This is a genomic window from Rodentibacter mrazii (assembly GCF_001998825.1).
GTDB classification, from domain to species: domain Bacteria; phylum Pseudomonadota; class Gammaproteobacteria; order Enterobacterales; family Pasteurellaceae; genus Rodentibacter; species Rodentibacter mrazii.
This window is the reverse complement of the sequence record NZ_MLHG01000018.1, coordinates 1-57,671: the sequence shown is the minus strand read 5'-3', so window position 1 is coordinate 57,671 and position 57,671 is coordinate 1. Positions and strand designations below refer to the sequence as shown.

The following is a 57,671-nucleotide window of genomic DNA, read 5'->3' as shown; positions in this document are numbered from 1 at the left end:
ACGGTAGCCGCCATGTCTGTTGTGAAAGAGGAAGCACCGAAAGCTGTATCAAAAGTCTTTGTTGGCGTGTCGGCAGGGATGGTATTAGGCGTACCCATGACTAGCTTTATTGCTGATAGTTTAAGTTTTCAAGCGGCGATGATCTTTTTTGCCAGCGTGAATATTATCGTGTTATTCGCCACATTAAAATTTGTCCCCTCTTTGCCTGTCGCACAAAATCTTACCTACGGAGACCAGTTTAACGTGTTGAAAAAGCCAATTTTATGGATTTCTATCCTGTCAGCCATTTTAATGAATGCGGTTATGTTTGGATTTTACAGTTATCTTTCTGATTATTTACAATCCGTTACGCAAGTTTCTTTTAAAATTATCAGTATTTTGTTATTTGTTTATGGTATGACAAATATCCTTGGCAACATTTTAGCGGGAAAAATGCTCGCCAAAACACCACAAACCACATTAAAAATAATACCGCTAATTTTGACCGCACTTTATGTTGCATTATTTATCAGTGGCGAAAGCCTTATCGTCGTCGCCATCATCTTGTTCGCCTTAGGCATGATTGTCGGCATTGCCAATAACGGTAACCAATATTTAGTCAGCTCCGCCGCCCCTGAAGCACCAGAATTTGCCAACGGATTATTTCTCACTGCCGCCAACCTTGGCACGACTTTAGGCACATTTATCTGCGGATTATTTATCGCAGGCTGGGATAATCAAGCTTCAGTATTGGGGGCTATCATGTTTGCCCTACTTGGTTTTGTAGGGATTTGGATTCGCAATCGGGTTTATCAAGGGATGTTGGTAAAAGTTTAGTTATTATTCCATTTTTAGAAATTGTAAAATTCATTTTTACAAATTAACAGAAATAAAGTGAGCTTTTATAATAAGTGCCGTAAACAAAATTTGTGCAATTTCCGTGCGATTTTTTGCAAATTTATTCATTTAATTTTTTATAGGAAAACAAAATGGTAAAAAAAATCTTAAAAACGACCGCACTTGCGGCAGCACTTTCAGCGACTTTCGCAATCACAGCGATGGCGGATGTTAATGTTACACCAATGAAAGGGGTACAAACGATGCAATTAGAAAATAAATGGGACAAAACGTTCAAACAATCCGACAAAGTGGAATATCATAAAGTAACCTTTAAAAACCGTTATGGCTTTACCCTTGTCGGCGATTTGTATGTACCGAAAAATGCAAAAGGTAAACTGCCGGCTATTGCAGTGAGCGGGCCATTTGGTGCAGTGAAAGAGCAAACATCGGGCATTTATGCACAAACCTTGGCGGAGCGCGGTTTTGTTACGCTTGCTTTTGACGGTTCATATACCGGCGAAAGTTCGGGCGAGCCACGCAATATTGCCAGCCCTGAAATCGCCACGGAAGATTTTAGTGCGGCAGTGGATTTCTTAGGTTTGCAAGATTTTGTTAATCGTGATGAAATCGGGATTTTAGGTATCTGCGGTTGGGGTGGTTTTGCCTTGAATGCGGCATTATCCGATACCCGTGTCAAAGCGGTAGCGGTCAGCACAATGTATGATATGACCAAAGTAATGGGCAACGGATACGAAATCGACTTTACGCCAAATGCCAACGGTACTTACGATAGAAAACCGGCGATTGATGCAGATACTCGCTATAAAATGAAAGAAGCAATGAATATGCAGCGTTGGGCGGATGCAGAAAAAGGAGAACCTGAACATACAGCGGCAAACGAGCATTTACCGGCGCCGGAAACGCACACTGCTGATACGCCTAAATTTGTGAAAGAATATGCGGATTATTACAAAACGCCACGCGGCTATCACCCTCGCTCGGTCAATTCAAATACGGGTTGGTCTAAAACTACACCGCTTGCGTTTATCAATATGCCGATTTTACAACGTGCCGCAGAAATGCGTACGCCGGCGTTAGTGGTTCACGGTGAGAAAGCACACTCGCGTTATTTTGGCGAAGAAGCGTTTCAATCCCTTGGTTCAAAAAATAAAGAGTTGTACATTGTACCGGATGCGACTCACGTTGATTTATACGATAACCAAGCAAATAAAATTCCTTACGATAAATTTGAACAATTTTTCAGAGCAAATTTAAAATAATCTCTGAGATAAAATTAAAGGCCGTTCAAAAGAGCGGTCATTTTTTAGCGAGATTTTATCAATGAAAGCCTTAATCACTGTTTTACTTGGCTTAACCAGCCTATATGTCGGAGCACAAATGAAAGTAAAAGTCAGCCTTGATAGCGGTGTTTATTCCGCCACCCTAGCCGATAATCCAACCAGCCAAAGTTTTTGGCAAAAATTACCCATTGAATCTAAACTGGATAGCTATGGACATAATGAAAAAGTCGTTTATGTGAACGATAAACTCAGTACTGAAAATGCCCCTGCTGCCTATACAGGCAAAGCCGGGGATATTACCTATTATGCTCCTTGGGGAAACATTGCTATGTTTCTCGATAAAGGACCTCATGCACCGGGGTTAATTTACATGGGGAAATTTGATGGTGATTTGACCGCACTTTCCCGCTCAACGCGTATTAAATTTGAACAAGAAGAATGAATCAACAAGCTATTATTAATTGCTGTTGTGCCGGTTTTATCTGATTCGTTTAGATTTTCAATACACCATTGAGTGGGAGTTATAAAAAGTGCGGTCATTTTTAACCGCACTTTCAACCATTGATCGCCACAAATTACGCTTCAATACCTTCAAACAATGCTGTACTTAGGTAACGCTCAGAGGCAGAGGGGAGTACGGCGACAATGAGTTTATCTTTAAATTCAGGTAATTTTGCAATGCGATCAGCGGCGGCAACCGCTGCACCGGAGGAAATACCGGCTAAAATGCCTTCCTCAGCCATTAAGCGACGAGCTGTCGCAATGGCAGTCTCGCTGTCCACGGTTTCTACACGATCAACTAATGATAAGTCTAAGTTTTTCGGGATGAATCCTGCACCGATACCTTGGATTTTGTGAGGAGCAGGTTTCAATTCTTCCCCGGCTAAAGTTTGGCTAATCACCGGTGATTCGGCCGGTTCTACCACGACAGAAGTAATTGTCTTACCGAAATCTAATTTAATCGCACGTGAAACGCCGGTAATCGTACCGCCTGTACCGACCCCTGCAACAACGACATCCACTTTACCTTCCGTATCCTGCCAAATTTCCGTGCCGGTTGTTTCTCGGTGAATTTGTGGATTAGCCGGATTTTCAAATTGTTTTAGCATGACATAACGGTTTGGATCGGAAGCTACGATTTCTTCGGCTTTGGCAATCGCTCCTTTCATTCCTTTTGCCCCTTCGGTCAATACAAGATTTACACCTAATCCGCGTAATAAACGTTTACGTTCCAAACTCATGGTTTCCGGCATGGTGAGGGTGATTTTATAACCGCGTGCGGCTGCTACATAGGCGAGCGCAATTCCGGTATTACCGCTGGTGGCATCAACAATTTCTTTTCCTTTGGTGAGAATACCGTCTTTTTCTGCTTGCCACACCATGTTAGCGCCAATACGGCATTTCACACTGAAACTTGGGTTTCGACCTTCAATTTTTACTACGATATTACCTTGACCGAAGTGCTTTAATCGTACGAGCGGTGTGTTGCCGATAGTGTAAGAGTTGTCTGTATAAATTGTCATATTTACTCCCTATGAACCTGTTTTGAGATTATTAGTAGCGTAGTTATAGCATTGCTAGTTTTATTCAAAAAATAGTTATTTGATCTATTTTATAACCAAACGCTATTTTACAATCTGATTGTTATTTGTGCGAATATCGGTACTATTACTGCGAGTCACCATGTTTGTAGAAGGATTGCCACGGCGATAATTAAAATTCATATCAAAGCGTAACCGATCACGATAATTTTCTACCCACATTACCGTTGCACCACATACGGCAACGGGAATAATCACTAAATTCACCACAGGTAAAAAGGTGCAACAAGTCACCAAGCCACCGAACGTGAGGCTTTGTGGGCGTTGTTCGCCTAAAGCATTTTTCATTACATTAAAAGAGATTTTATGATTGTCGAAAGGATAGTCGCAATATTGAATTGCCATCATCCATGCGGTAAATAAAAAGGTTAAAACCGGCACGATGGTTTGCCCCACAAGAGGGATAAAACTGAGCAAGAATAAGCCGATAATTTTAGGCAGGCTATACCACAATTTCTGCCACTCTCGGCGTAGCATACGTGGTACATCTTTCATTACATCTAACCAGTTATCATCATTAATCGCTTCTCCCGTCAGCATTTTTTCCAATTTCTCTGCCAGTAACCCGTTAAAGGGGGCAGCAATAAAACCGGAAAGCGTGGTAAACATAAAATAAAATAATAACAAAATCATACCGATAGAAAGTACGAGTAAAATAACGCTTAGAAAATTAAGCCAATCCGGTACGAAAGTCATCATCCAATCGATCATCGAGCTAATTTGTGAAACCAGTAACCAAAGTAAACCGGTCAGTAAAACGATATTGAGTAAAATAGGCATTATGACGAAACGGCGTAGCCCTTTTTGTGTAATAAAATGCCATCCCATCACAAAATAATGGAATCCCGATTTGATTTCTTGTTGATTAATCATTGTTTTTCCTTTTGATGTATCAATAAGCTCAAGAAGAGCGGTTGATTTTGACCATATTTTTGGCGTTAAATTCCCGATGTGTTCTGTTTTTTCACCCCTTAAAATATGGTAGCATTAGTTCAGTTTTATTGCCTGTAAGGAGCAAAAATGGATCTGAATACAATTTTGATTATTTTAGGGGTGTTGGCACTCATTGCCCTTGTTGCACACGGATTATGGTCAAATCACCGTGAGAAATCAAAGTATTTTAAAAACTCGGCAACATTTAATCGCACTTTTACTCAAGAACAGCATGATCAAGAGCAACAAACATTATCAGAATCGGTGATTCAAGATACGCCTTCCGAGGTGGCTCAAAAGGTGCAGCAACAATCCTTTGAACAACCGCAATCAACATCATCGGTGGATTACCGTGAAACCGAGCGCACGGTCGATGATATTAAAATTTCCATTCCAAATATTGAACCGACACCTGAACCTGTTCGTGTGGAATATGAGATGAAGCCGGCTGCGTCTAAGCAAAATCCTGCAAATATGACGATTGAACAGTTGGAAACGCAAGCTCAAACCAATGGCTTTGAAGGGATTAATTCTTCTTCGCCTGAATTGCGAGAACAGCTTTCGCAAATGTCATTGGGGGAATTAGATGAGGTAGCATCCACCGTGCATTTTAATGAAGCACGAACACAAGAGGTAAACACGGAAAAACAAACCTCCGGTTATATTCAACTTTATATTGTTTCGCCACAGTATCGTGAATTTAACGGTTTAAGATTGATACAATTCCTTGAAAACTTGGGCTTTATTTTTGGTGATCACAATATGTATCACCGCCATTTTGATTTAAGTGTGGCAAGTCCAACGTTATTCAGCGTAGCAAATTTACAGGACGATGGTGGTTTTAACCCATACAACACGGAATTTAGCACCATTGGCATAGTACTATTTATGAAATTGCCTTCTCCGGGTAGCGATCTCGCCAATCTCAAATTAATGATCCGTGCGGCTAAAACTCTTGCAGAAGATTTAGGCGGAACGGTACTTACCGAAGATGAGCAAATTTTTGATGATTACCAAGAGCAACGTTACCTTGCGCGTGTATAAAACAGATTTATTTTCTACCGCACTTTTCATTCGGGCGAACATCGGGTTCGCCTTTATTGTGTAAAGTGTTAGAAAGTGCGGTTATTTTTCACCGAGATTTTTTATGACTGACATTCAAACCCAGATTAACAATTTACGAAAAAAACTGCGTCAATATGAATATGAATATCACGTTTTGGATAATCCAAGCGTGCCGGATAGTGAATATGATCGCCTTTTTCATCAGCTCAAAGCCTTAGAATTGGAACATCCCGAATGGGTTACCGCCGATTCTCCAACTCAGCGGGTTGGGGCAAAACCGCTTTCTGCTTTTCGCCAAATTCGCCATGAAATTCCAATGTTGTCTTTGGATAATGCTTTTTCCGATGAAGAATTTTACGCTTTTGTAAAGCGTATTGAAGAACGATTGGGAAAATCTTCTTCACCTTTGACATTCTGTGCAGAACCCAAACTCGATGGACTTGCTGTGAGCATTTTATATGTGAATGGCGTACTCACTCAAGCCGCAACCCGTGGCGATGGCACAACAGGTGAGGATATTACATTGAATATTCGCACCGTTCGTAATATCCCTTTACAATTACTCACAGAAAATCCGCCGGAGCGTTTAGAAGTACGGGGTGAGGTATTTATGCCCCATGAAGGCTTTGAACGTTTGAACGAATACACCCTCGAACACGGCGAGAAAACCTTTGCCAATCCACGTAATGCCGCAGCGGGATCGTTGCGCCAACTTGATCCGAAAATCACCAGTAAGCGTCCACTTGTATTGAATGCTTATAGTGTTGGCATTGCAGAAGGTGTGGATTTACCTTCTACCCATTATGAGCGTTTACAATGGCTAAAATCTATCGGTATTCCGGTAAATCCGGAAATCCGTCTTTGCCATGATGTTGAAGAGGTGTTGGCGTTTTATCACGCTATGCAAAATAAACGTAGCAAGCTTGGCTATGATATTGACGGCACCGTGTTAAAAATTAATGATATTGCCCTGCAAAATGAACTGGGTTTTATTTCCAAAGCCCCCCGTTGGGCGATCGCCTATAAATTCCCTGCACAAGAAGAATTAACGGTATTAAATGATGTGGAATTCCAAGTGGGACGCACAGGTGCCATTACACCGGTGGCAAAACTTGAACCGGTATTTGTCGCAGGGGTGACGGTAAGTAACGCCACCTTACACAATGGTGATGAAATTGCACGTTTGGATATTGCCATTGGTGATACAGTGATTGTTCGCCGTGCCGGCGATGTGATTCCACAAATTATTGGTGTTTTGCGTGAACGCCGTCCTGAAAATGCCAAACCGATTGTTTTCCCGACAAATTGCCCGGTGTGTGATTCGCAGATCATTCGTATTGAAGGTGAAGCCGTGGCGCGTTGTACCGGCGGATTATTTTGTGAAGCACAACGAAAGGAAGCCTTAAAACATTTTGTTTCACGTAAAGCCATGGATATTGACGGCGTAGGCGGAAAATTGATTGAGCAGCTTGTTGATCGTGAATTGATTCATACTCCGGCGGATTTATTCAAACTTGATCTTACGACGCTAACTCGTTTGGAGCGTATGGGAAAAAAATCAGCGGAAAATGCCTTAAACAGCCTCGAAAAAGCCAAACATACCACTCTTGCCCGCTTTATTTTTGCTTTGGGGATTCGTGAAGTGGGCGAAGCCACAGCATTAAATTTAGCCAATCATTTTAAAACCCTTGAAGCTTTGCAAAACGCCGATTTTGAACAGCTCCAACAAGTGCCGGATGTGGGGGAAGTGGTGGCTAACCGCATTTTAGCATTCTGGCGTGAACCCCATAATGTCGAAGTAGTGAAAGATCTGCTTGTACAAGGGGTACATTGGGAAACGGTGGAAATCAAAGAAGTGAAAGATAATCCATTCAAAGGTAAAACCATCGTCCTCACCGGCACACTCACCCAAATGGGACGTAACGAAGCGAAAGCCTTATTACAAGAAATGGGCGCAAAAGTCAGCGGATCGGTTTCTGCTAAAACGGACTTCGTTATCGCCGGCGACGCGGCAGGATCAAAACTGACAAAAGCGCAGGAATTAGGCGTATCGATACTGACGGAAGGGGAATTTCTGGCACAGATTTAGTGCTTAATCGAGAAAATTTAGCTTTAAATTTTTACTTAAAAAAAACGCCTCAAAAAATCACCGCACTTTGTACTGACTGATAGTGAAGTGCGGTTGGTTTTGTCGTTATTTTTTAATAACTTGTTTTACGTCAATTTCCGTGTTGTTCCATTCTTTATCCACTTTACCAATGATTTGGATCCGATCTTGAGGATTCACGGTGACGCCATTCCACGCTTTTTTATCGATTTCAATTTGAATTTCTTGACCGCTGCTGTCTTTAAAAATGAAGTCTTTTTTACCCAATTGTTTTACAATTTTCCCTTCTAAACGAGCGGGCGTGTCATCGTTGGCTTTTAGTGCATCGGAAACGGTTTTAACAATCGTATTTTCATCAACGAAACCTTGCATCTGTGATGCGTTGTTGTTAAATCCTTGCGCTAAGGCTGTGCCGTAAACGGCGATTGAGGATAATGCGATAGTGGTGACGGTAAGTAATTTTTTCATAGTTTGTTCTCCTAAATAGAATAATTATCAAATTGAGTGAAAGAATTGCTTTCGAGCGTATTAAATCATTTAAATATTAATCTTTTCTTAAGACACTCAATATTTATTGAGTATCGAATGCTTGTTTGCCTTTCGATGGTTGTATTAAAACAAAGAAATCTTAAGCAAAGGTTAAGGGAAGTAAAAATTTTTGAAAATGAAAAAACATGCCGATTTATCCATTAAAGTGCGGTTAATTTTGCGAATGTTTTAGATTTTTATAAAATTTTCTTGACCCCGTACTCACTACGGACTTTACACTCACACCAAATTAATTGGAAGGGGCATATCATGGAACATATTGTTGTAAAGGAAGAGCTACATAGTAAACATCAACATTCTCATACTCCGAAAGATAAAAAAATTCTAACTATCAGTTTGTTGATTATCACGAGTTATATGGTGGTGGAATTTTTAGGCGGTTATTTTTTCAATAGTCTTGCTTTAATGGCGGATGCCGGTCATATGGCGAATGACAGTTTGTCGCTTGGGTTAGCGTTAATCGCACTCTTTTTAAGTGTGAAATGGCAAAAATGGTTTGCATTGTTAAATGGTGTTTCTTTAATTGGCGTGGCGATTTGGATTTTATTGGAAGCCGTAGAGCGTTGGTTGACACCGATAGAAATGGTGGCATTACCTATGTTGAGCGTGGCGATAGTTGGGCTTTTAGTGAATATTTTAGTGGCATGGATAATGCTTAGAAGTGATCAGGATAATTTGAATATCCGAGCGGCTTATTTGCATGTATTGGCTGATTTATTCGGTTCGGTGGTTGCAATTTTGGCAGGGTTAAGTGCATATTTGCTAAATTGGCAGTGGGTTGATGTGGTGGCGAGTGTCTTGTTGAGTTTATTGGTATTACGCAGTGGTGTATCCATAGTGTGGCAGGCATTCAAAGCGTTACGTGATAATTCCGAGAGTTTTTCAATGGAAAAGCATGAGCACTAGATAGTATTCTGCTACAACTCAACAAAAGTGAATTGAGGAAAATAATGAAAGTCAATGAGTTAAGCCTTCGTACCGGAGTGAATCTTGAGACGATTCGTTATTACGAAAAACAAGGAATTTTGCCTGAACCTAAGCGGGCGGCAAACGGCTATCGTTACTATGATGAGGATAGCATTGCGTTGCTAAACTTCATTAAAAAATGTCGCACTTTAGGTTTTTCTCTAGAAGATATTCGCGGGCTGAACCGTTTGAAATTAGGCTTAGCCGATCATTATCAGGCTGATCAAATGGTGTTAAAACAACTTGCGCAAGTGGAGGAAAAAATTATCCAGTTATTGGAAATTAAAACCTTTTTGCAATCCATTGCGATAAAAGAAGCACATAGCGAGGCAGAGTGTAAGGCAATGGCAGGGTTGGAGGGAAAACTCGATTTTTGATGGAGCTGTTCAATGTAAAAAAGGAAACCGCATTATGTTGGGTTTCCTTTTTTAAAGGATAAAAAATCTATGAAAAATTATTCACAAACTCGCTTACTCGTTTGTTCACCCCCCTATCGGGGTCATTGGCAAAACCAACATTCAAAAAATGTTGTTTTTTGTGACCGCACTTTATCCTGCAACTGCCGGTAAACAGCCCGCTTGAATTAAGAATGGGATCAGCATAATTACGATACCTATAATTAGTGCGACGGTTAATGCAATATTTCCGCCCATCACCCGATAAGGGAGATTAGGGTTAGCTTGACGGGTTCGCCATGCTAAACCGATAGGTAAAATCAAGCAATAAAAAGCACATAATAAACCGGCATAACTTAAGGCGGATATAAAGCCCTCAGGGTAAAATAACGCAAATATCAATGGAGGGGTAAATGCGGTCACTGTCAGCGAAATACGGTTATGCGGCAAACGATAACGTTTGAATAAATCGCCTAATCCTTCAAAAACGCCAAGCATTACGCCAAGAAAAGAGGTGATTAGCGCGAGTGCGGAAAAAATACGTACCATTTCTCCCATCATATTTGATCCCGTGATTTCACGCACGGCATTGACTAAACCGTTTAAGGTCGGATCGGCTTGTAAGATCCGTACAAATTCACTTTGGGTCAATACGCCGTGGGTGGCGAGTTGCCATACTAAATAGGCAAAGAGCGGGATTGCCGTGCCGACCAAAATCGCTTTTCTGAATTGCCGGACATCGCCGTCCAAATAACTGTTTACACTTGCCATAATGACGTGGAAACCGAAAGAGGTGAAAAAAATTGGCGCCGCAGAAATTACAAAGGCATAGTTGAGGGGAAGAGCCATGAGATTATCCGTTGCCGCTTTCGGTAGCATCATAAACAACACAAAAGCAAAGGCGAGTAATTTACCGATAAATAGTAGGCGTGTGATTCCATCAACCCCTTTTGTACCGATTACGACAAAAGAACCCAGTACGACGGTGAAAAGAACGATCGCCGTTTTTAGTGACATGGCTTCCATACCAAATGCGGTAGGCAAGCCCGAAAGTAAAGAACCGCCGCCGGTGATATAGGCTGCCGAAAGTGCATAGAGCAAAATCAATAAACTTAGAGTCGCGAGAATACGTCCCGGTACGCCAAAATATTTTTCTGCCAATGTTGCTACGCCATCATTAAGTTGATCTGCGGTTTGGTAAACTTCGACAAATAGCAATCCGCTATAAACAAGTAAGGTCCAAAGCCCTATAAGTAATAACACCGTATAACCGAAGCCCATTCCTGCCGATGTCAACGGCATGGCAAGCATTCCTGCGCCAATAGTTGTTCCGGCGATAATTAAAGCACTCCCGAAAGTTTTATTTTTTAGCATAACACTGACCTTATATTTCTATGTTGTTGTGTTTGAAAATTACGTTAAAAACTTAGTTAAATTTGACCGCACTTTTCTTTGTAATGATAGCGGCAAACGGAAAGGTAGCTGTCATTTCCGCCAATTTGGATTTGTTCACCTTCTTTGACGACTTCACCGTTTTCAGTGAGACGAAGGACAAAGTTCGCTTTACGTCCACAATAACAAATGGTTTTAAGTTCTTCCAATTGATCTGCCCAAGCGAGTAAGTATTTACTGCCTTCAAAAAGTTCTGCTTGGAAATCGGTACGCAGACCGTAACATAATGTAGGAATATTAAGTTTATCGACGACATCGCTGAGTTGATAAACTTGCTGTTTGGTGAGAAATTGTGCTTCATCGACTAACACACAATGTATTTTTTCTTGTTGTAAGTGCCGGCTAATTTCATTAAATAAATTAGTGTTTGCATTGAACAATCGGGCATCTTGGCTAATTCCAATACGAGAGGTAACTTTTCCCACACCAAAACGATCATCAATGGCTGCGGTGTAAACTAACGTGTTCATATTGCGTTCGCGATAGTTGTAAGAGGATTGCAGTAAGGTTGTCGATTTACCGGCATTCATAGTGGAATAATAAAAATACAATTTTGCCATTATTTAATGATCCATTTCCAAATGTGATAAACCATAAAACCGGCAAAAGGGGGCAATGCGGAGAGCAAAAAGACTCCGTAGGTCGTGCCGCCTCCCACCTGCTGACTGACTAGAGTAAGGAGATTAACCATTTCATCACTTGATGTGGTAAAAACCCATACGCCGATTATGACTAATACGGTAAAGCAAGCAATACCTGCGGCACGCATAGCTCGGAATTTAATATCGTTCATGTTTGTTCCCTAAATTGTTGAGAGTTCTGTCATAGGCCAGCGAGGTTTAACTTCTATCTCTAATTCGTCGTGCTGACCTTGTTTTAAACGTAAAAAACCGGTGTAGGCAATCATTGCACCATTATCAGTACAGAATTGAGGTTGAGGATAAAACACTTCACCTTTTAAATCTTTCATCATTTCAGCCAACGTTTCACGCAATTTTTTGTTTGCACTTACACCACCGGCGATAACTAAACGGTGATAACCGGTTTCCTTTAAGGCGCGTTTGCATTTTATCGCCAATGTATCGATAACCGCATCTTGAAAGGCATGGGCAATATCCGCTTTGGTTTGGTCCGTTAATTCGCCTTCTTCTTTAATGGCTTGATTTACTGTATTGGCAGCAAAAGTTTTTAAACCGGAAAAGCTAAAATCCAACCCCGGGCGATCCGTCATTGGGCGTGGAAAAGTAAAGCGGGTTGGCGATCCTTTTTCGGCTAAGCGAGATAATGCGGCTCCACCAGGGTAATCTAAACCAAGTAATTTAGCGGTTTTATCAAAGGCCTCACCCGCTGCGTCGTCAATCGATTCACCAATGACATTGTACTCTCCCACACCTTTTACTTGTACTAATTGGGTATGTCCGCCCGAAACTAACAAAGCAATAAACGGAAAGCGCGGTCGATTTTCGTCTAACATCGGTGCAAGTAAATGACCTTCCATGTGATGTACCCCGATTGCCGGCACATTCCATGCATAAGCAAGGGCTCGGGCAATAGTAGAGCCTACCAATAATGCTCCCACAAGCCCCGGTCCACTGGTGTAAGCTACGCCATCAATTTGGTCGGCGGTTAAGTTTGCTTCAGCTAGGGCTGCTTGAATTAATGGTGTCGTTTTTCGGATATGATCGCGTGAGGCGAGCTCCGGCACTACACCGCCATAATCTGCGTGAAGTGCAATTTGTGTATAAAGTTGATTTGCAACTAAACCTTTTTCTTCATCATAAATTGCTACACCCGTTTCATCACAGGAGGTTTCAATTCCCAAGATTCTCATTGATTTTCTTAATTTACTTTCTAAAATGAGGCGTGATTTTACCTTGTTTAGCTGTTTTTAGCCAGTTGAAACCGCCAAATTCGATGAGGTTGAGTATTCTCCTCTTTACTTTTGCCCCAAAAGTAGATTAGAATTGCGACCTTTATTAAATTTGTCGCACTTGCGACAGAAATAAAATTTAAAATTGCAATTAAATTAAACTCATTGAGGTGATTGGCTTATGCCTGTAATTAAAGTACGTGAAAACGAATCATTTGACGTAGCTTTACGTCGTTTCAAACGCTCTTGCGAAAAAGCGGGTATCCTAGCGGAAGTTCGCGCTCGTGAATTCTACGAAAAACCAACGACAGTTCGTAAACGTGAAAAAGCAACTCTTGCTAAACGTCACGCTAAACGTAATGCTCGTGAAAATGCGCGCAGCACCCGTTTATACTAATTTATAGTATTTTTAACTCGAGTTAACGCAAACCGTGATTCCTTTGGCATCACGGTTTTGTTACTTTCAAATGACGTAAAAAATATCAAAAAAATTAACCGCACTTTCACATCATATTCAAGGAGGCAGAGGCGATGAAAGGCTTAATTCCACGCCCGTTTATTGATGATTTGCTGACAAAATCCAATATTATTGATGTGATTAATTCCCGTATAAAGCTTAAGAAAGCCGGACGGGACTACCAAGCTTGTTGCCCTTTCCACCACGAAAAAACGCCGTCTTTTACGGTGAGTGAAAAAAAACAGTTTTACCATTGCTTCGGCTGTGGTGCTCACGGTAATGTGATTTCCTTTTTGATGGATTATGATAAATTGGAATTTGTCGAAGCCATTGAAGAGCTTGCGGCAATGGCCGGGTTGGAAGTACCTTATGAAAAACGGAGTCATTCGGCCGGTCAACGACCACAAGCAAACTATCAAACCAAACGTAATTTATATGAATTAATGCAAGAAATTGCTAAATTCTATCAAACGCAGTTACCCTTGAATATTCCGGCACAAAGCTATCTACAACAGCGTGGGCTTTCAGCCGAAGTGATTGAGCGATTTCAAATCGGTTTTGTACCGAATGTGATGGATAGTGTTCTACGCAAGTTTGCGGTAAACCGTGAAGAACAGCAAAAATTGCTCGATCTTGGTATGCTTTCACGCAATGATCGTGGTAATGTGTATGATAAATTCCGTAATCGGATTATGTTTCCTATTCGGGATAAACGTGGGCGTACGGTAGCATTTGGTGGGCGAGTTTTGGGTGATGAGAAGCCCAAATATCTAAATTCACCGGAAACCATCACTTATCATAAAGGTAGTGAACTTTATGGTTTATATGAAGCACTACAAATGAACGATGAACCGCAAAAATTGTTGGTCGTTGAAGGCTATATGGATGTTGTGGCGTTAGCTCAGTTTGGTGTGGATTATGCGGTTGCCTCTCTCGGTACTTCGACAACATCGGAACAAATTCAGCTGCTTTTTCGATCCACAGAACAGATAATCTGTTGTTATGATGGCGACAGAGCCGGGCGAGATGCGGCGTGGCGTGCATTGGAAAATGCTTTACCTTATTTAGAAGACGGGCGACAAATTAAATTTATTTTTTTGCCGGATGGTGAAGATCCGGATACCTACATTCGTCAATACGGTAAAGCAAAATTTGAAGAATATATCGAAAGTGCGCAATCACTCACAGAATTTTTGTTCGCCCACTTAAATCCGCAAGTGGATTTTTCTACTAAAGAGGGACGGAGTAAGTTAGTAGCACTTGCCGTACCATTGATTAGACAAATTCCGGGTGATGCATTGCGCCTGTCTTTACGTAATACGTTGGCTCAAAAATTAGGGATTTTTGACGAATCACAACTGGAAAGTCTAATTCCTAAACAAGTGGAAAACCATAGGGCAACGAGTGCTGACTTGCAGCCCAAAATGAAACAAACACCAATGCGTGTGCTAATTTCGCTTTTATTGCAAAATACGCATTTGGTTAATCGTATTACCGAATCAGGTCTTGTTGCACTGCGCGCGGAAGCCGGCTACGATTTACTGGAAAAATTGACCGCACTTTGTCGAAAACGGGAAGGTATTACAATTGGGCAAATTTTGGAATATTTCCGTGATACGGAATATAGCCGTCCCCTTGAAATTTTGGCAACTTGGGAGCATTTACTAGACGATACGGAAATTATTAATGCTTTTTCACAAAATTATCGCCGTTTAAACATTCAGGCTATTGAGCGGAATATTGAAATGCTCATTGCTAAAGAACGATCTGAAGGATTAACTGAACAGGAAAGACAATTGCTCGTCACACTACTTACAAGTAAAGAAGAACAGAAAAAACAGTTAGTTAATCCTCAGTAACAATGATAGAATCCTTCGCTTAAGCAAGCGAAAAATGCATCCATAAAATAATGCGACACGGGTATGAAAATGGAACAAAACCAACAATCTACTGCTGAACAATATTCAGAGCAAATTGAACAACTGATGGAATTAGGTCGTACGCAAGGCTATTTAACCTATGCGGAAATTAATGACTTATTGCCGGAAGATGTGATTGACCCAGAATATTACGATAAATTACTCCAAACCTTGCAAAATGATGCAGGTATTCCGGTGTTGGATGAACCGCCGGAAAGTGATGACATGATCTTAAACGATACTATCCCGGATGAAGACGCGGTGGAAGAAGCCACACAAATTTTATCGAATGTGGAATCTGAAATTGGTCGTACAACCGATCCTGTCCGTATGTATATGCGGGAAATGGGGACGGTAGATTTGCTGACCCGTGAAGATGAAATTAGTATTGCTAAACGCATTGAAGAAGGTATTGATGAAGTTCAAACTTCAATCGCCGCTTATCCGGAAGCGCTTTCGGATTTATTGGCTCAATATGATCAAGTGGAAGACGGACACGTTCGTCTTGCGGATCTTATTACCGGTTTTGTCGATCCGAATGCGACCGAAGAGGATACTCCGGAACTATCTGAAGATTTTGATGAAGACGAAGAAGACTATGATACCAACACTGATGTGGATGATAGTGAAGAGGAAGAAGATGAAGGGGATTCTGCTTCAGATAAAAGCGATTCGGATAACAGCATTGACCCTGAAGTTGCCCGTGAAAAATTTACCGCATTAAAAGAACAGCACATAAAAACGCTTGCGGCAATTACCAAATATGGTCGTAATCATAAAAAGGCACAGGAGCAAGTGCTTATACTTGCTGAAATTTTTAAACAATTCCGTCTTGTCCCGAAACAATTCGATCAGCTTGTCTTATCGATAAAAAATATCATGAAACGTGTGCGTACCGAAGAACGCCAATTACAAAAAGTGCTGGTCGATATTGCAGGTATGCCAAAAGATGAATTTGAGACCGTTATTACTAAATTCGGGAGCAATGATGCGTGGTTGGATAAAGCGTTGAAATCATCTAAACCATGGGCAAAACGGTTAACAAAATATGAAGATCGTGTACGCCAGGCTCTTGCGAATTTGGGGGCATTTGAAGAAAATTCAAAATTGACTGTTCAACAGATGCGTACAATTTGTGATGCGGTGGCTCGTGGTGAACAGAAGGCACGCCGTGCGAAAAAAGAAATGGTAGAGGCGAATCTACGTTTGGTAATCTCTATCGCTAAAAAATATACTAACCGTGGCTTACAATTTTTGGATTTAATTCAAGAAGGTAATATTGGTTTGATGAAAGCGGTGGATAAATTTGAATATCGTCGTGGTTACAAATTTTCTACTTATGCAACTTGGTGGATCCGTCAAGCGATTACACGTTCCATTGCGGATCAGGCTCGTACTATTCGTATTCCGGTTCATATGATTGAAACAATCAACAAGCTCAACCGTATTTCTCGCCAAATGTTGCAAGAAATGGGACGTGAAGCAACACCGGAAGAATTGGCGGATCGTATGGGAATGCCGGAAGATAAAATTCGTAAGGTGTTGAAAATTGCTAAAGAACCGATTTCTATGGAAACCCCAATCGGTGATGACGATGATTCACATTTAGGTGATTTTATTGAGGATAATACCCTTGAGTCGCCGTTGGATTCTGCTACTGCACAGAGCTTGAGAGTGGCGATACAAGATGTATTGGAAGGCTTAACGCCACGTGAAGCGAAAGTATTACGTATGCGTTTCGGTATTGATATGAATACTGATCATACTCTTGAAGAAGTAGGTAAACAATTTGATGTAACACGTGAACGTATTCGTCAAATTGAAGCCAAGGCCTTGCGTAAACTGCGGCATCCAAGCCGATCAGAGATCCTGCGTAGTTTCTTAGACGCTTGGATGCATAATTAAATTATTAAATAATAAAAGGTAACCGAAAGGTTACCTTTTTTATACCGCGTAAAAAAATGACGCCCACAATAGAATTTGAGGCGTCAAATAGGGAAAAGTGCGGTCGAATTTCGCCGCGTTTTATTAACCTACAACAAAAGGCAAATAACCGGCACGGATCGCGAACGGGATAGAAGTAATCACAACACCAAGCACGAGTACGATAAGTAAGGTGAAATTGCCACCCCATACGCGGTATGGAAGCGATGGGTGGATGCGGCGTGCTTTCCATACAAGGCTGACCGGTAATACTACCGCATAGAAGGCGAACATTTGACCGGCATAGCCCAATGCCAAGATGAAACCTTCTGGATAGAATAAGGCGAAAGCAAGCGGCGGAATAAAGGTGAGTAAGCCGAGGGAAATACGCCCTGCAGAAATATTAAAAGAACGTTTTAATAGATCCTCAATACATTCTAGTAAACCTAACCCCACGCCTAAGAAAGAGGTCACTAAGGCTAAAGTTGAGAATAACTTGACCGCACTTGTGATCACATTGCTACCGGTGATGGCAAGTGTCGCTTTTACCAAACCATTTAATGTCGCATCTTCTTTTAATATCTGTAAAAATTCATTTTGTGTGAGCAAACCATGGGTAGAAAGTTGCCATAAAATATAGGCACCAAGAGTAATACTCGAACCAACTAAAATCGAAATGCGCAAAGCTTTTACATTTCCACCTAAGTATTTATTCAAACTAGGGATAGAACCGTGAAAACCGAAAGCAGTAAAAAATACCGGGCTGGCTGAAATGATCAGGGCATTGTCGATCGGCATGGCTAATAAATTATCCATCTTAATTTCCGGCAGCATCAATCCCAGTACGATCACAAAAGCGGCAAGCATCACAAAAAACAACAAGCGATTAATTTTATCAACACTATGTGTACCGATCACAATAAATGAGCCAAAAATGATTGTGAATAATAAGATACTCGCTTTATTACCAAAGCTTTCCGGTAAGAAATCGTTTAACAACGAGCCGCCACCACTCACATAGGCGGCGATTAAAGCATATAAAAAGATAATGAGTACCGCAGTAGCAACAATACGCCCAAATTTTCCGAAATATTGTTCTGCCAATGTGCCGATACCCGCATCGCTTTCAGCAGTTTGGTAAAGTTCCACAAACAATAAAGCCGTAAAAGTGAGCAATGCCCAAAGTGCTAATAGTAAAACCAGCGTGAAACTGAAACCGATTCCGGCGGAAGTTAGGGGCATTGCCAGCATTCCGGCACCAATCATTGTGCCGGAAACCAGTAACGTACTGCCAACAGTTTTGTTCATTTTTATTTCCTTAGGTGTAACTTAAAATTTACAATGATTGTATTTTAAAATTTACAACCTGTAAATATCTTATTTATAGAAATATTTTTAGAAATCATTTCACTTTCTCGTTACAATAACCGACAAATCGACTAAGACATAAAATTGGGAGCTCTTATGATTTATAGCATGACGGCCTTTGCTCGCCTCGAATTGAAAAAAGATTGGGGTGATGCGGTATGGGAAATTCGCTCGGTGAACCAGCGTTATTTGGAAAATTTCTTTCGATTACCGGAACAATTTCGCGGTTTGGAGAACGCTTTACGTGAAAAACTTCGTCAAAATTTGACGCGTGGTAAAATTGAATGTTCTTTGCGTATTGAAAGCAAAAAACAAACGAATAGTGAACTTAACATTAATCGGGAATTGGCAAACCAAGTGATCCAATCTTTGCAATGGATTAAAGCTCAGGCTGGCGAGGGCGAAATTAATTTAACGGATGTATTACGTTATCCCGGTGTAGTAGAAGCGCCGGAGCAGGATTTAGATAAGATTAGCCAAGATTTATTGAACGCTTTTGATGAGCTGCTGAAAGAATTTATTGATATGCGTGGTCGCGAAGGGGAGAAATTACAAACGATCATTCAGCAACGCTTAGATGCTATTGGTGTAGAAACAGATAAAGTGCGGTCACAAATGCCGGCAGTTTTACAATGGCAACGCGAGCGTTTATTACAGCGTTTTGAAGAAACAAAAATTAGCCTTGATCCACAGCGTGTCGAACAGGAGATGGTTTTATTGGCACAGCGGGTAGATGTCGCAGAGGAGCTTGACCGCTTGCAAATGCACGTAAAAGAAACCACTAATATCTTAAAAAAGGGTGGAGCTGTCGGGCGTAAATTGGATTTTATGATGCAAGAACTTAACCGTGAATCTAATACCTTAGCATCTAAATCTATCAATGCGGATATCACCGCCTCAGCGGTTGAATTAAAAGTATTAATCGAGCAAATGCGTGAGCAAATTCAGAATTTAGAATAGGGGAACGGGATGGCTCAATTTATTCAACTGAATCAATACCAACTGATCGAAGCACAGGGCACAGATGCAGAAAAATATTTGCAAGGGCAACTTACTACTGATGTAGTGGGATTGGCTAGTGGTGCAACGACGATCACCGCACACTGCGATCCGAAGGGGAAAGTGAATGCAATTTTTCGTTTATTGAAAGTCAGTAGTGAACAGTTTTTTTTATTAGTGAGAAAGGATTTATTACCAAGTGCACTGGAAGCGTTGAAAAAGTATGCGGTGTTTTCTAAAGTCAGCTTTTATTTACACGATTGGCAGATCGTTGGGGTAATCGGTGAAAAATGTGGCAAAATCCAACCGCACTTCACACTGGAAATTGATGAGCAGCGAGCGATTTTACTCAATGAAACCGCATTGGCGGTGACTTTCAATGCCGATGAACAAGAGTGGGATCTTGCCGATATACAAGCCGGAATTCCTCATTTAAGTGCAAAAATGCAAAATGAATTTATTCCTCAGGCAATGAATTTACAAGCCATTGAGCAAGCCGTTTCTTTTACTAAAGGTTGTTACATTGGGCAAGAAACTGTCGCGAGAGCCAAGTATCGCGGTGCAAACAAGCGTGCGATGTTCGTTCTAAAAGGTGAAACTCAAGAAATACCGGAAATCGGTAGTGAAATTGAAATGCAGCTTGAAAGCCACTGGCGTAAAACCGGTACAATTATAAGTTCGGTTAATATTGATGGTGTTCTGTGGTTACAAGTGGTGATGAATAATGATATTAATCCAACTCAAACCTTCCGTTTACCTAAAGACGATTGTATTCTGACCCCTCAACCTCTGCTTTATATACTCAATTAAAATGAATACCAAGTATTATATCGGAATTATGTCCGGTACGAGTTTAGATGGCGTAGATATTGCGTTAGTGGATTTTAGTTTATCTAAACCAAAATTGGTGGCATCGGATTTTACTCCTATGCCAAATGATTTACGTGAAAAAATTACCGCACTTGTGCAATCGGGTGAAACGACACTACAACAGTTGGGAGAGCTGGATCATCAACTTGGCTTGCTTTATGCAGACTGCGTAAACCGTTTTCTACAATCTATGCAGATCTCAACTGAACATATTCAAGCCATCGGCTGCCATGGACAAACTATATGGCATTCACCGCAAGGGCAATTTCCTTTCACAATGCAAATTGGCGATATGAATTTGCTCGCCGCCCGTACAGGCATTACCACTGTAGGGGATTTTCGCCGCAAAGATATGGCATTCGGCGGACAAGGGGCTCCGCTTGTGCCGGCATTCCATCAGGCTGTTTTTTTTGACCCGAATTATGCCACCGTAGTATTGAATATTGGCGGAATAAGCAATGTTTCCTTATTGATTCCGAACCAGCCTGTAATGGGGTTTGATAGCGGCACGGGGAATACGTTACTTGATCAGTGGATCGAAAAACATCTCGGCGTACCCTATGATAAAAATGGTGAATGGGCGGCAACCGGACAATGCAATGAAGAATTGTTGAATTACCTGTTAGACGAGCCTTTTTTCCAACAACCTCCACCTAAAAGTACGGGGCGGGAATTATTTAATTTGTCTTGGTTGGAACAAAAAATTCAACATATTACAACAAATTCAGTCGCACTTTTACCACAGGATATACAGGCAACCTTAGTGGAATTTACTGTTCAGAGCATTGTAACAAGCCTGGATAATATCAATATCGCTTTGCCAAAACGGTTGTTGGTTTGTGGTGGAGGCGCAAAAAATAAATTCATTATGCAACGTCTTGCAAACAGTTTACCAAACTGGGAAATTCACACGACCAACGAATTTGGTATGGATGCGGATTATGTGGAGGCCGCTGCTTTTGCATGGTTGGCTTGTCGAAGAATGAATCATCAAACAGGTAATTTACCTGATGTTACCGGTGCACAACACGCGGTGGGATTAGGTGCCATTTTTCCGATGCCTTAAATAACGATGATAGAATGATCTAAGCCTAGTGAAATCGTCATTCGTTGTGAATGAGTTTATTCACGGATTGCCTATTTCCAAATAAAAATAAACTAGAATTTAACCGCACTTTATGGTATAAATCGCACCGCTCTTTTTTCCATAAAAAAGAGTGAATTTTTAACTTAAATAACACACACATATCATCAAGGCTTCATCGGGGTGCCAAACGGTCGATGAGCTGATATGTGGAGGCTCAACCCCAATTAAAAGGAAAATATTATGGCACAAGTTTCAATGCGCGATATGATCAACGCAGGCGTACACTTCGGACACCAAACCCGTTACTGGAATCCACAAATGAAACCTTTCATTTTTGGTGCACGTAATGGTGTTCACATCATCAACCTTGAAAAAACCTTACCATTATTCAATGAAGCATTAGCGGAATTAACCCGTATTGCAAGCAATAACGGTAAAGTACTTTTCGTTGGTACAAAACGCGCTGCGTCTGAAGCCGTTCAAGCTGCAGCATTAGACTGTCAACAATATTATGTTAACCACCGTTGGTTAGGTGGTATGTTGACTAACTGGAAAACAGTACGTCAATCAATTAAACGTTTAAAAGATTTAGAAGCTCAATCTCAAGACGGTACTTTCGATAAATTAACCAAAAAAGAAGCGTTAATGCGTACCCGTGAGATGGAAAAACTTGAATTAAGCCTTGGCGGTATCAAAGATATGGGCGGTTTACCGGATGCATTATTCGTAATCGGTGCTGACCACGAACATATCGCCGTAAAAGAAGCGAATAATCTTGGTATCCCTGTATTTGCTATCGTTGATACCAACTCTACGCCTGCTGGCGTTGATTTCGTTATCCCGGGTAACGATGATGCGACTCGTGCAATTCAACTTTACTTAACAGCAGCAGCTGCCGCAGTAAAAGAAGGTCGTGGTAACGAAGCAGCGGTTACTGAAGAATTAGCGGCTGCGGTAGAAGCGGAATAATTTAAGTTTTGCAATAAGGCGAAAGCCCTTATTAATCAAACGATTAATTGGCACAGGGGCGAGAAATTGCCCCTGTATTTTTATCTAAAAAGTTCGGTGAAAAATAACCGCACTTTCAGACAGAGGATTGGAAAAATGGCTGAAATTACAGCAGCATTAGTAAAAGAACTTCGTGAGCGTACCGGTGCCGGTATGATGGAATGTAAAAAAGCATTAGTTGAAGCGAACGGTGATATTGAATTAGCTATCGATAATATGCGTAAATCCGGTCAAGCAAAAGCCGCGAAAAAAGCCGGTCGTGTGGCAGCTGAAGGCGTTATTATTGCGCGTGTTGAAGCGGGTTTTGGTGTCTTAGTGGAAATGAACTGTGAGACCGACTTCGTGGCAAAAGATGCCGGTTTCTTAGACTTGGCAAATGAAGTAGTTGATTACGCTGCGACAAATAAAGGTACTACTATTGAACAATTACAAGCACATTTTGAAGAAAAACGTGCAGCATTAGTAGCGAAAATCGGTGAGAATATGACAATTCGTCGTGTCGCTTACTTAGAAGGTAATGTTATTGCTCAATACCTACATGGCGCGAAAATCGGTGTATTAGTTGCCGGTGAAGGTTCAGCTGAAGAATTGAAAAAAGTGGCGATGCACGTTGCGGCATCTAAACCTGAGTTCGTTAATCCGGAAGATGTTTCTGCCGAAGTGGTGGAACACGAGCGTCAAATCCAAATCGACATCGCAATTAATTCCGGTAAACCAAAAGAAATCGCAGAAAAAATGGTTGAAGGTCGTATGAAGAAATTCACCGGTGAAGTTTCTTTAACCGGTCAAGCATTCGTTATGGATCCTTCTCAATCGGTGGGCGACTACTTAAAATCTGTGAACACCTCAGTGTCTAACTTCATTCGTTTAGAAGTGGGTGAAGGTATTGAAAAAGTAGAAGAAGATTTTGCGGCAGAAGTGGCGAAAATCACTGGCGGTAACGCTTAATTCTTCTATTTTGAAAGACTAAAAAAGCCGATATTAGTTATCGGCTTTTCTATTATTTACGTTTTGGACGAATATCAATAGCGGGATCATCTCCTTTTTCGTATTTTTCATCGATCCGTTTTTGCAAGCCAAAATCATCTTTATCCGCTTCAGGAGAAAATAAATCTTCTTCCCCAGTGAGTTTTGGATTTTTGATACCTATCCAATTTGCGACTCCCTCGACAAAATTCAAACCGGATTTAAACGCCTTATATTCTTTACGTTCAGTATCATCAGATGCAATTTTAAATAATGGAACATTGTGATGACTACGGCTAAAGCAGTTTTGGTTGAACAACATCACATTATGTTTTTCATCTTGTTGATGGCATAAGCCGTGATCGGCAAAATAAATCATTGAAAAAGTGCGGTGATTTTTTTGTGCGTTTTCTTGTAATCGCTCATAAACGCGTTTTAAAAATTCATCGGTTTTTTTAATGGAAGAAATGTAACAGTTCAAATAAGCATATTTAGGCGCGATTTCGTTGTCCTTAAAAATTTTCGGATAATCTTCCAAGCGATCGCAAGCCAGCGGATGAGAGCCGTAAAGATGCAAGACAATGAAGCGTTTACCTTCAGTCGGGTTTTCTAGTATTTGGATGAATTTGGGTAATAAATCAAAATCGCTATAATTCGTGGAGTTGAAACTCCCCCCTTTTTTTAAAAAGAAGGTTTCATCGGATTTTGCTGCAAGAGAGGAAACTGGCGTATCAAACTCGCCCAGCAAACCTTGATTAGATAACCAATAGGTTTTAATGCCGGCAGATTTGATGAGATCCACTAAACTTAAATCATAGTTCGGTTCCCATTTTTCTTTGTTTGGTAGCGTAAGCATTAAGCGTAAAGATGCAATCGTATTAGTGCCGGCAGAGCGGAATCCATTAATGAGAGTACCTGTTGCATTTGACATAAAAGGCGTGTTTTCCACGGGATAACCATAAGCATGATGATAATCTTGGCGTGCACTTTCTCCAATGATTAACACATAATCATCGTAGCGGGAATGGTCTAAGGTTGATTTTCCCCAGCTATGCGAATGCGACATTTGTTTGAGTTTCTTGACTTCATCATAAATTTTTAAAGTTGAATTAACGCTTTCTTTTACGGGAGCGGCGAGGGGAAGATGATAAGCAAAGAGTAATGCCGATAGGCTAATAAAGGTTTTGTTACGATAAAGTTTAATGCTGAATTTGACCGCACTTTTATATTGTACAAACACCAATACCGGAATAGAAAAGGCAATAAGATAGCTACTCAGTGGAATTTGCAATAAAAATTCTCTAGTTTCCAACATATCCGTGGCAAAAACAGAGGCAATATATTGATAGCTCGGTGCACCGAAATTGAGGCCGACAGGTGTGTAAAATGCATGTGCGCAGGCGATTGGCAACAAAATAAAATAGAACGTTTTTTTGCTGCTACTTAATAAAAGAATCAGGACGGCGGCAAGTAAAATGATCCCAATATCGGGCTGAGGAAACATTCCTGTACCAATCAGTATGAAATAACCTGCCACCATGGCACAAATAAAAATCCAAAGTGCGGTTAAAATCAGCGGTATTTTTGAGGTGTTCATACTATCTCTATGGAGAAATAAATGCGCTTATTATCCAGTTTTTAATGAGAATTTCCATCTCTAATATCTTCACTCTTGCGCAGTTATTTTATAGAATAGGGCAATTTTTTTAAGCCCAAAAAGGAAAAGACAATGAGCCAACCAATTTACAAACGTATTTTATTGAAATTAAGCGGTGAAGCATTACAAGGTGATGAAGGGTTTGGGATTGACCCGTCAATTCTCGATCGTATGGCATTAGAGATCAAAGAATTAGTGGAAATGGGGGTTGAAGTTGGTGTTGTGTTGGGCGGCGGTAATCTATTTCGTGGCGCGAAATTAGCAAAAGCCGGTATGAATCGTGTAGTGGGCGACCATATGGGTATGCTTGCCACGGTGATGAACGGTTTGGCAATGCGTGATGCACTACATCGTGCCGACGTGAATGCAAAATTAATGTCTGCTTTTCAGTTAAACGGTATTTGCGATACTTATAACTGGTCGGAAGCGATTAAAATGTTACGGGAAAAACGTGTGGTGATTTTCTCTGCGGGAACGGGCAGCCCATTCTTTACGACCGATTCCGCCGCCTGCTTGCGTGGCATTGAAATTGAAGCGGATGTCGTGTTGAAAGCGACCAAAGTGGATGGCGTGTATGATTGTGATCCGGCTAAAAATCCACAAGCAAAATTATATCAACATCTTAGCTATGCGGAAGTGATAGATAAAGAATTACAAGTAATGGATTTAGCCGCGTTTACCTTAGCCCGTGACCACGGTATGCCGATTCGTGTCTTTAATATGGTTAAACCCGGCGCGCTACGTAATGTTGTACTTGGTACAACGGAAGGTACGACGATTTGTTAATTGAATCGGATTGGTGAATTGAACTAGGAAAACGCAATGGAATTGAGTACAATCGTTGCGTTTTTAATTTTTACTAAAAGGAATAGAATACATGATTAATGAAATTAAAAAAGATGCGCAAGATCGTATGGATAAGAGCCTTGAAGCGCTAAAAGGACATATTGCTAAAATTCGTACAGGTCGTGCTCAACCAAGTTTATTAGATGCAATCCAAGTAGAATACTATGGTGCAGCCACACCACTTCGTCAATTAGCCAATGTTGTGGCGGAAGATGCGCGCACGCTCGCGGTAACCGTATTTGATCGCTCATTAATCAGTGCGGTGGAAAAAGCGATTTTAACTTCCGATCTCGGTTTAAATCCGTCTTCTGCCGGTACGACGATTCGCGTACCGCTCCCTCCATTAACGGAAGAACGCCGCCGTGATTTAATTAAAATCGTTAAGGCTGAAGGTGAGCAAGGCAAAGTCGCTATTCGTAATGTCCGCCGTGATGCGAATGATAAAATCAAAGCGCTGTTAAAAGACAAAGAAATCAGTGAAAATGAACAGCATAAAGCGGAAGAAGATATTCAAAAAATTACTGATCAATTTATTAAAAAAGTTGATGAAGTTTTAGCTGAGAAGGAAAAAGAGCTATTAGATTTTTAGTTGTGATGGCATAAAGGCACAAAGATGTCCGGTGAATTAATTGTAAAGAATACTAAATCTGCTCTTGTTGCAGATGTCTCTTTTTCTATTATTTTCCAAGTATCTTTGAAGCTAAAATAATCTTAATAGCGAAATAAAGGACGCATGGGCGTCCTTTTTACTCAATATAAAGTGCGGTCAAAAATTTATGCAAAAACAAAATATTGTGATTCTTGGTGCAACGGGTTCGATTGGACAAAGCACCCTATCTGTGATTGAACACAACCCCGAAAAATATCATGCCTTTGCCCTTGTAGGCGGAAAAAATGTTGAGTCAATGTTTGAAAAATGTGTGAAATTTCGACCGCACTTTGCCGCCCTTGATGATGTAACCGCCGCTGATATTTTACGTGAAAAGCTTTCAGCACAAGGGATTGCAACAGAAGTATTGGCGGGGCAAAAAGCGATTTGCGAATTAGCTGCACACCCTGATGCGGATCAAGTGATGGCGGCGATTGTCGGTGCGGCAGGTTTATTGCCGACTTTATCTGCAATAAAGGCAGGAAAACGCGTGCTACTAGCCAATAAAGAAGCATTGGTAACCTGTGGAAAAATTTTTATTGATGCCTTGAAGCAGCATAATGCCACTTTACTGCCGGTGGATAGCGAACATAATGCGATTTTTCAATCTTTACCGCCTGACGCGCAACAAAAAATCGGTTTTTGCCCATTAGCCGAATTAGGCATTAGTAAAATCGTTCTAACCGGCTCTGGCGGCCCTTTTCGTTATACGGCATTAGATGAGTTTAAACATATCACACCGGAACAGGCGGTTGCTCACCCGAATTGGTCAATGGGGAAAAAAATTTCCGTAGATTCCGCTACGATGATGAATAAAGGTTTGGAATATATTGAAGCCCGTTGCTTATTCAATGCAAGCGCAGATGAAATGGAGGTGATTATCCACCCACAATCCATCATTCATTCTATGGTGCGTTATGTGGATGGTTCAGTCATTGCGCAAATGGGGAATCCAGATATGAGAACCCCTATTGCCGAAACCATGTCTTACCCTCATCGCACTTTTGCCGGTGTTGAACCTTTGGACTTCTTTAAAATCAAAGAATTAACTTTTATCGAACCTGATTTTAATCGTTATCCGAATTTAAAGCTGGCAATGGAGGCGTTTGCTGAGGGGCAGTATGCAACAACCGCAATGAACGCTGCAAATGAAATTGCAGTACAGGCTTTCTTAGATCGTCGCATTTTATTTACGGATATAGCCCGAATTAATCAAGAAACGGTATTAAAAATGTCGAGTACGGTTATTTCAAATATTGATGATGTGTTGGCGATAGATACGCAAGCCCGTGCAGTTGCCGAACAATTGATTAAACGATGTTAAAAGTGCGGTCACAAATAAACTTATTTTATGATAGAACTTGATAAGAATAATATCCCGTTACATGTTGCCATTATTATGGACGGCAACGGGCGTTGGGCAAAACAGCGCAATAAATTGCGTGTTTTTGGTCATACTCATGGCGTTGGCTCGGTTCGCCGTGCGGTCAGCTATGCACGTCAAATCGGTGTAAAAGTGCTGACACTTTACGCCTTCAGCAGTGAAAATTGGAACCGTCCGGAACAGGAAGTCAGTTCGTTGATGACACTTTTTATGCAAGCCTTGGATCGTGAAGTCAAAAAATTACATAAAAATGATATTCGCCTGAAAATTATTGGTGATACATCACGGTTTAGTGAAAAATTGCAAGAGAAAATTAGAAAAGCTGAAGAACTGACTGAAAAAAATACCGCACTTACGCTGAATATCGCCGCAAATTATGGTGGTTGTTGGGATATTGTACAAGCAACCAAACAAATTGCAGATAAAGTAAAAAATAATGAAATAAATACGGAAGACATCAACGAGCAATGTTTCCAACAACACCTTGTTACTCAAGAGCAGCCGCAAGTGGATTTATTGATTCGTACCAGCGGTGAACAACGTATTAGCAATTTTTTACTTTGGCAAATTGCCTATGCGGAACTGTGTTTTTTAGATGTTTTATGGCCGGATTTCAGTGAAAAAGATTTTAATCAAGCCATTGCGAATTATCAACAACGTCATCGCCGTTTTGGCGGGACAGAATAAGCGGAGAAATTATGCTTAAGGAACGTGTATTATCGGCTATTGTGCTTATTGCACTGGTACTTTGTGCCTTGTTCTTATTTACCCCTTTTTATTTTGCTTTGGCTTTGGGGATGGTGGCGACATTGGGTGTGTGGGAATGGACACAATTTGCCCGTTTTGAGCAACCTCTCGCCCGTTTGTGTATTACCGTATTTCTCGGTGCTTTTATTTTTTTATGGCTTTTTACCGAAGGAGATTATTTAAATGCAGGACGTGTTTTTGAAGACTATCTTCCACTTTTATTGCTTAATTCCGTAGGTTGGTGGATGCTTGCATTATTGTTAGTCATCACTTATCCCAATTCCGCAAGATATTGGGGCAAAAATAAGCCGATTCACTTGTTGTTTGCTTTCGCAACTTTGATTCCTTTCATTGCGGCCGTCTTGCATTTGCGTTTAGAGCATTATACACAAGATCCTCATTATGGTTTATTTTTACTCCTTTATGTATTTGTGCTTGTTTGGGCGGCGGATTCCGGCGCGTATTTTGCCGGTCGTGCTTTTGGTAAACATAAACTTGCACCAAAAGTTTCACCGGGTAAAACTTGGGAAGGCGTGTTTGGCGGTTTAATGACCGCGGTTATTCTCGCATGTGTTTTTATTTATTTTTCTCGTGAGACATTACTTGGCAATCGTACTATGACAGGATTTGTGATTCTCTCGGTCGCAACGGTTGCCATTTCAATCTTGGGTGATTTAACAGAAAGTATGTTTAAGCGAGAATCAGGCATTAAAGACAGTAGCCAACTTATTCCCGGTCATGGCGGTATCTTAGATCGTATCGACAGTTTAACGGCGGCTGTCCCCTTTTTTACTTACTTTTATTTCTTTGTCTTATAAGGATCGATAATGTCATTTCTGTGGTCACTGGGTTCTTTTCTGATCGCGATTTCTGTGTTAGTGGCGGTTCATGAATACGGTCATTTTTGGGCGGCACGAAAGTGCGGTGTAAAAGTGCATCGTTTTTCTATCGGTTTTGGTAAAGTGCTTTGGCGGCGTACCGATAAACAGGGAACTGAATTTGCCTTGTCGATGATCCCATTGGGTGGCTACGTTAAAATGCTGGATGGCAGGGCAGAAGAGGTTCCCTCGTCGTTAAAATCTCAAGCATTTGATCAAAAGTCGGTATTACAACGTGCATTTATTATTGCAGCAGGTCCATTAGCTAATTTTATTTTTGCTATCGTGGCATATTGGGTCATTTATTCTGTCGGGATGCCAAGTATAAAACCTGTGATTGAAAGTGTTACGCCACATTCCATTGCTGCGCAAGCAAAAATAGAAGCCAATTCACAAATTATGACAATTGATGGGCAAAAGGCACAGGATTGGGAAACCATTAATATGCTATTAGCTGCAAAGTTAGGGGAATCTCAAGTGGATATTGGTTTTTCACCTTTTGGTTCAAGTGTCACCTATGAAAAACGCTTGGATTTATCCGATTGGCGGTTTGATCCGGAAAAAGAAAGCGCTTTTGAATCTTTGGGAATGACCCCTGTTCGAGCCAAAATAGAGATGACGTTATCAAAAGTAGTGGATAATTCCCCAGCCCAAAAAGCCGGCTTGCAAGTAGGGGATAGAATTTTAAATGAAAATTTGACCGCACTTTCGTGGCAGGATTTTGTAAAACTGGTCGAACAAGGGCAGCCTATTTCTTTGAAAGTTGAACGTGACGGCAATATTTTTGACAAAACGGTACAACCGGAAAAAAATAAAGAGGATCGCTGGTTTGTGGGAATAAGCCCGACCTTTTTAAATGTTGGCGAGCAGTATCGAACGGAATTAAAATATGGTATTCTTGACGCCTTGTCGAAAAGTGTAGAAAAAACGGTGCAATTGTCTTGGTTAACCATTAAAGTGATTGGCAAATTATTTACCGGTGATCTTTCTTTGAATAATTTAAGTGGTCCGATTTCTATTGCGAAAGGTGCGGGAGCTTCATCAAGTGTAGGATGGATTTATTTCCTGAGCTTTATGGCATTAATCAGCGTCAATTTAGGTATTATGAATTTATTTCCGTTGCCGGTACTGGATGGTGGACATCTGGTGTTTTTGGCGGCAGAAGGTATTAAAGGAAAGCCTGTTTCCGAGCAGGTACAAAATTTAAGTTATCGCATTGGGGCGGCATTGCTATTAACCTTAATGGTGTTTGCACTTTTCAACGATTTCTTACGTTTATAAATTTTTATAGTAAATAGGATACAGTCGATGAAAAAACTTCTAATTGCAAGTTTGTTATTCGGTACGGCAACAAGTGTGTTTGCTGCCCCTTTCTTAGCAAAAGACATTCGCATAGATGGCGTTCAGGGTGAATTAGAACAACAAATTCTTGCGAGTTTGCCGGTTCGTTCAGGTCAACGAGTGACCGATAACGATGTGGCGAATATTGTTCGTAATTTATTCGTAAGTGGTCGATTTGATGATGTAAAAGCTTATCGTGATGGTGATTCTCTCGTGGTAAGTGTCATTGCTAAACCGATTATTTCGGAAGTGCGTATTAAAGGTAACTCTTTAATTCCAACGGAAGCATTAAAACAAAATTTGGATGCGAATGGCTTTAAAGCCGGTGATGTACTGAATCGCGCGAAACTTGACGAATTCGTGAAAGGTGTGAGAGAACACTATAAAAGTGTAGGGCGTTATAATGCGAAAGTCGAGGCGATTGTAAATACGCTCCCAAATAATCGTGCGGAGATCAATCTTCAAATCGATGAAGATGATACGGCAAAATTAAAATCTGTTACCTTTAATGGTAATACCGCGGTTTCCAGCAGTACTTTGCAAGAACAAATGGAGTTGCAACCGGATGCATGGTGGAAACTGTGGGGCAATAAATTTGATGCAACTCAATTTGATAAAGATTTGCAATCTATCCAACAATATTATCAAAATAATGGTTATGCAAAAGCACATATTACCAATACAGATGTTCAGCTAAACGATGAGCAAACCAAAGCGGAAGTGACGATTGATATTAATGAAGGTGAGAAATACGATTTAACCAGTGCACGTATTGTTGGTAATTTAGGTGGAATGTCTGAAGAATTACAGCCGTTATTAAACAACCTTCACTTGAATGAAACTTTTAGCAGAGCTGATGTTACTGATGTTGAAAATGCTATCAAAGCGAAACTGGGTGAGCGTGGCTATGGTAGTGCAACTGTAAATACCGCACCGACATTTGATGATGCAAATAAAGCTATTGCATTAACTTTTGTGGTTGATGCCGGTCGCCGTTTATCCGTTCGCCAAGTTCAATTTGAGGGTAATACGGTTTCAGCCGATAGTACATTACGTCAGGAAATGCGCCAACAGGAAGGTTCTTGGTATAATGCGCAATTAGTCGAGTTGGGTAAAATTCGTTTGGATAGAACAGGGTTCTTTGAAACAGTTGAAAGCCGAGTTGATCCGATTGAAGGTTCTAATGACGAAGTGAATGTGGTTTATAAAGTCAAAGAACGTAACACCGGCAGTATCAACTTTGGTATTGGATATGGGACAGAGAGCGGTATTAGCTATCAAGCGAGTATAAAACAAGAGAATTTCTTGGGAACCGGTGCTGCTGTGAGTTTAGCCGGATCGCGTAATGACTATGGTACAACAATTAATCTTGGTTACACAGAACCGTACTTTACAAAAGATGGGGTAAGTTTAGGTGGTAATGTATTCTATGAAACTTATGATAACTCTGATAGTGATACTTCATCAAATTATAAACGTACGACTTATGGCGGTAATGTTACCTTAGGTTTCCCGGTCAATGAAAATAACTCATACTATGTAGGGTTAGGTTACACTTATAATAAAATTAGTAATTTCTCTCGGGAATATAATCGAGATCTTTATTTAGCCTCTATGAATTTTGATTCAACCTCTATCAAATCTCATGATTTTGATTTTTCCTTTGGCTGGAATTATAACAGTTTGAACCGCGGTTATTTCCCAACTAAAGGGGTGAAAGCGAGTATTGGTGGACGAGTCACCATTCCGGGCTCCGATAATAAGTATTATAAACTTAATGCAGATGTCCAAGGCTACTATCCGCTTGATCGTACGCATAACTGGGTGATTTCAGGTAAGGCTGGGTTAGGCTATGCAAACGGTTTTGGTGGTAAACGTTTACCGTTCTATCAAAACTATACGGCAGGTGGTATTGGGTCACTACGTGGTTTTTCGTATGGTGCGGTAGGACCAAATGCGATTTATTGGGTAAAAGATAATAAGGGTAATGAAGGATATAATTCTAATGGGAGTAGCGATATTGTTGGCGGGAACGCTATTGCCACAGCGAGTGTTGAATTGATTGTACCGACGCCGTTTGTGGCAGAAAAAAATCAGAATTCGGTAAGAACTTCATTATTTGTTGATGCGGCAAGCGTTTGGAATACCAAATGGACGGCACAGGATAAGGCAAATTTCCCTAAGTTACCGGATTATAGCGATCCAAGCCGTATTAGAGCATCTGCAGGTGTCGGTTTCCAATGGCAATCACCAATCGGACCATTGGTATTCTCCTACGCTAAGCCGATCAAAAAATATGAAAATGATGATGTAGAACAATTCCAATTTAGTATTGGCGGTTCTTTCTAATCGAACTTTTTATTTATCTTCTAGTCAAAACAAACACTTGCACAGCATATATTTAGGCTGTGCAAGCATGATTAACTACTTAACCTAATAAGGAAATTTCAATGAAAAATGTTTTAAAAGTCACCGCACTTTCAGTAGGTATCGCACTTGCATCAGGTTTTGCCGCTGCAGATGAAAATATTGCATTTATTAACGCTGGATATTTGTTCCAAAACCACCCGGATCGCCAAGCTATCGCAGATAAATTAGATGCGGAATTGAAACCGACAGCAGATAAATTGGCTGCAAGCAAAAAAGAAATTGATAATAAAATTGCCGCATCACGTAAAAAAGTAGAAGCAAAAGTTGAAGCTTTGAGAAAAGATGCGCCTCGTTTACGTCAAGCTGAAATTCAAAAGCGTGAAGAAGAAATTAATAAGTTCGGAGCTAATGAAGAAGCCGCATTGACAAAATTGATGCAAGAGCAGGATAAAAAAGTAGCGGAGTTCCAAGAAGAAAGCGATAAACGCCAAACAGAAGCTCGTGCAAAATTATTAGAAAGTATCCAAGTCGCAACAAATAATGTCGCAAAAGCAAAAGGTTATACCTATGTGCTTGATGCAAATTCTGTGGTATTTGCAGTAGAAGGTAAAGATATTACCGAAGAAGTATTAAAATCTATTCCTGTAACTGAAAAAGCTACAGCACCGGCTAAAACAGAAGAGAAGAAATAATAGGTTCTCATAATGCAAAAATCCTATTCTTTACAAGAATTGGCGAATCAAATCGGCGCTACCCTTCGTGGTAACGCCGATACTGTTGTAGCAAATATCGCTCCTCTCGATAAAGCGCAAGCTCATCAACTCACCTTCATTTCCAATGCAAAATTTCGCCCATTATTAAAAGAATCTCAAGCTGGTGTTTTAGTGGTATCCGAAGCTGATGTTGAATTTTGTGCGAAGGAAAGTAATTTACTCATTGTTAAAGATCCTTATGTAGCTTATGCGATTTTAGCCCAATATATGGATACCACACCAAAAGCAGCACAAGGTATCGCGCCAAGTGCGGTTATTTCTGAAGATGTTTCTTTAGGTGAAAATGTATCAATTGGAGCAAATAGTGTCATTGAAGAAGGCGTTGTATTAGGCGATAACGTGATTATCGGTGCAAATTGCTTTGTAGGTAAAAATACAAAAATTGCAACAGGCACGCAACTTTGGGCGAATGTGACCGTTTACCATGATGTGGAAATTGGTAAAAACTGTTTAATTCAATCCGGAGCGGTGATTGGTAGTGATGGTTTTGGTTATGCCAATGATCGTGGTCGTTGGATTAAAATTCCACAAGTGGGTCAAGTTATTATCGGTAACAATGTTGAAATCGGCGCTTGTACTTGTATCGATCGGGGCGCATTAGATGCCACGGTGATTGAAGATAATGTTATTATCGATAATCTTTGCCAAATTGCCCATAATGTTCACATTGGCACAGGTACGGCAGTAGCAGGCGGTGTGATTATGGCGGGCAGTTTGACCGTAGGGCGTTATTGCCTTATCGGTGGTGCGAGTGTGATCAACGGCCATATGGAAATCTGTGACAAAGTGACGATTACCGGCATGGGAATGGTGATGCGGCCAATTACCGAACCGGGTGTTTATTCTTCCGGTATTCCGTTGCAAACAAACAAAGAATGGCGGAAAACTGCAGCTTTGACATTGGGTATTGATGGAATGAATAAACGTTTGAAAGCGCTCGAAAAGAAAATCGGTTAATCTGCTTTAAAAACGCACCGCACTTTTGTGGTGCGTTTTGTTTTTACCCGTAAATATCGTATAATTCATGGGAATTTGGTTTTTATTTGTAAAGGTATCAACGTGTCAGAACAGCAATCAAGAGTGATCGAAGCAAAAGAAATTATGACTTTATTACCGCACCGCTATCCGTTTTTATTAGTGGATCGCGTGTTGGATTTTAAGGAAGGCGAATGGCTAAAAGCAGTTAAAAATATCAGTGTTAATGAACCTTGTTTTACCGGTCACTTCCCTGGCGAACCTATTTTACCGGGGGTATTGATTTTAGAAGCGCTTGCCCAAGCTATGGGAATTCTGGCATTCAAAACCCACGAATTAAAAGGTGGGGAATTATTCTATTTTGCGGGGATTGACGAAGCGCGTTTCAAACGTCCTGTATTGCCCGGTGACCAAATGGAATTAAATGTTCAAGTCATCAAAGAACGCCGTGGAATCACCGCTTTCACAGGTATTGCCACGGTAAACGGTGAAGTGGCTTGTGAAGCGAAATTAATGTGTGCACGTCGCTAATAAGGAAATAATTATGATTCACTCAAGTGCAAAAATCCACCCGACAGCATTAGTTGAAGAAGGGGCTATCATTGGTGAGGATGTGGTAATTGGTCCTTTCTGTATTGTTGAAGGTTCTGTTGAGATTAAAGCGCGCACCGTGTTGAAATCACACGTGGTAGTACGTGGCGATACAGTGATTGGTGAGGATAACGAAATTTATCAATTCGCAACGATTGGCGAAGTCAACCAGGATTTAAAATACAAAGGCGAAGCGACAAAAACCATTGTTGGTAATGCCAATAGAATTCGCGAACATGTGACGATTCACCGGGGGACTATTCAAGGCGGTGGTGTAACTCGTATCGGTAATAATAATCTTCTAATGATTAACGTACACGTTGCGCATGATTGTAAAATTAAAAATAATTGTATCTTAGCCAATAATGCCACCCTTGCAGGTCATGTTGAATTAGATGATTTCGTGATTGTTGGCGGTATGTCGGCTATTCATCAATTTGTAGTGGTGGGAGCGCACGTGATGTTAGGTGGCGGTTCAATGGTTAGCCAAGACGTACCACCTTATGTGATGGCGCAAGGCAACCACGCCCGTCCATTTGGTGTGAATTTAGAAGGCTTAAAACGCCGTGGATTTGATAAACCAACGATGCACGCCATTCGTAATGTGTATAAAATGATTTACCGTAGCGGTAAAACCCTTGAGGAAATCATCCCTGAGATTGAACAAATTGCTGAAACCGATTCCGCAATTAGTTTTTTCACCGATTTTTTCAAACGCTCAACGCGCGGTATTATTCGTTAATCACGCACTTTTATCCTCCTTTAGAAACGGAGATTCCCAAGAAATTAATTTTAAATCAACCGCACTTTCGTTTTAAAAGTGCGGTTATTTTTTAGGTAAATTTAATGAATAAAGAAAATCTTACTATCGCCCTTGTTGCGGGAGAAATTTCCGGTGATATTCTTGGTGCAGGTCTGATTCGCCAGTTGAAAACCCATTATCCTAATGCCCGTTTTATCGGTATTGCCGGCCCTAAAATGTTAGCAGAAGGCTGCGAAACTTTAGTGGATATGGAAGAACTTTCCGTCATGGGATTGGCTGAAGTTGTGAGACATTTACCGCGTTTGCTAAAAATCCGTAAAAACGTGATTCAAACCATGTTGCGTGAAAAGCCCGATGTCTATATTGGCATTGACGCACCTGATTTTAATTTAGATGTAGAACTGAAGCTCAAAGCCAACGGTATCAAAACCATTCATTATGTCAGCCCCTCCGTATGGGCGTGGCGACAGAATAGAATCCACAAAATTGCGAAAGCAACAAATCAAGTACTGGCATTTTTACCTTTTGAAAAGGCGTTTTATGATAAATTCAATGTGCCTTGTCGATTTATCGGTCATACGATGGCGGATGCAATCCCCCTAAAACCTAATCGGGCGGAGGCTTGCCAATTTCTCAATATTGATCCGGCACAACGTTATTTAGCGATTCTTGTGGGAAGTCGGGGTGCTGAAGTAGAATTTTTAACCGAGCCTTTTTTAAAAACAGCATTATTGCTGAAAGCGCAATTTTCGGATCTACAATTCCTTGTTCCCTTAGTGAATGAAAAACGGAGACAACAATTTGAAGCCATTAAAGCCCGAGTCGCGCCGAACTTAGCGATGCATCTGATTGACGGCAACGCACGCCAAGTCTTAATGGCGGCACAAGCAACATTATTGGCTTCCGGCACGGCGGCACTTGAGGCGATGTTGTGTAAATCACCCATGGTGGTAGGCTATAAAATGAAGCCTCTTACCTATTCACTGGCAAAACGGTTAGTGAAGACTGACTATATTTCCCTACCAAATTTACTCGCCAATGAAATGCTCGTGTCGGAAATGATTCAAGAAAATTGTGACCCCACATTACTTGCCGAAAAACTGGCAGCTTATTTCTCGGATGAAGAAAGTGCGGTTAAAAATCGCCACATTTTAATTCAACGTTTCACTGATTTACACCAACAAATTCAATGTGATGCGGATAAACAGGCGGCCCAAGCCGTGATTGATTTATTAGAGGAAGACCAAAATGTTTGAATATCCGCAAGGTTACGAACTCATTGCCGGTGTCGATGAAGTGGGGCGAGGACCTTTAGTGGGTGCAGTCGTAACCGCAGCGGTGATTTTAGATCCCAATAATCCCATTGAAGGATTAGCCGATTCAAAAAAACTCACTGAGAAAAAACGCCTTGCCTTAGCAGAAGAAATTAAACAAAAAGCGATCGCATGGTCATTAGGGCGTGCAGAAGCAGAAGAAATTGATAAACTGAATATTTTGCAGGCGTCCTTGATCGCTATGACGCGTGCGGTAAAATCCTTAAAAATTCAACCGCACTTTGTACTGGTCGATGGTAATAAAATCCCTAAAGATCTCAATATTCCCGCCCAAGCCATCGTGAAAGGCGATAGTCTGGTGGCGGAAATTAGTGCTGCCTCTATTTTGGCAAAAGTCGCTCGGGATCAGGAAATGGAAGCCTTGGATCGCCAATATCCTGAATATGCTTTTGCCCAACATAAAGGTTATCCAACGAAGTTACACCTAGAAAAATTAGCCGAATTTGGGGCATTGCCACAGCACCGCCGTAGTTTTGCTCCAGTTCGTAAAGTATTAGAAAGTTGCTCAACATGAGAGGTAGGAGATGAATACCATATTCACCAATGCGCTTTGGGTTAGTCCGCTTTTCTGGACGCTCGCACTGTTAGCCGTTGCCGTGATTTTATTCGTGAGAAATAAAGTGCGAATGGATGCCGTGGCACTTTTAGTGATGTTGGCGTTTTATTTGAGCGGTATTTTAACCACTAACGAAATTTTTGCCGGCTTTAGCGATCCGAATATTATTTTGATTGCATTGTTGTTTATTATTGGCGAAGGATTGGTGCGTACCGGCGTTGCCTATCAAGTGAGTGAAGGAATCTTAAAACTTGCCGGAAATAGTGAAACCAAAGTCTTGGTATTGCTGATGCTTGCCGTGGCGGGCTTAGGGGCGTTTATGAGTTCCACCGGCGTGGTGGCGATTTTTATTCCCGTAGTATTGATGATTTGTCGCCAAATGAATCTTTCCCCAAAACGTTTAATGATGCCCTTGAGTGTGGCAGGGTTGATCAGCGGTATGATGACACTCATTGCCACCGCGCCTAACTTGGTGGTGAATGCGGAATTAGTCAAAGATACCGGTACCCGTTTAAGATTTTTTGATTTCACCCCCATTGGTCTTGTCATTTTGTTGTTAGGTATTGGCTATATGTTGCTTACCCGTCGCTGGCTTGGAGGAAGTATTGCTACGGATAACCAAGAAAATAATCAACGATCAATGGCAGAATTGATTGATGAGTATGGTTTACGCGGGCGTGCGAAACGTTTTGTAGTGCGTACCGGTTCGCCTTTTGCCGGCAAAAAGTTAGATGAACTCCATTTACGTTCCAATTATGGGGTGAATGTTTTAGCGATTGAACGTTGGAAACGTTTTCGGCCAACTTATATGATGCCCCTTGCCACCTCTGAAATTCACGAAAAAGATATTTTGATGATCGATATAGGTCAGCAAGAATTTAATTTAGCGGAGTTTTGCCAAACCCATAATTTAGAGCCGGCGGAGATTAAATCTCAATCTTTTGATGAACAGGCAAAATCTATTGGCATGGCGGAATTAGCCTTAGTACCGGGTTCGGCGTTGATTGATAAAACCACACAAGAGGTGGCGTTTCGTTCGCGTTACGGGTTAAATGTGGTGGGTATCAAGCGGGATGGCGAATTAATTTCCGATAGCTTTTCCGGCACGCCTTATAAGCTTGGTGATTTAATTCTTGTTATTGGCGATTGGAAAGTAATTCAACAAATGCGTAACCGCACCAAGGATTTTGTTGTGCTCACCTACCCGAAAGAAATAGATCGTGTTGCACCGGCACAAAGCCAAGCCCCGCAAGCCTTACTTTCCGTATTGGTGATGGTGTTGTTAATGGTATCCGGCCTTGTACCGAATGTGATAGCCGCCCTCATCGGTTGCTTAATGTTGGGCTATTTCCGTTGCGTCGATGCGAAAAGTGCTTATGATTCTATTCATTGGCCAAGTTTAATTTTGATTATCGGTATGATGCCGTTTGCTACCGCACTACAAAAAACCGGCGGGATTCAACTTGCTGTGGAGACGATGTTGCAGTTAGTGGGGGATTGGGGAATGCATTGCGTGTTGATGATGTTATTTCTTTTTTGTGCCGTGATCGGATTATTCATCTCTAATACCGCGACGGCGATTTTAGTTGCCCCTATTGCCATTTCATTGGCACAGCAACTCCAAGTATCGCCTATCCCCTTTGCGATGGTGGTGGCAATTGCCGCATCTGCCGCATTTATGACACCGGTTTCTTCACCGGTTAATACAATGGTCGTGGGGCCCGGTGGATACAAGTTTAGTGATTTTTTAAAAATTGGTGTCCCCTTTACATTGATTGTAATGGTGGTGAGTGTATTTTTAATTCCACTCTTATTTCCATTTTAAGCATATAGATTTAATACAAAAATTTAAGGAAAAATATGACCGCACTTTTAAAAATAGGCCTTGTTTCCGTATCTGATCGGGCTTCATCGGGCATCTATCAGGATCAAGGTATTCCCGAATTACAGGCTTGGTTAGAGAACGCGCTAATCGATCCTTTCCATCTGGAAACCCGATTAATTCCCGATGAACAAGAAATTATTGAGCAAACCCTAAAAGAATTGGTGGATGAACAAGGTTGCCATCTTGTCTTAACCACCGGTGGAACGGGGCCGGCAAAACGTGATGTTACCCCGGATGCTACGCTTGCCGTTGCCGATCGTGAAATGCCCGGTTTTGGTGAGCAAATGCGCCAAGTGAGTTTACACTTTGTACCTACGGCAATTTTATCCCGCCAAGTGGGCGTGATTCGTAAAGCAAGTTTGATTTTAAATTTACCGGGGCAACCCAAAGCCATCAAAGAAACCTTAGAGGGCGTGAAAGACAAAGACGGAAACGTGCTTGTGAGCGGTATTTTTAGCGCAGTACCTTATTGTTTACAACTCATTAATGGTTTGTATATTGATACTCACCCTAATGTGATTGAGAGTTTCCGCCCAAAAGCGGCAAGACGAGAAAATTTGGAGAAATAGGATGAAAAAGATCGAAGCGATGATTCGCCCGTTTAAACTTGATGATGTGCGTGAAAATCTTTCCGATATCGGTATCACCGGGATGACCGTGACAGAGGTGCGTGGTTTTGGCCGCCAGAAAGGACATACGGAACTTTACCGAGGGGCAGAATATATGGTGGATTTTTTACCAAAAGTAAAAATGGAAATCGTGGTGCCTGATGATTTGCTGGAACAGTGTTTGGAAACCATTATAGAAACTTGTCAAACCGGTAAAATCGGCGATGGAAAAATCTTTGTTTATGACGTGGAACGGGTGATCCGCATTCGCACGGGTGAAGAAAATGAGGAAGCGATTTAGTGGAAAATAACCTAAATTTACACCGCACTTTGCTGGGGATCGCCGCCGTTATTATTATTTTAGCCGGTATCAAATTAGCCGCTGAAATTGTTGTGCCGTTTTTGCTGGCGCTCTTTATTGCGATTATTTGTTCACCTATCGTTAAAACAATGACTGACCGCCGTATCCCCCATTGGCTTGCGATAGTATTACTCTTTGTCTTGATTTCCCTGATTTTCTTCTTTTTAGTCGGACTAATTAATAGTAGCGTACGGGAGTTTACCCAGTCTATTCCTCAATATAAAGTCTTGCTTTCCGAACGAGTGAATGATCTGATGGCATTGGCACAACGTTTCAATTTGCCCGTTTATTTTTCACGGGAAACCATTCAAGAAAATTTCGACCCAAGTATCATTATGAATTTTGTGAGTCGTGTCCTGCTCAATTTTTCCGGTGTGGTGAGCAATGTGTTCGTCTTAGTGCTTGTGGTGATTTTTATGCTCTCTGAAGCCCCGACAATGAAACACAAAGTTGCGGTGGTAATAAGCGCTGCACCGAATGATGTAGAAAAGGAGGAACGCCATATTAACCGTATTTTGCAAGGTGTGATTGGCTACCTTGGGATTAAAAGTATCACCAGTCTGCTTACGGGGATTGCTGTGTTTATTCTATTGGAAGTATGCGGTGTACAATATGCGATTTTGTGGGCGACATTAAGTTTTTTATTAAATTACATTCCGAATATCGGTTCTATCATTGCCGCTATTCCTATTATCGTACAGGCTCTGTTGTTGAATGGTTTCGGTATCGGTTTTGGTGTGACAGTTGGTGTGATTGTGATCAATATGGTCATCGGCAATATTCTTGAACCTAAAATGATGGGGCAACGCCTCGGGCTTTCCACTTTAGTCGTTTTTCTTTCCCTGTTATTTTGGGGATGGCTACTGGGCACGGTAGGAATGTTACTCTCCGTTCCTCTTACCATGGCATTAAAAATCGCCTTAGAATCCAGCCCGAATACAGTGAAATATGCTGCCTTGTTGGGCGATGTAGAAAGGGATTAACATTGTTTAGAGACATAAAAAGTGCGGTCAATTTTGACCGCACTTTTGCTATGCGAATTTAGCAGAACAACCTTCTCTGTTTTCTGCTTTTTTTCACCTGAGCAATCAATATCACCACAAGGACAAGCACATATACGGCAAAGATAAATACCAACCATTGTACCATGGTAACACCGAATAGCGACCATTGGCTGTTATCGCAGGAACCGGAGGGGTTGAAAATGCTTGGCAACCAGTGGTGGAATGGGAGGGTTTCCGGGAAATTAGGAATAAATTCACATTGTTTCCAAGGCGCAGGGTTCATTTGTAGATCAAGGTGGCGAATAGAGATCATCAAGCCTTTAACCGCACTAAATAAACCTAATGCGAGGGCGATTAAGCGCAGGATCAGCGAACGGGGCGCGAGAAGACCAATAATGCCCGCAAGGAATAAACCACTCATTGCTAAACGTTCATACACGCAAAGAACACAGGGTTGTAACCCCATACCGTATTGGAAATAAAGTGCGGTCAATTCTAAGGCTAAACTCGAAAGCACAAGTAATAACCAGGATGAGCGTTTTTCTGAAAATTGTTTAAAAAATGCGAGCATTTGTTCTCCTTAAATTGGCTGAATTAAGCCTACATTTGCTAACCAAACGGTAGCAGTCGGTAAAATGTACTCAATAGCAAATAAGCCCACTAAGGATAACACAATGGTGTAAGGTAATGCCATGTAAACCATTCTGCCATAGGAGAGACGAATTAACGGGGCAAGCGATGAGGTTAATAAGAATAAGAAAGCGGCTTGACCGTTTGGCGTTGCAACTGACGGCAAGTTTGTTCCGGTATTAATTGCAACAGCGAGTAATTCAAATTGATGTGGTGTAATCACACCGTTAGTAAGTGCAGTTTTGACCTCATTAATATAGACGGTTGCGACAAAGACATTATCGGAAATAGCAGAGAGCAAGCCATTAAAGGCATAGAATAAAATAAGCTGTGTGCTTTCACTGGCGGATAGAACATAGTGAATAATGGGTGAGAACAGTTTTTGATCGATAATCACTGCAACCACCGTAAAGAATACGACAAGTAATGCGGTGAATGGCAAAGATTCTTGGAACGCTTTGCCAATAACATGTTCATTGGTAATGCCGGTTAATGCAGTTGCGAGAACGATCACGCTTAAACCGATTAAGCCTACTGCAGCTAAATGAAATGCCAAACCGATAACAAGCCAAAGTGCGATAACAGCCTGTACAATCAATTTTATCTTTTCTTGTTTTGACATTTTTTGCGTATTATTGCGATCTAAACGTGCCAATACCGCCCATACTTTACGAGGTAGTTTTGCACCATAGCCAAATAATTTAAATTTTTCTACCAAATAGCAAGTCAGCAAACCAAACATTAAAACAGGTAGGGTTACAGGTGCCATACGGAAGAAAAATTCAATAAAGTTCCAATTTGCTTGTTCTGCGATAATTAAATTTTGTGGTTCACCTACCATCGTCATTACACCACCGAGTGCGGTTCCAACACCGGCATGCATCATTAAACTTCTTAAAAATGCACGAAATTGTTCTAGTGTGGCACGTTTATCGCCTAATTTATCATCGTTGGATATATCAATTAAGTCATTTAGTTTATTGCCTGAAGCAACTTTATGATATACACCATAAAAGCCCATGGCGACACTAATAATTACGGCAACGACCGTTAGTGCGTCTAAAAATGCGGATAAAAATGCAGCACTGATACAAAATGCTAAAGATAGGGTAATTTTAGATTCAATGGCAACCAGCAATCGGGTAAATACAAACAACAAGAGTTGTTTCATAAAATAAATACCGGCAACCATAAACATCAGCAATAAGATAACTTCAAAATTTGCCATAATTTCAGCTTTTACGTGAGCCGGATTTGTCATACCAATGATGATGGCTTCAATCGCAAGTAGCCCACCCGGCTGTAACGGATAGCATTTTAATGCCATTGCGAGTGTGAAAATAAACTCGGCAACTAAAATCCAACCGGCAAGAAAGGGACTGACAAAAAAGAAAATAATTGGGTTGGCAATTAGAAAAATTATGATGGCGAGTTTATACCAATCCGGGCTTGCACCAAGAAAATTTTTCATTAAGGCCTGTGTGTAAGTCATAAATGGCTCCTGTTTTTTTATAATGTGCTCATTGTAATATAGAGTGCTTTAAAGGATAATAACGAAAATAAAAATTTGTCAAATAAGTCACATTTTTTTGATCTTGTTAGGTTTTTTTCCTAACATCTGATGATTATGAATACAGAGAATACACTTTTAAAAGCACAAAGCCCAGCGGCACTTGCTGAAGAATATATCGTAAAAAGTATTTGGGAGGATGTATTTCCTGCCGGTACTAATTTACCCTCCGAGCGGGATCTTGCCGATAAAATCGGTGTAACCCGCACAACATTGCGAGAAGTTCTACAACGTTTAGCGCGAGATGGTTGGCTAACGATTCAACATGGTAAACCCACTAAAGTAAATAATATTTGGGACACGGCGAGCCCTGGCATTATCGAAACGCTGATTACCCTTGATCAAAATTCCGCTCCACTCATTATTGATAACATGCTGTCACTACGTAGTAAAATGTCGGAGTTTTATATTTATGAAGCTGTGAAAAATTCACCTCAACAATCTGCAATGTTGTTTAATGAATTAAACGAATTAAAAAATTCGGCTGAAGATTATACAGAGTTTGATTATCGTATCTTTCGTCAATTTACCGTACTGGCAAAAAAGCCGTTTTATCGTTTAATTTTTAATAGTTTGAAAGGGGTGTATCAAAAAATCGGGCTGTTATTTTTCAGTTATGAAAAACACCGTGAATTGGCAAAACAATTTTATCTTGAATTACAAAAAATTTGCCAAGAGGGTAATGCGGATGCCGTGGTGGACTGTATTCGTAAACATAATCTAAGATCGGCAACTTATTGGCGTATGATTTTGGAACATCTGCCTCAAAATTTTGCTGATTAATCACCAAAAGTGCGGTTAAATTAATCATACTTTTTTATATATTTTTTACATTTTATGCGCATACCTCGAATCTATCACCCCGAATCTCTTAAAAATCAAACTCAGTGCTACCTTTCTGATGATGCAGCAAACCATGTGGGGCGGGTATTACGAATGGTTGAGGGGGAGCAAATCGAATTGTTTGACGGCAGTAATCATATTTATCCGGCCCGAATCATTGAAGCCGGTAAAAAATCGGTGAAAGTCGATATTTTAGGGCGTGAATTTGTCGATAAAGAATCAAACCTCAAAATTCATTTAGGACAGGTGATTTCTCGTGGCGAGCGTATGGAATTTACTATTCAAAAATCCGTTGAATTGGGCGTGAATGTGATTACACCGCTTTGGTCGGAACGTTGCGGTGTGAAATTGGACGCAGATCGTATGGATAAAAAAATCCAGCAATGGCAAAAGATTGCCATTGCAGCCTGTGGACAATGTGGCAGAAATGTGATCCCGAAAATTCGTCCATTGATGAAATTACAAGATTGGTGTGCGGAAAATGATGGGGCATTAAAGTTGAATTTACATCCCCGAGCCCAATATTCCATTAGAACCTTGCCAATGATCCCAAGAGAAGGGGTACGCTTGTTGATTGGTTCTGAAGGAGGATTGTCTCCGCAGGAAATTGTCCAAACGGAACAGCAAGGTTTTACTGAAATTTTATTAGGAAAGCGTGTGTTGCGCACAGAAACCGCTTCTTTAGCGGCAATTAGCGCATTACAGATTTGTTTTGGAGATTTAGGCGAATGATGGATTTACAAGGACAATTTTTAATTGCAATGCCACATTTAGCGGATTATTTTCACCGCACGGTCGTCTTTGTTTGTGAGCATAATGATCAAGGCTCCATGGGTGTGGTGATTAATCAACCCACCGATCTCAGTATTGCTGAGCTTTATAGTAAATTAAATTTTATGATGAAAAATGACCGCACTTTTGATGATGCTATGGTGGTGGCAGGCGGTCCAATGCATACCGAACGCGGTTTTATTGTACATAAAAATAGTCTGGTTGATTTTCAACATAGCTATAAAATCACCGATGAGCTTTGTCTGACGACCTCGGCTGATGTGGTGGATACCTTCGGTTCTTTACAAGCACCGGAAAAATATCTTGTGGCATTGGGTTGTGCCGGCTGGTCGGCGGGGCAGTTGGAACAAGAAATCGCCGATAATGCGTGGCTGGTTGTCCCGTCAAACGATAGGATTTTGTTTGATACTCCTTACGAAGACCGCTATCTTGCGGCAAGCCAACTGCTTGGAATTAATATGCATAATTTTGCTACGGCACAAGTGGGGCATAGCTAGTGAGTATTACCGCCCTCGCGTTTGATTTTGGGATGAAAAGTATCGGCTGTGCTGTGGGGCAAAGTATTACCGGCACGGCTCAAGCCTTGCCGGCATTTAAAGCACAAGATGGCATACCTAATTGGGAAAATATCGAAAAATGCTTAAAAGAATGGAACCCTGATTTTGTTGTTGTGGGGCTTCCGTTGAATATGGACGGCACGGAACAGGAATTAACATTGCGGGCAAAGAAATTTGCTAATCGCTTAAATGGACGATTTGGTGTGAAAGTCGTGTTACAAGATGAGCGTTTAACCACAACACAAGCTCGTAGTGAAATATTTGATCGCGGCGGCTTTCGAGCATTGAAAAAGGGCAAAGTGGATGGCATTTCTGCTTGTCTAATTTTAGAAAGCTGGTTTGAAAATAACTCGGATTTTTGATGAAAAATCGGGTTTAGATAGGAAGTTCCCAATATTTACTCGAACCAAATAACACTCGCCATTCTGCCTGTTTTTCCGTCTCGTCGATAAGAGAAAAATAGGTCTTTTTCATTAAATGTGCAGTGATCCCCGCCGGAAATTTCTGTAATACCCAATTTATTTAAGCGTTGTGTGGCGAGCTGATAAAGGTTGCCTAGGTATTTTCCCTGTTGGGAGGGATCGGCTCTGAAAGCCATTTCTGCAACAGGATCAACGCACATAAATTGTTCAACCACATCTTTTCCCACCTGAAATGCATTAGATCCGATAGCTGGACCGAGCCAAACGATGATATTTTGTGGTTGTGCTTGAAAACATTTTACCGTTTCTTCCAATATGCCATCGCATAATCCACGCCAACCTGCATGAGCAGTGGCAACTTCATTGCCTTGTTTGGTCGTAAAAAGTACAGGCAAGCAATCGGCGGTCATCACCGTACAGACTTGATTCGGTTGATTGGTATAAACCGCATCAGCTTCAAAATTATTGCCTGAATAGGGCAATTGAATGACATTGGTACTGTGGGTTTGAGTGAGAAATAGTGGGGAATGGGGTAAATGGAATTTTTCCACTAATAAAGTGCGGTTTGTTTTGACCGCACTTTTTTCATCGCCCACATGATCACCTAAATTAAAACTTTCAAAGGGTGCTTTGCTTACCCCGCCTTCACGTGTAGTAGTAAAAGCGCGAATATTAGAGGGAACGTGCCATTTTGGAAAAATCGCATGCATATTAATAATCCAAGTTGTCTTTGTGTTCAATATAATCTGTTTTGAGTGCGTTGAGCAATTCGACAAAATCCTCCGGTAGAGGAGCGTACCATTCCATCATTTCACCGGTAATAGGATGTGCTAAACGTAACATGACGGCGTGTAAAGCTTGACGTTTAAAATTACGCAAGACTTCCATAAAATTTTCACTGGCATTTTTGGGCGGACGAGGGCGACCGCCATAAGTTTGATCGCCTAATAGTGGGTGGGCAATATGTGCCATATGTACACGAATTTGATGGGTTCTACCTGTTTCCAAACGTAAACGTAGGCGGGTATAGTTGCGAAAGTTTTCCATAATACGGTAGTGGGTTATCGCAGGTTTTCCCATTGGGTGAACCGCCATAAGCGTACGTTTGGTCGCATGACGTGCCATTGGTTGATCGACCGAACCGCCTTTGGTCATAATGCCGGAGGCAACGGCTTCGTACTCACGGGTGATTTTTCGTTTTTGTAAATCACGTACCAATTTTGTTTGGGCGGGAATTGTTTTTGCCACTACCATTAGTCCGGTAGTATCTTTATCCAGTCGATGCACAATCCCTGCCCGCGGTACTTCAGCAATCGGCGGATAGTGATAAAGAAGGGCGTTTAATACCGTGCCGTTCGGATTGCCCGCACCGGGGTGGACGACAAGATCTTTTGGTTTATTAATCACAATAATATCATCATCTTCATAGACGATATTAAGTGGGATATTCTCAGGTTCAAAGCGCGTTTCATCTTCTACCTCTACGATGATTTCGATATGTTCACCGCCGAATACTTTTTCACGAGGGATATTGGTAATACGATTGTTGATTTTTACAAGATCTGCTTCAATCCAAGTTTTTAGACGTGAGCGGGAATATTCAGGGAACAACTCAGCAAGGGTTTGGTCTAAGCGCTGTCCGATTTGTTCAGGTTGTACTTCAGCCGAAAGGGTAATTTGTGGCATAAAAATTTATCTCAATAAGTTTAAAAAGTTGGCTTATTTATTAATGTTCTATACAATGTTGGCTAATTGTATCTTATTTATTAGTTTTCGTAAAAATTAAGGAAAAAACAATGCGTAAAATGAAATCATTGGCTTTGCTTGCTGTGGTATTTGTTGTGATCGGTTGTTCAAGCGGTAACCAAGAAGTTGAACAATTATCGGTAGATGAACTTTACAATAAAGGCGCGAGTTCTTTACAGGAAGGCGGTTATTCTGAGGCTATTCGTTATTTAAATGCGACCACAGAACGTTTCCCTGGAAGTACATATCAAGAACAAGCAATGTTGGATCTCATTTATGCAAACTATAAATCGCAGGATTACACAGCCGTATTGGTGACGGTAGATAATTTCTTAAATCAATTTCCACAAAGTCCGAATCGCGATTACGCGGTGTATATGGCAGGTCTAACCAATGTTGCAACGGCAGATAATGCCATTCAGGATTTCTTTGGAATCGATCGTGCAACGCGTGAAACAACCTCTTTAAAAACCGCATTTTCAAATTTCCAAAGTTTAGTACATGCATTTCCTAATAGTCCTTATGCACAAGATGCCTTAGCCCGTATGGTTTATATTAAAGATTCTTTAGCACGCCATGAATTGGAAATTGCTAAATTCTATGCAAAGCGTAATGCGGATGTTGCGGTGGCAAACCGTATTGTAGGAATGTTGAAATTGTATCCTGACACGCAAGCGACTTATGAAGGCTTATTCTTAATGCGTGATGCGTACCAAAAAATGGGGCTGGATACTTTGGCAAATCAAACTCAACAAATTATTGATGCAAATAAGGATAAACAGTTTGCAAAAGTAGAAAAGCCGGAAGAGCCTGAATTGGTTGTACCTACTGCAACAAAATAATTGAATAAAAGCCCCGATAGTAATATCGGGGCTTTTATTCTTATTATTCTTACGAAAAGTGCGGTCTAAAAAATCATTGATTTTTAATAAGTGAACCCGTTCCCTATTTAACCAATGTTAAGTAGGGAATAGCGTTATCACTTCACCGATTAAGGCATTTTTCTTGAAGCCGTTTAATCATTCCGCTTTCAGTATCATCGCTCTATTTCTATTGTAGCTTTAACCGACAGGGGCTTGCTTTAAAGCCGTTAGTTTTCGTAGTGATAAGCTTTAGCCACACAGTTTTTAGTTGCGCTAAGTCAGCTCTCTATTCAATTCGCCTGCTAACTATTACTTTCCGCAGCAATTCATTTTCTTTCCAACCCTAGTTAATAATGAGCGATAAATTTCTTCCAAAATTTTGACCGCACTTTCCTGTACATCGCTAAATCTGTTGGTATAAAAAACGTGGCTAGCCACAAATTTTAGCGCATTTCTGGTACTCAAATTAATATGAAACATATTCCTTAAAAGCAAAAAATAGCTCTGTACAGAGGTTAAATAAGCCAGTAAATGAAAAGCCCCATGATCAAAACAAAAAAATTGGCTAAGTTTCCTTAGCCAATTTTTGTTCTTTAGAAAATAATGATTATCTGCGTCTTCTGGCTTTCATCATATGTTCTAAGCGTGCTTTTTGATTAGTTGTCAAACTAATATTGGTTTTCACCACTTGGTTTTTAACCACTTGTGGTTTCGGCGGGTTAATTCCGCCTTGTTTAACGGTCTCAGTTTTGGTGGAATCCACTTTCACATTCACATCGGCTTTCACGCCTGCGATTGTGCCGTTATCCCAATCTTTCTTAGCACTTTCAGCCCATTTATCCGCCGGATATGGAGTAAATTTACCACTACCGTTCGCAGAAAGATGAACGCTGGTTTCATTGATTTTATCGGTAACCGGAGTAGTGGTAATGTTACCTGTAAGATTGTTATTCATATTTTCCGCATTAATGCTACTGCCGTTAAAATGGGCATTATTACCGGAGATTGTGGCATTTTGAGCATTCAAATCAGTTGTCGTGTGAGTTTCATTACGCACTACATCAACATTTAATTTGCCCGAGCCCTCTGCCGGCGTCCATTTATTCTCGCTAATGCCGCCGCTCAGTGATAAACCGACATCCACTCCGGTTTTGTTCACATTGTTTTTCGCTGCATTTAGGTTCACATCGCCTTTACCGCCGTCTAGCGTAAGGTTGGTGCTATTTGAGCTGACTCCGGTTAAATTCACGCCGTTTTCTGCCGTAATATTCACATTTTTACCGTTAATAGATACACCCGGATGGGTTGTACTATTTTCGTGCTGTACATTTACGTTACCGTTAATACCAAGACTGGACGTATTCGCACCTACACTTACGCCGCCACCTACACTAACATTAAGCTCTTGTACTTGGCTTTTCCCCGGTTGAACATTAACCGTATTCCCAGTAATGGAAACATTATTACCGGCTTCAACATTGGTTCCTTGTAAGCTCACACCGTCTTTGCCGTGAATTCCGACATTGTTTCCACCTTGAACATTGTGCAATACCGCATCAGTGCGATTACCTTTGTGTCCGTTTGCAGTGAAATTAACATCCACAGACGGTACAGCGGCGCTTGCTGCCGGAATAACAATGGCGCCAACACCCACATTTAAAGTGAAACCGCCCCCTTTATGGGAACTGGTATTTTGAGATTGTGTGAAGTTTGCTTTATCCGCATTAATATTCACGTTATTGGTCGCCGTAATATCTGCTTGGCTGTTTAATGTACCTGTTGTGATATTCACATTTCCACCCTGTACGTTTGCTTTATGAGCTGTGGTTGAATCACTTTGATCTTTTTGGAAATGAATACCCGCATTTACCCCTACGTTAGCCGTTGCGAAATCTTTGGTACTTGCGCTCACACCAATTGTAACACCCGCAGTTAATTTATCATTATGTTTAGTATTTTGAGCTGATTGAATATGATGTGATTGAGAGTTGAGGTTAACATTGCCGCCACCTTGGTACTGCGTACCGACATCTATGAGATGGTTTGCATTGACGTTAATGTCTTTTCCGGCAGTTACCGTTGTACTTTGTGCATTACTCGCCGTACTATTCTCACGTCCACCAGAAATACCCAATACCAGACTACCGCTTGCGACTTTATTTTTATCAACTGAAGTGGTTAAAGTTAAACCAAGATCAAAGTTCTTTTGCTTATCACTTTCCTTATTATACTCAGGAGCATGAGTAATATTTTTTGCATTTTCTACAATATTTTTACCCGCACTTAGTTGTGAGCCTTTATGGGCAATATTCTGATTAGCATTGATATTCAAATTATTTTTAGCAGATAGTTGACTAACTTTTGCTATTGTATTTTCTTGCTCACTATCCTTATGTTGAATACCTAAAGACAATTTATTTGTAATACCACTTTCAGTTACTGTAACCGTGTTGGTTATTCCCACATCGGTATTCACTTTATTGGTATAAGAATAATCATGATGTGCTTTTGTATTGACACGGTTAGCATTGATATTGAGATCGCCTTTTGTTGCCTCGACTTTACTTCCCGTTACATTCACATTATTGGCACGTAAGTTTGTGTTTCCACCACTGACTTCTGACGGGTTATAGTGATACCCTTTTTCTAATTTATAGTGCTTATAAAAGCCAAAAGTCGCACTGGCTTCACCTTTAAATTTCAGATTATCCTTCACATTATTCGCAAGACCCTGTGCCATTTCATCACGTTTAACCGTGCCAACAATGACATCAGTAAGTAAATCAATGGAGGATTTTGCTAATCCCTCTTTATCAATTGATAGACTCGGTTTCTCAACTTTAGTGGTAAAGCCAATACCTGATTGAGTATAACTTTGAGTGAAGTAGTTTTGGCTACCTCTTATATTGATGTTCCCATCGGCTACGATACCAAGTAAACCACCCGCTTTTACACGACTACCAATGATATTAACATTCTTATTTGTCACCAATTGTAAATTAGACTGAGAACCTAATTCTGCACTTTGTTTTGTATAAACAACTTTGTAGCCTCTGCTTCGTTCTTTGGTAATATCAAAAATTGTTCCTTTACGCCCTTTTTCTTCAAAAACACTAATGTTTTCAGCTGCGTCTAATACTAAATTACCATTGTTTGCTTTTACTAACGCATCTTTACCAGAAATGACACGACTACCCGATAAATTTACCCCATTCTGGGCATCTGCTAAAATCGTCCCCTTAACGGTAAAATCAGCCCCATGCTGTTCTTTATCATTTCGAGTAGATGCTAATGCTTTAGAACCAGCCAATCCACCCCAATATTTTTCTTTATCATCGACTTTATGGCTATTTCTCACCTCTTCGGCAGTAAAAAGTAATTTACCTTTATTTTCTACAACTAAGTCGCCATCAATTCGACCAATGGTACCGGCAAATTTCACATCGGAACCACCAGAAACGACTAAATCATCTTTGATATTAAATTCACTGGCTACATGTTTTTCTGCAATCGCTGTTTGATAACTGGTGCCGGTCTTATGTTTCGGTGATACATTTTTAAACTGAACCGTATCATCATAGTAATTTTTTTCTTTTGTACCTTGGAATAGGATCCCTTCCTCACCATGCAACGTTAAACTTTTCGCATTAATCTGTGACGCATCGCCACTTAATTTCCCTGTTGTTGAAGCCAATTTAAGTGAATCTGCCGTAATCTTCGTGCGGTGTGCTGTCTCAAGTCGGGTTTGTGCAATTTCTTCCACTTTTGAGGCACCTTTTGCTCGTCCCTCAGCAATGGTTTCTCTCACTTCTGTTTTAACTGCTCCTAAATGTGTTTTTCCACCGATTAATACCGCTTCTTTTGCTTGAATTTCCGCGCCGGATAAATCTAAATTACCTGATGCAGCAACAATCAAAGAGTCTGCCTTAATACTCGTTTTCTCAAAGGTTTCAGTGTCTTTATTTGATGTCACGCTACCAACGGATCTATTTGCCTCTTTAATTTCTTTGAATGTTCCACGATTTTTCTTTGTTACCGTACCGTCTAATTTTGCATTACCTGCCGTCACAATGACTTGTTTTGCGTCCAAATCACTACTTGTTACAGCTAAGGTTGCTCTTTCATCAGTGGAATGGATTCGAATTCTGCCCGCCTGAATACTACCGGCAACTTTACCGTCTAAAATCTTCTCCTGTTGCGGTAAAACATTAATAGTCAATGTACCATCTTCAGCTCGTTCAACCTTATTACGACCTTGTAAGATATTGACATTTCCGTCCTTCGCTTGAATTTTTCCGGAAATATTCATCGTCGGCGCAATTAAATCTACATTATCAGTGCCGGATATCGTCCCTTTCGTTGTCAAGTTATTATCGCTATCTATTTGATATCCTGTTAATTTTCCATTTTCAACAGTTGCTTTACCGACAACAAGAGAAGCTCTTGGCGTATTAATAAAACCTGCACCATCTACACTAATACCATTCGGATTAGCGAGTACATAGTCCGCTTTTTGACCTGCAATTTCCTGTTTACCAGCAATATGTGAAGGATTACGGCTTACAACCTCATTAAGAATAACCGTTGCCGCTTGTCCCCTTAAATTTGGGTTGGCAGAAACCTGACCGGCTAACTGGGTTTGAGCATTTTGCTGAGCATTATTTAAAACCGCGCCCGCTTGATCTACGTTATATTTATTATATTGGTTGTGTGACAGCCCCGACTGACTTGGTGTCGCAATATTAATAATTTCCACGCCTTGTTGACGGGCAACTTGAGTATTACCATTAGCAGATTGAATATCGGCATAGCTGAACGGAGTTACATAGCATAGAGATAATGCAATAGTAATTTTAGAAGGAGAAATTTTCTTCATAATATATCCAAAAAAATAAGGGGAACTTAAATCAGCAAATGCCATTAGTGATATTTGCCACCGGAAACTAAATCACGACAATTTACTATTGGTTATGTCTATGTTTAACAAAACCAACACGTCATTTAGCGCGCTGCATATTTTAATCACCTCTCCATTAAAATTTGATGGCATATTTCAATAAAAATGTAAATTTGTGATAGATGTCACAAAATTTTATGTCACTAAATGCAAATTCCGGTGCATTCGGCGCTGAATCAAAATAACGAGATATTTTTAAGAAAATACATTTGACTAGGAAAAAACCGACTATCCTCTACACGCCGACAATGCTATAGGGCACACGAATAAGACAAAATTTTTACCCGTGGCTAAGCAAAGTGGCGTGAAATATAAATCGGAGCATGATTTTCCCAACAGCTGCCTGACACAGTAATTATTGCGATCACCGCTCTTCACGGCAATGTTTATTCTAACCTGTTTTATCACAACATTGGCTAGACCTTAAGCCGATACGGAATTGATTTTATCTACGCCCAAAACGATAGTGGGATAGAACGCCCACGCAAACAAGCTCATACTTGATGATTGGGATTATATGTTTCTGTGCCGATTGTCAGTTTCCATATTGTTATTTATCCTGTAACGATAAGCGAATAATACGTGTTTTATCCCCCTCAATACCAAAATCATTGTCATTCACTAAAATCCATTCTTGAGGTGAAATAATCGCCAACCCTTCGATTTTAGTTGGAAATTTATCCAAATCATCTGTGTTCACTATTAATTCTTTATTTACTGTTTTTTCAGTTGTGTTAGGTTCCAGTTTAACTTTGTAAAATTTAGTCGTTTTACTAATCCGCTCTAAAACAATGAGTTCATTATCTCCGATTGCGGCTATTTCGCTTATTTTGACGTCATTTTGAATACGTGCCTTTTTAGCATTATCTTTGACAAAGGTATCCGGGGTATCCAATTCATATAGCCACTGTCCGTTAATGGTTTGAGATTGAATATCCATAGAATATAGTGTAATGGTTCGTTTTTTGGGATCATAAGGACTTTGTAACATAAAAAAGAGTGTTTTTTCATCTTCGCTTAATGCTAGGGCTTCAAAACCCCGGTTAAGTTGGCGGTTTCTCAATTCTGCCGGTAAATTCTCTGTTACGGTATAATCTGCGCCGTTTAATTCAAATTTCACCCCCTTAGGTACAAAACGATTCTTAATCACTCCGTTTTGATCCGCGTAAATAATACTCGGACCATATTCATCGGCAAGGTAAAATTCTCCGGTTTGTGTGACAACTAATGCTTCGGTATCAAAACCGTTTACATCATCCTTGAGTACGTTTTTGTTAATATCATATGCCGTTTCGGTATTCGGATTGGATATACCCGAGGCAAGTTTTCCTGATTGTGTTTTGAGCGGAATTTTATCTAAAATCTTTGCGGAAGATTGGTTATTTTCAGACAGTTGTAGGCGGTAAATAGTGGGTGAAAAATTAGGAACAGGAAAAACTTTACCCTTAGAACAATATGATAACCCTAAAATTTTACGACTATCGCTACAATCAATATTAGGGCCTCGATCAGTTACAGTATAAAAAACATTAGTAGGATCGCTCCGGCGATGAAATGCCCCACTTCCGATTCCCACCGATAAGTTTAATGTTTTTTCTGGCGTGGTTATTGTTGTGAGTGCTTCATGAAATGATGAACTACTATAAGTATGCGCCATCGCGATACTCGGTATAAAAACAAATAAAGCCAATTTTTTCATATTTTTCCTCAACGGATTTAGTGATTATTTATCGGCAGTATTTTATTATTCTTTGATGTCAAAAATATGACATTGCTTTTATTCATACTTCACCCGTAATCCTTTTCCATAAGTTTTACTAAAATTTAGTGAAATTTGACCGCTCTTTTTGTTTTAACAGTCGCCGTATCAACAAGTCATGTAACCCGGAAAAGTGCGGTCAAAATCCCTTGATTTTTTGGTAAATTCTCAGTGGTAACTGTGTGTGGGGGAGGAGGGGATTAAGATGATCCCCGAAAGTTATCTTTTGGGGATCTTTTATAAATTAGTGTTATATCACGATTGTTTATGGCTAATTACTGAATTATTTAGCCTTATTATTTCTTCTTTCTAAACGCAGTACGCCTAAGTGGGTCATATAACAGCAAAAAATACAACCGCATACTGCAAACAGAAGTAAATAAAAGCCTGCATTCCAGCCAAAACGTTCGGCAAGAATACCAAACAATGCCGTTCCGGAGAAACTTCCGAGAATATAGCTGAGTAATCCTCTTAAACCTGTTGCGGAACCCGCAGCAAATGAAGGCACAAGCTCAATGGTTTGCAAAGAGGAAAGGAACATGGGTACATAGATTAAGCACCCGATCACACCTGCACCGATAGTAACGATGAGTAAATCTTGCCCTCCCCAGTAAGCAAACATCGCTATACCGACCCCAACCAGCGTTATAATTGCTAATGGCATACGGCGACCCTTAAAGTAAGTATCTGTCAACCAACCTGCTAACAAAGTAGAAGGGATGGCAGCCCATTCAAAGATAGCAAAAGCGGTTGCCATTTGCCCCTTCGAAAAGCCTTTAGTTTCCAGTAAATACAGCGGAAGCCAAGTTAATACCCCGAAACGGATCATATAGGTGAATACATCAATAAAAGAAACAAACCAAACGTTAATGTCTTTAACGATATAATCTCTAAAGATTTCCCATGTGGTTAAATTGACATTTTCTTCTTTGGTGACAACCAGCTCTTCTTGTTCTGTGCCAAGAATTTTACTGGTAGGTGGTAAACCTTCGTTATAAGTTCGACCCGTACCGAAAATATAGAAAATGATCGCAACCACAGTGGCAATGACGGTCGGTACGATAAAATGTGCTGCTTGCCAATGTTCCTGCCCTAACCAGGCAATACTTGCTCCCGCTATCGGCGCAACCAAGCCACCACCCACATTATGGGAAA

53 protein-coding genes (1 of these 53 running past the window's edge) are annotated in these 57,671 nt (G+C 40.7%); 37 read left to right on the top strand and 16 right to left on the bottom strand.

What is annotated here, in order from left to right; genetic code table 11:
* The 3 genes from BKK47_RS03425 to BKK47_RS03415 all read left to right on the top strand — a co-directional run.
* Positions 1-816, top strand: the 3' portion of a protein-coding gene (locus BKK47_RS03425) for an MFS transporter (RefSeq protein WP_077493513.1). It extends 351 nt beyond the left edge of the window; the window shows 816 of its 1,167 coding nt (coding positions 352-1,167); the start codon falls outside the window, past its left edge; the stop codon is at positions 814-816.
* Positions 817-968: 152 nt separating this feature from the next.
* On the top strand, positions 969-2,099 hold the full coding sequence (locus BKK47_RS03420) for an alpha/beta hydrolase (protein WP_077493512.1): 1,131 nt from the start codon (positions 969-971) through the stop codon (positions 2,097-2,099).
* A 61-nt stretch (positions 2,100-2,160) separates the two neighbouring features.
* Positions 2,161-2,562, top strand: a complete 402-nt coding sequence (locus tag BKK47_RS03415; protein WP_244149104.1) for a cyclophilin-like fold protein — start codon at positions 2,161-2,163, stop codon at positions 2,560-2,562.
* Between the two features lie 133 nt (positions 2,563-2,695).
* On the opposite strand, the gene cysK is transcribed toward BKK47_RS03415, so the two are convergent.
* Positions 2,696-3,643 (bottom strand): cysteine synthase A, encoded by a 948-nt coding sequence (cysK, locus tag BKK47_RS03410; protein ID WP_077493511.1) that lies wholly within the window; start codon positions 3,641-3,643, stop codon positions 2,696-2,698.
* Positions 3,644-3,745: 102 nt separating this feature from the next.
* Positions 3,746-4,594 carry a sulfate transporter CysZ gene (cysZ, locus tag BKK47_RS03405; protein ID WP_077493510.1) on the bottom strand — a complete coding sequence of 283 codons (849 nt, stop codon included), beginning with the start codon at positions 4,592-4,594 and terminating at the stop codon, positions 3,746-3,748.
* A gap of 147 nt (positions 4,595-4,741) precedes the next feature.
* Here cysZ and zipA point away from each other — a divergent pair, with 147 nt between their 5' ends.
* Positions 4,742-5,698 carry a cell division protein ZipA gene (gene zipA, locus BKK47_RS03400; RefSeq protein WP_077493509.1) on the top strand — a complete coding sequence of 319 codons (957 nt, stop codon included), beginning with the start codon at positions 4,742-4,744 and terminating at the stop codon, positions 5,696-5,698.
* 103 nt (positions 5,699-5,801) lie between these two features.
* A complete protein-coding gene (ligA, locus tag BKK47_RS03395) occupies positions 5,802-7,808 on the top strand; it encodes an NAD-dependent DNA ligase LigA (RefSeq protein ID WP_077493508.1) in 2,007 nt (668 codons plus the stop codon).
* A gap of 105 nt (positions 7,809-7,913) precedes the next feature.
* On the opposite strand, the gene BKK47_RS03390 is transcribed toward ligA, so the two are convergent.
* Positions 7,914-8,294, bottom strand: a complete 381-nt coding sequence (locus BKK47_RS03390) for a YgiW/YdeI family stress tolerance OB fold protein (RefSeq protein ID WP_077493507.1) — start codon at positions 8,292-8,294, stop codon at positions 7,914-7,916.
* A 330-nt stretch (positions 8,295-8,624) separates the two neighbouring features.
* On the opposite strand from BKK47_RS03390, the gene BKK47_RS03385 reads away from it, so the two are divergent.
* A complete protein-coding gene (locus BKK47_RS03385) occupies positions 8,625-9,281 on the top strand; it encodes a cation diffusion facilitator family transporter (RefSeq protein ID WP_077493506.1) in 657 nt (218 codons plus the stop codon).
* Positions 9,282-9,325: 44 nt separating this feature from the next.
* On the top strand, positions 9,326-9,718 hold the full coding sequence (locus BKK47_RS03380) for a MerR family transcriptional regulator (protein ID WP_077493505.1): 393 nt from the start codon (positions 9,326-9,328) through the stop codon (positions 9,716-9,718).
* A gap of 171 nt (positions 9,719-9,889) precedes the next feature.
* Here BKK47_RS03380 and BKK47_RS03375 read toward each other — a convergent pair whose 3' ends face one another.
* Genes BKK47_RS03375 through tsaD form a run of 4 tightly spaced genes read right to left on the bottom strand, consistent with a single transcriptional unit; the run spans position 9,890 to position 13,019 of the window.
* The gene (locus BKK47_RS03375) at positions 9,890-11,110 is read right to left on the bottom strand and encodes an aromatic amino acid transporter (RefSeq protein ID WP_077493504.1); all 1,221 of its coding nucleotides are present in this window, start codon (positions 11,108-11,110) and stop codon (positions 9,890-9,892) included.
* Positions 11,111-11,166: 56 nt separating this feature from the next.
* On the bottom strand, positions 11,167-11,748 hold the full coding sequence (locus BKK47_RS03370) for a thymidine kinase (RefSeq protein WP_077493503.1): 582 nt from the start codon (positions 11,746-11,748) through the stop codon (positions 11,167-11,169).
* On the bottom strand, positions 11,748-11,981 hold the full coding sequence (locus BKK47_RS03365) for a hypothetical protein (protein ID WP_077493502.1): 234 nt from the start codon (positions 11,979-11,981) through the stop codon (positions 11,748-11,750). Before BKK47_RS03365 ends, BKK47_RS03370 begins: the two co-directional genes overlap by 1 nt.
* A 9-nt stretch (positions 11,982-11,990) precedes the next feature.
* Entirely contained in the window at positions 11,991-13,019 is a 1,029-nt protein-coding gene (tsaD, locus tag BKK47_RS03360) for a tRNA (adenosine(37)-N6)-threonylcarbamoyltransferase complex transferase subunit TsaD (RefSeq protein WP_077493501.1), read from the bottom strand.
* Between the two features lie 220 nt (positions 13,020-13,239).
* Between tsaD and rpsU the strand changes: the two genes are divergently transcribed.
* The 3 genes from rpsU (at position 13,240) to rpoD (ending at position 17,339) form a co-directional block, all read left to right on the top strand.
* A complete protein-coding gene (gene rpsU, locus BKK47_RS03355) occupies positions 13,240-13,455 on the top strand; it encodes a 30S ribosomal protein S21 (RefSeq protein ID WP_077493500.1) in 216 nt (71 codons plus the stop codon).
* Between the two features lie 134 nt (positions 13,456-13,589).
* Positions 13,590-15,374, top strand: coding sequence for a DNA primase (gene dnaG / locus BKK47_RS03350; protein ID WP_077493499.1), 1,785 nt, complete (start codon positions 13,590-13,592; stop codon positions 15,372-15,374).
* Between the two features lie 69 nt (positions 15,375-15,443).
* Positions 15,444-17,339: an RNA polymerase sigma factor RpoD gene (gene rpoD, locus BKK47_RS03345; RefSeq protein WP_077493498.1), complete on the top strand. Its 1,896-nt coding sequence runs from the start codon at positions 15,444-15,446 to the stop codon at positions 17,337-17,339.
* A 123-nt stretch (positions 17,340-17,462) separates the two neighbouring features.
* Here rpoD and BKK47_RS03340 read toward each other — a convergent pair whose 3' ends face one another.
* On the bottom strand, positions 17,463-18,665 hold the full coding sequence (locus tag BKK47_RS03340) for an aromatic amino acid transport family protein (protein ID WP_077493497.1): 1,203 nt from the start codon (positions 18,663-18,665) through the stop codon (positions 17,463-17,465).
* Between the two features lie 156 nt (positions 18,666-18,821).
* Here BKK47_RS03340 and BKK47_RS03335 point away from each other — a divergent pair, with 156 nt between their 5' ends.
* The 5 genes from BKK47_RS03335 to tsf all read left to right on the top strand — a co-directional run bounded on the left by BKK47_RS03335 (position 18,822) and on the right by tsf (position 23,637).
* A complete protein-coding gene (locus tag BKK47_RS03335; protein WP_077493496.1) occupies positions 18,822-19,685 on the top strand; it encodes a YicC/YloC family endoribonuclease in 864 nt (287 codons plus the stop codon).
* 9 nt (positions 19,686-19,694) lie between these two features.
* Positions 19,695-20,534 (top strand): CAF17-like 4Fe-4S cluster assembly/insertion protein YgfZ, encoded by an 840-nt coding sequence (gene ygfZ / locus BKK47_RS03330; RefSeq protein ID WP_077493495.1) that lies wholly within the window; start codon positions 19,695-19,697, stop codon positions 20,532-20,534.
* 1 nt (position 20,535) lies between these two features.
* Positions 20,536-21,660 (top strand): anhydro-N-acetylmuramic acid kinase, encoded by a 1,125-nt coding sequence (locus tag BKK47_RS03325; protein ID WP_077493494.1) that lies wholly within the window; start codon positions 20,536-20,538, stop codon positions 21,658-21,660.
* Between the two features lie 261 nt (positions 21,661-21,921).
* Positions 21,922-22,650, top strand: coding sequence for a 30S ribosomal protein S2 (gene rpsB / locus BKK47_RS03320; RefSeq protein ID WP_018356514.1), 729 nt, complete (start codon positions 21,922-21,924; stop codon positions 22,648-22,650).
* A 135-nt stretch (positions 22,651-22,785) separates the two neighbouring features.
* Entirely contained in the window at positions 22,786-23,637 is an 852-nt protein-coding gene (gene tsf / locus BKK47_RS03315) for a translation elongation factor Ts (protein ID WP_077493493.1), read from the top strand.
* Positions 23,638-23,689: 52 nt separating this feature from the next.
* Here tsf and BKK47_RS03310 read toward each other — a convergent pair whose 3' ends face one another.
* Positions 23,690-25,252 (bottom strand): phosphoethanolamine transferase, encoded by a 1,563-nt coding sequence (locus BKK47_RS03310; RefSeq protein WP_077493492.1) that lies wholly within the window; start codon positions 25,250-25,252, stop codon positions 23,690-23,692.
* A 132-nt stretch (positions 25,253-25,384) separates the two neighbouring features.
* On the opposite strand from BKK47_RS03310, the gene pyrH reads away from it, so the two are divergent.
* The 17 genes from pyrH to BKK47_RS03225 all read left to right on the top strand — a co-directional run bounded on the left by pyrH (position 25,385) and on the right by BKK47_RS03225 (position 42,356).
* Complete coding sequence (pyrH, locus tag BKK47_RS03305) at positions 25,385-26,098, top strand: UMP kinase (protein WP_077493491.1); 714 nt, start codon at positions 25,385-25,387, stop codon at positions 26,096-26,098.
* Positions 26,099-26,189: 91 nt separating this feature from the next.
* Positions 26,190-26,747, top strand: coding sequence for a ribosome recycling factor (gene frr / locus BKK47_RS03300; RefSeq protein WP_077434477.1), 558 nt, complete (start codon positions 26,190-26,192; stop codon positions 26,745-26,747).
* Between the two features lie 187 nt (positions 26,748-26,934).
* Entirely contained in the window at positions 26,935-28,131 is a 1,197-nt protein-coding gene (gene ispC / locus BKK47_RS03295; protein WP_077493490.1) for a 1-deoxy-D-xylulose-5-phosphate reductoisomerase, read from the top strand.
* A 27-nt stretch (positions 28,132-28,158) separates the two neighbouring features.
* On the top strand, positions 28,159-28,878 hold the full coding sequence (gene uppS, locus BKK47_RS03290; protein ID WP_077493489.1) for a polyprenyl diphosphate synthase: 720 nt from the start codon (positions 28,159-28,161) through the stop codon (positions 28,876-28,878).
* Positions 28,879-28,889: 11 nt separating this feature from the next.
* Positions 28,890-29,756 (top strand): phosphatidate cytidylyltransferase, encoded by an 867-nt coding sequence (locus tag BKK47_RS03285; RefSeq protein ID WP_077493488.1) that lies wholly within the window; start codon positions 28,890-28,892, stop codon positions 29,754-29,756.
* A 9-nt stretch (positions 29,757-29,765) separates the two neighbouring features.
* Positions 29,766-31,097 carry a sigma E protease regulator RseP gene (gene rseP / locus BKK47_RS03280; RefSeq protein ID WP_077493487.1) on the top strand — a complete coding sequence of 444 codons (1,332 nt, stop codon included), beginning with the start codon at positions 29,766-29,768 and terminating at the stop codon, positions 31,095-31,097.
* Positions 31,098-31,124: 27 nt separating this feature from the next.
* Complete coding sequence (bamA, locus tag BKK47_RS03275; RefSeq protein WP_077493486.1) at positions 31,125-33,506, top strand: outer membrane protein assembly factor BamA; 2,382 nt, start codon at positions 31,125-31,127, stop codon at positions 33,504-33,506.
* Positions 33,507-33,607: 101 nt separating this feature from the next.
* The gene (locus tag BKK47_RS03270; RefSeq protein WP_077493485.1) at positions 33,608-34,219 is read left to right on the top strand and encodes an OmpH/Skp family outer membrane protein; all 612 of its coding nucleotides are present in this window, start codon (positions 33,608-33,610) and stop codon (positions 34,217-34,219) included.
* A 12-nt stretch (positions 34,220-34,231) separates the two neighbouring features.
* Complete coding sequence (lpxD, locus tag BKK47_RS03265) at positions 34,232-35,257, top strand: UDP-3-O-(3-hydroxymyristoyl)glucosamine N-acyltransferase (protein ID WP_077493484.1); 1,026 nt, start codon at positions 34,232-34,234, stop codon at positions 35,255-35,257.
* A 102-nt stretch (positions 35,258-35,359) separates the two neighbouring features.
* Positions 35,360-35,806, top strand: a complete 447-nt coding sequence (gene fabZ / locus BKK47_RS03260) for a 3-hydroxyacyl-ACP dehydratase FabZ (RefSeq protein WP_077493520.1) — start codon at positions 35,360-35,362, stop codon at positions 35,804-35,806.
* Between the two features lie 13 nt (positions 35,807-35,819).
* The gene (gene lpxA / locus BKK47_RS03255) at positions 35,820-36,608 is read left to right on the top strand and encodes an acyl-ACP--UDP-N-acetylglucosamine O-acyltransferase (RefSeq protein ID WP_077493483.1); all 789 of its coding nucleotides are present in this window, start codon (positions 35,820-35,822) and stop codon (positions 36,606-36,608) included.
* A gap of 104 nt (positions 36,609-36,712) precedes the next feature.
* Positions 36,713-37,885, top strand: a complete 1,173-nt coding sequence (lpxB, locus tag BKK47_RS03250; protein WP_077493482.1) for a lipid-A-disaccharide synthase — start codon at positions 36,713-36,715, stop codon at positions 37,883-37,885.
* The gene (gene rnhB / locus BKK47_RS03245; RefSeq protein WP_077493481.1) at positions 37,878-38,477 is read left to right on the top strand and encodes a ribonuclease HII; all 600 of its coding nucleotides are present in this window, start codon (positions 37,878-37,880) and stop codon (positions 38,475-38,477) included. The genes lpxB and rnhB overlap by 8 nt, the downstream gene beginning before the upstream one ends.
* A gap of 10 nt (positions 38,478-38,487) precedes the next feature.
* Positions 38,488-40,344 carry an SLC13 family permease gene (locus BKK47_RS03240; protein ID WP_077493480.1) on the top strand — a complete coding sequence of 619 codons (1,857 nt, stop codon included), beginning with the start codon at positions 38,488-38,490 and terminating at the stop codon, positions 40,342-40,344.
* A gap of 35 nt (positions 40,345-40,379) precedes the next feature.
* Positions 40,380-40,973, top strand: a complete 594-nt coding sequence (gene mog, locus BKK47_RS03235; RefSeq protein WP_077493479.1) for a molybdopterin adenylyltransferase — start codon at positions 40,380-40,382, stop codon at positions 40,971-40,973.
* 1 nt (position 40,974) lies between these two features.
* Complete coding sequence (gene glnB, locus BKK47_RS03230) at positions 40,975-41,313, top strand: nitrogen regulatory protein P-II (protein WP_077493478.1); 339 nt, start codon at positions 40,975-40,977, stop codon at positions 41,311-41,313.
* Positions 41,313-42,356, top strand: a complete 1,044-nt coding sequence (locus BKK47_RS03225; protein WP_077493477.1) for an AI-2E family transporter — start codon at positions 41,313-41,315, stop codon at positions 42,354-42,356. The genes glnB and BKK47_RS03225 overlap by 1 nt, the downstream gene beginning before the upstream one ends.
* A gap of 58 nt (positions 42,357-42,414) precedes the next feature.
* Here the strand turns inward: BKK47_RS03225 and dsbB are convergent, their stop codons facing one another.
* Positions 42,415-42,948: a disulfide bond formation protein DsbB gene (gene dsbB / locus BKK47_RS03220; RefSeq protein ID WP_077493476.1), complete on the bottom strand. Its 534-nt coding sequence runs from the start codon at positions 42,946-42,948 to the stop codon at positions 42,415-42,417.
* Positions 42,949-42,957: 9 nt separating this feature from the next.
* Positions 42,958-44,499, bottom strand: a complete 1,542-nt coding sequence (gene nhaB / locus BKK47_RS03215; protein WP_077493475.1) for a Na(+)/H(+) antiporter NhaB — start codon at positions 44,497-44,499, stop codon at positions 42,958-42,960.
* 135 nt (positions 44,500-44,634) lie between these two features.
* On the opposite strand from nhaB, the gene fadR reads away from it, so the two are divergent.
* Genes fadR through ruvX form a run of 4 tightly spaced genes read left to right on the top strand, consistent with a single transcriptional unit; the run spans position 44,635 to position 47,131 of the window.
* Entirely contained in the window at positions 44,635-45,360 is a 726-nt protein-coding gene (fadR, locus tag BKK47_RS03210) for a fatty acid metabolism transcriptional regulator FadR (protein ID WP_077493519.1), read from the top strand.
* 54 nt (positions 45,361-45,414) lie between these two features.
* Positions 45,415-46,152: a 16S rRNA (uracil(1498)-N(3))-methyltransferase gene (rsmE, locus tag BKK47_RS03205; RefSeq protein WP_077493474.1), complete on the top strand. Its 738-nt coding sequence runs from the start codon at positions 45,415-45,417 to the stop codon at positions 46,150-46,152.
* On the top strand, positions 46,149-46,709 hold the full coding sequence (locus tag BKK47_RS03200) for a YqgE/AlgH family protein (RefSeq protein WP_077493473.1): 561 nt from the start codon (positions 46,149-46,151) through the stop codon (positions 46,707-46,709). The genes rsmE and BKK47_RS03200 overlap by 4 nt, the downstream gene beginning before the upstream one ends.
* Entirely contained in the window at positions 46,709-47,131 is a 423-nt protein-coding gene (gene ruvX, locus BKK47_RS03195) for a Holliday junction resolvase RuvX (RefSeq protein ID WP_077493472.1), read from the top strand. The genes BKK47_RS03200 and ruvX overlap by 1 nt, the downstream gene beginning before the upstream one ends.
* 35 nt (positions 47,132-47,166) lie before the next feature.
* On the opposite strand, the gene pgeF is transcribed toward ruvX, so the two are convergent.
* A complete protein-coding gene (pgeF, locus tag BKK47_RS03190) occupies positions 47,167-47,901 on the bottom strand; it encodes a peptidoglycan editing factor PgeF (protein WP_077493471.1) in 735 nt (244 codons plus the stop codon).
* A 1-nt stretch (position 47,902) separates the two neighbouring features.
* On the bottom strand, positions 47,903-48,877 hold the full coding sequence (gene rluD / locus BKK47_RS03185; protein ID WP_077493470.1) for a 23S rRNA pseudouridine(1911/1915/1917) synthase RluD: 975 nt from the start codon (positions 48,875-48,877) through the stop codon (positions 47,903-47,905).
* A gap of 110 nt (positions 48,878-48,987) precedes the next feature.
* On the opposite strand from rluD, the gene BKK47_RS03180 reads away from it, so the two are divergent.
* A complete protein-coding gene (locus tag BKK47_RS03180) occupies positions 48,988-49,779 on the top strand; it encodes an outer membrane protein assembly factor BamD (protein WP_077493469.1) in 792 nt (263 codons plus the stop codon).
* A gap of 628 nt (positions 49,780-50,407) precedes the next feature.
* On the opposite strand, the gene BKK47_RS03175 is transcribed toward BKK47_RS03180, so the two are convergent.
* The 3 genes from BKK47_RS03175 to BKK47_RS03160 all read right to left on the bottom strand — a co-directional run.
* A complete protein-coding gene (locus BKK47_RS03175) occupies positions 50,408-54,676 on the bottom strand; it encodes a two-partner secretion domain-containing protein (RefSeq protein ID WP_158074745.1) in 4,269 nt (1,422 codons plus the stop codon).
* A 631-nt stretch (positions 54,677-55,307) separates the two neighbouring features.
* Complete coding sequence (locus tag BKK47_RS03165; RefSeq protein WP_077493467.1) at positions 55,308-56,456, bottom strand: esterase-like activity of phytase family protein; 1,149 nt, start codon at positions 56,454-56,456, stop codon at positions 55,308-55,310.
* Between the two features lie 343 nt (positions 56,457-56,799).
* Positions 56,800-57,671, bottom strand: an 872-nt coding sequence (locus BKK47_RS03160) for an MFS transporter (RefSeq protein WP_208603962.1), incomplete at its 5' end; no start/stop codon positions are given.

Coding starts and splice junctions, on each gene's coding strand:
- lpxA (WP_077493483.1), top strand. CDS start 35,820: ATGATTCACTCAAGTGCAAAAATCCACCCGACAGCATTAGTTGAAGAA.
- tsf (WP_077493493.1), top strand. CDS start 22,786: ATGGCTGAAATTACAGCAGCATTAGTAAAAGAACTTCGTGAGCGTACC.
- rpsB (WP_018356514.1), top strand. CDS start 21,922: ATGGCACAAGTTTCAATGCGCGATATGATCAACGCAGGCGTACACTTC.
- rsmE (WP_077493474.1), top strand. CDS start 45,415: ATGCGCATACCTCGAATCTATCACCCCGAATCTCTTAAAAATCAAACT.
- BKK47_RS03240 (WP_077493480.1), top strand. CDS start 38,488: ATGAATACCATATTCACCAATGCGCTTTGGGTTAGTCCGCTTTTCTGG.
- BKK47_RS03380 (WP_077493505.1), top strand. CDS start 9,326: ATGAAAGTCAATGAGTTAAGCCTTCGTACCGGAGTGAATCTTGAGACG.
- BKK47_RS03310 (WP_077493492.1), bottom strand. CDS start 25,252: ATGAACACCTCAAAAATACCGCTGATTTTAACCGCACTTTGGATTTTT.
- rnhB (WP_077493481.1), top strand. CDS start 37,878: ATGTTTGAATATCCGCAAGGTTACGAACTCATTGCCGGTGTCGATGAA.
- BKK47_RS03390 (WP_077493507.1), bottom strand. CDS start 8,294: ATGAAAAAATTACTTACCGTCACCACTATCGCATTATCCTCAATCGCC.
- ispC (WP_077493490.1), top strand. CDS start 26,935: ATGCAAAAACAAAATATTGTGATTCTTGGTGCAACGGGTTCGATTGGA.
- ligA (WP_077493508.1), top strand. CDS start 5,802: ATGACTGACATTCAAACCCAGATTAACAATTTACGAAAAAAACTGCGT.
- rluD (WP_077493470.1), bottom strand. CDS start 48,877: ATGCCACAAATTACCCTTTCGGCTGAAGTACAACCTGAACAAATCGGA.
- mog (WP_077493479.1), top strand. CDS start 40,380: ATGACCGCACTTTTAAAAATAGGCCTTGTTTCCGTATCTGATCGGGCT.
- cysZ (WP_077493510.1), bottom strand. CDS start 4,594: ATGATTAATCAACAAGAAATCAAATCGGGATTCCATTATTTTGTGATG.
- nhaB (WP_077493475.1), bottom strand. CDS start 44,499: ATGACTTACACACAGGCCTTAATGAAAAATTTTCTTGGTGCAAGCCCG.
- BKK47_RS03375 (WP_077493504.1), bottom strand. CDS start 11,110: ATGCTAAAAAATAAAACTTTCGGGAGTGCTTTAATTATCGCCGGAACA.
- dsbB (WP_077493476.1), bottom strand. CDS start 42,948: ATGCTCGCATTTTTTAAACAATTTTCAGAAAAACGCTCATCCTGGTTA.
- pgeF (WP_077493471.1), bottom strand. CDS start 47,901: ATGCATGCGATTTTTCCAAAATGGCACGTTCCCTCTAATATTCGCGCT.
- dnaG (WP_077493499.1), top strand. CDS start 13,590: ATGAAAGGCTTAATTCCACGCCCGTTTATTGATGATTTGCTGACAAAA.
- ygfZ (WP_077493495.1), top strand. CDS start 19,695: ATGGCTCAATTTATTCAACTGAATCAATACCAACTGATCGAAGCACAG.
- BKK47_RS03385 (WP_077493506.1), top strand. CDS start 8,625: ATGGAACATATTGTTGTAAAGGAAGAGCTACATAGTAAACATCAACAT.
- BKK47_RS03335 (WP_077493496.1), top strand. CDS start 18,822: ATGATTTATAGCATGACGGCCTTTGCTCGCCTCGAATTGAAAAAAGAT.
- rpsU (WP_077493500.1), top strand. CDS start 13,240: ATGCCTGTAATTAAAGTACGTGAAAACGAATCATTTGACGTAGCTTTA.
- BKK47_RS03180 (WP_077493469.1), top strand. CDS start 48,988: ATGCGTAAAATGAAATCATTGGCTTTGCTTGCTGTGGTATTTGTTGTG.
- BKK47_RS03200 (WP_077493473.1), top strand. CDS start 46,149: ATGATGGATTTACAAGGACAATTTTTAATTGCAATGCCACATTTAGCG.
- zipA (WP_077493509.1), top strand. CDS start 4,742: ATGGATCTGAATACAATTTTGATTATTTTAGGGGTGTTGGCACTCATT.
- rseP (WP_077493487.1), top strand. CDS start 29,766: ATGTCATTTCTGTGGTCACTGGGTTCTTTTCTGATCGCGATTTCTGTG.
- lpxB (WP_077493482.1), top strand. CDS start 36,713: ATGAATAAAGAAAATCTTACTATCGCCCTTGTTGCGGGAGAAATTTCC.
- cysK (WP_077493511.1), bottom strand. CDS start 3,643: ATGACAATTTATACAGACAACTCTTACACTATCGGCAACACACCGCTC.
- BKK47_RS03420 (WP_077493512.1), top strand. CDS start 969: ATGGTAAAAAAAATCTTAAAAACGACCGCACTTGCGGCAGCACTTTCA.
- BKK47_RS03175 (WP_158074745.1), bottom strand. CDS start 54,676: ATGAAGAAAATTTCTCCTTCTAAAATTACTATTGCATTATCTCTATGC.
- BKK47_RS03415 (WP_244149104.1), top strand. CDS start 2,161: ATGAAAGCCTTAATCACTGTTTTACTTGGCTTAACCAGCCTATATGTC.
- BKK47_RS03165 (WP_077493467.1), bottom strand. CDS start 56,456: ATGAAAAAATTGGCTTTATTTGTTTTTATACCGAGTATCGCGATGGCG.
- BKK47_RS03285 (WP_077493488.1), top strand. CDS start 28,890: ATGCTTAAGGAACGTGTATTATCGGCTATTGTGCTTATTGCACTGGTA.
- tsaD (WP_077493501.1), bottom strand. CDS start 13,019: ATGAGAATCTTGGGAATTGAAACCTCCTGTGATGAAACGGGTGTAGCA.
- lpxD (WP_077493484.1), top strand. CDS start 34,232: ATGCAAAAATCCTATTCTTTACAAGAATTGGCGAATCAAATCGGCGCT.
- bamA (WP_077493486.1), top strand. CDS start 31,125: ATGAAAAAACTTCTAATTGCAAGTTTGTTATTCGGTACGGCAACAAGT.
- rpoD (WP_077493498.1), top strand. CDS start 15,444: ATGGAACAAAACCAACAATCTACTGCTGAACAATATTCAGAGCAAATT.
- glnB (WP_077493478.1), top strand. CDS start 40,975: ATGAAAAAGATCGAAGCGATGATTCGCCCGTTTAAACTTGATGATGTG.
- frr (WP_077434477.1), top strand. CDS start 26,190: ATGATTAATGAAATTAAAAAAGATGCGCAAGATCGTATGGATAAGAGC.
- BKK47_RS03340 (WP_077493497.1), bottom strand. CDS start 18,665: ATGAACAAAACTGTTGGCAGTACGTTACTGGTTTCCGGCACAATGATT.
- BKK47_RS03370 (WP_077493503.1), bottom strand. CDS start 11,748: ATGGCAAAATTGTATTTTTATTATTCCACTATGAATGCCGGTAAATCG.
- BKK47_RS03365 (WP_077493502.1), bottom strand. CDS start 11,981: ATGAACGATATTAAATTCCGAGCTATGCGTGCCGCAGGTATTGCTTGC.
- BKK47_RS03325 (WP_077493494.1), top strand. CDS start 20,536: ATGAATACCAAGTATTATATCGGAATTATGTCCGGTACGAGTTTAGAT.
- uppS (WP_077493489.1), top strand. CDS start 28,159: ATGATAGAACTTGATAAGAATAATATCCCGTTACATGTTGCCATTATT.
- BKK47_RS03270 (WP_077493485.1), top strand. CDS start 33,608: ATGAAAAATGTTTTAAAAGTCACCGCACTTTCAGTAGGTATCGCACTT.
- fadR (WP_077493519.1), top strand. CDS start 44,635: ATGAATACAGAGAATACACTTTTAAAAGCACAAAGCCCAGCGGCACTT.
- pyrH (WP_077493491.1), top strand. CDS start 25,385: ATGAGCCAACCAATTTACAAACGTATTTTATTGAAATTAAGCGGTGAA.